General features: G+C 29.9%; 43 protein-coding genes (2 of these 43 cut by a window edge). 2 read left to right on the forward strand and 41 right to left on the reverse strand.

All coding sequences use genetic code 11. From position 1 onward, the window contains the following. From pglZ to RSD37_RS01660, 23 genes are all read right to left on the reverse strand, one after another. Window positions 1-988 carry the 5' end (the start) of a BREX-1 system phosphatase PglZ type A gene (pglZ, locus tag RSD37_RS01550; protein ID WP_346944936.1) on the reverse strand. Its footprint begins 1,559 nt before the window's first position, so the window shows 988 of its 2,547 coding nt (coding positions 1-988); its start codon is at window positions 986-988; its stop codon lies off the left edge, out of view. 135 nt (window positions 989-1,123) lie between these two features. After that, window positions 1,124-4,858 (reverse strand): BREX-1 system adenine-specific DNA-methyltransferase PglX, encoded by a 3,735-nt coding sequence (gene pglX / locus RSD37_RS01555; protein ID WP_346944937.1) that lies wholly within the window; start codon window positions 4,856-4,858, stop codon window positions 1,124-1,126. Between the two features lie 114 nt (window positions 4,859-4,972). Further along, window positions 4,973-8,620: a BREX system P-loop protein BrxC gene (brxC, locus tag RSD37_RS01560; RefSeq protein ID WP_346944938.1), complete on the reverse strand. Its 3,648-nt coding sequence runs from the start codon at window positions 8,618-8,620 to the stop codon at window positions 4,973-4,975. A 21-nt stretch (window positions 8,621-8,641) separates the two neighbouring features. Next, entirely contained in the window at window positions 8,642-9,220 is a 579-nt protein-coding gene (locus RSD37_RS01565) for a DUF1788 domain-containing protein (protein ID WP_346944939.1), read from the reverse strand. Window positions 9,221-9,244: 24 nt separating this feature from the next. After that, window positions 9,245-9,841: a DUF1819 family protein gene (locus RSD37_RS01570; protein WP_346944940.1), complete on the reverse strand. Its 597-nt coding sequence runs from the start codon at window positions 9,839-9,841 to the stop codon at window positions 9,245-9,247. Between the two features lie 178 nt (window positions 9,842-10,019). Beyond that, window positions 10,020-11,897, reverse strand: coding sequence for a molecular chaperone HtpG (gene htpG, locus RSD37_RS01575; protein ID WP_346944941.1), 1,878 nt, complete (start codon window positions 11,895-11,897; stop codon window positions 10,020-10,022). 189 nt (window positions 11,898-12,086) lie between these two features. Beyond that, window positions 12,087-12,509, reverse strand: coding sequence for a hypothetical protein (locus tag RSD37_RS01580; protein WP_346944942.1), 423 nt, complete (start codon window positions 12,507-12,509; stop codon window positions 12,087-12,089). Between the two features lie 116 nt (window positions 12,510-12,625). Next, entirely contained in the window at window positions 12,626-12,874 is a 249-nt protein-coding gene (locus RSD37_RS01585) for a (2Fe-2S) ferredoxin domain-containing protein (protein WP_346944943.1), read from the reverse strand. A gap of 5 nt (window positions 12,875-12,879) precedes the next feature. Beyond that, window positions 12,880-14,568, reverse strand: coding sequence for a [FeFe] hydrogenase, group A (locus RSD37_RS01590; protein ID WP_346944944.1), 1,689 nt, complete (start codon window positions 14,566-14,568; stop codon window positions 12,880-12,882). Window positions 14,569-14,572: 4 nt separating this feature from the next. Next, on the reverse strand, window positions 14,573-16,447 hold the full coding sequence (gene nuoF / locus RSD37_RS01595) for an NADH-quinone oxidoreductase subunit NuoF (RefSeq protein ID WP_346944945.1): 1,875 nt from the start codon (window positions 16,445-16,447) through the stop codon (window positions 14,573-14,575). Between the two features lies 1 nt (window position 16,448). After that, window positions 16,449-16,925 (reverse strand): NAD(P)H-dependent oxidoreductase subunit E, encoded by a 477-nt coding sequence (locus RSD37_RS01600; RefSeq protein ID WP_346944946.1) that lies wholly within the window; start codon window positions 16,923-16,925, stop codon window positions 16,449-16,451. 268 nt (window positions 16,926-17,193) lie between these two features. Further along, window positions 17,194-18,591 carry a triphosphoribosyl-dephospho-CoA synthase CitG gene (gene citG, locus RSD37_RS01605; RefSeq protein ID WP_346944947.1) on the reverse strand — a complete coding sequence of 466 codons (1,398 nt, stop codon included), beginning with the start codon at window positions 18,589-18,591 and terminating at the stop codon, window positions 17,194-17,196. Window positions 18,592-18,630: 39 nt separating this feature from the next. Further along, window positions 18,631-19,668, reverse strand: a complete 1,038-nt coding sequence (gene citC, locus RSD37_RS01610) for a [citrate (pro-3S)-lyase] ligase (protein WP_346944948.1) — start codon at window positions 19,666-19,668, stop codon at window positions 18,631-18,633. A 232-nt stretch (window positions 19,669-19,900) separates the two neighbouring features. Continuing rightward, on the reverse strand, window positions 19,901-22,276 hold the full coding sequence (locus tag RSD37_RS01615; protein ID WP_346944949.1) for a glycogen/starch/alpha-glucan phosphorylase: 2,376 nt from the start codon (window positions 22,274-22,276) through the stop codon (window positions 19,901-19,903). Between the two features lie 73 nt (window positions 22,277-22,349). Then, window positions 22,350-24,221 (reverse strand): glycoside hydrolase family 13 protein, encoded by a 1,872-nt coding sequence (locus RSD37_RS01620; protein ID WP_346944950.1) that lies wholly within the window; start codon window positions 24,219-24,221, stop codon window positions 22,350-22,352. A gap of 12 nt (window positions 24,222-24,233) precedes the next feature. Continuing rightward, complete coding sequence (gene glgA, locus RSD37_RS01625) at window positions 24,234-25,688, reverse strand: glycogen synthase GlgA (protein WP_346945140.1); 1,455 nt, start codon at window positions 25,686-25,688, stop codon at window positions 24,234-24,236. Between the two features lie 18 nt (window positions 25,689-25,706). After that, the gene (gene glgD, locus RSD37_RS01630) at window positions 25,707-26,822 is read right to left on the reverse strand and encodes a glucose-1-phosphate adenylyltransferase subunit GlgD (protein WP_346944951.1); all 1,116 of its coding nucleotides are present in this window, start codon (window positions 26,820-26,822) and stop codon (window positions 25,707-25,709) included. A 72-nt stretch (window positions 26,823-26,894) separates the two neighbouring features. Beyond that, window positions 26,895-28,106 (reverse strand): glucose-1-phosphate adenylyltransferase, encoded by a 1,212-nt coding sequence (locus tag RSD37_RS01635; protein WP_346944952.1) that lies wholly within the window; start codon window positions 28,104-28,106, stop codon window positions 26,895-26,897. Window positions 28,107-28,113: 7 nt separating this feature from the next. Continuing rightward, the gene (gene glgB / locus RSD37_RS01640; protein ID WP_346944953.1) at window positions 28,114-30,036 is read right to left on the reverse strand and encodes a 1,4-alpha-glucan branching protein GlgB; all 1,923 of its coding nucleotides are present in this window, start codon (window positions 30,034-30,036) and stop codon (window positions 28,114-28,116) included. A gap of 252 nt (window positions 30,037-30,288) precedes the next feature. Further along, on the reverse strand, window positions 30,289-31,128 hold the full coding sequence (locus tag RSD37_RS01645; protein WP_346944954.1) for a polysaccharide deacetylase family protein: 840 nt from the start codon (window positions 31,126-31,128) through the stop codon (window positions 30,289-30,291). A gap of 192 nt (window positions 31,129-31,320) precedes the next feature. Then, entirely contained in the window at window positions 31,321-32,700 is a 1,380-nt protein-coding gene (locus tag RSD37_RS01650; protein WP_346944955.1) for an MATE family efflux transporter, read from the reverse strand. 215 nt (window positions 32,701-32,915) lie between these two features. Continuing rightward, window positions 32,916-34,424 carry a DUF1846 domain-containing protein gene (locus tag RSD37_RS01655; protein ID WP_346944956.1) on the reverse strand — a complete coding sequence of 503 codons (1,509 nt, stop codon included), beginning with the start codon at window positions 34,422-34,424 and terminating at the stop codon, window positions 32,916-32,918. A 246-nt stretch (window positions 34,425-34,670) separates the two neighbouring features. Beyond that, window positions 34,671-35,738: a nitronate monooxygenase gene (locus RSD37_RS01660; RefSeq protein ID WP_346944957.1), complete on the reverse strand. Its 1,068-nt coding sequence runs from the start codon at window positions 35,736-35,738 to the stop codon at window positions 34,671-34,673. A 311-nt stretch (window positions 35,739-36,049) separates the two neighbouring features. Between RSD37_RS01660 and RSD37_RS01665 the strand changes: the two genes are divergently transcribed. Beyond that, complete coding sequence (locus tag RSD37_RS01665; RefSeq protein WP_346944958.1) at window positions 36,050-37,855, forward strand: ABC transporter ATP-binding protein; 1,806 nt, start codon at window positions 36,050-36,052, stop codon at window positions 37,853-37,855. A gap of 171 nt (window positions 37,856-38,026) precedes the next feature. On the opposite strand, the gene RSD37_RS01670 is transcribed toward RSD37_RS01665, so the two are convergent. The 8 genes from RSD37_RS01670 to RSD37_RS01705 all read right to left on the reverse strand — a co-directional run bounded on the left by RSD37_RS01670 (window position 38,027) and on the right by RSD37_RS01705 (window position 43,655). Further along, window positions 38,027-38,242 carry a hypothetical protein gene (locus tag RSD37_RS01670; RefSeq protein WP_346944959.1) on the reverse strand — a complete coding sequence of 72 codons (216 nt, stop codon included), beginning with the start codon at window positions 38,240-38,242 and terminating at the stop codon, window positions 38,027-38,029. A 161-nt stretch (window positions 38,243-38,403) separates the two neighbouring features. Then, window positions 38,404-38,862: a lasso peptide biosynthesis B2 protein gene (locus RSD37_RS01675; protein ID WP_346944960.1), complete on the reverse strand. Its 459-nt coding sequence runs from the start codon at window positions 38,860-38,862 to the stop codon at window positions 38,404-38,406. Further along, window positions 38,837-39,163: a lasso peptide biosynthesis PqqD family chaperone gene (locus RSD37_RS01680; RefSeq protein WP_346944961.1), complete on the reverse strand. Its 327-nt coding sequence runs from the start codon at window positions 39,161-39,163 to the stop codon at window positions 38,837-38,839. Before RSD37_RS01680 ends, RSD37_RS01675 begins: the two co-directional genes overlap by 26 nt. Before the next feature lie 100 nt (window positions 39,164-39,263). Beyond that, complete coding sequence (locus RSD37_RS01685; protein ID WP_346944962.1) at window positions 39,264-40,205, reverse strand: hypothetical protein; 942 nt, start codon at window positions 40,203-40,205, stop codon at window positions 39,264-39,266. Window positions 40,206-40,459: 254 nt separating this feature from the next. Continuing rightward, window positions 40,460-41,365 (reverse strand): hypothetical protein, encoded by a 906-nt coding sequence (locus RSD37_RS01690; protein WP_346944963.1) that lies wholly within the window; start codon window positions 41,363-41,365, stop codon window positions 40,460-40,462. 132 nt (window positions 41,366-41,497) lie between these two features. Continuing rightward, complete coding sequence (locus RSD37_RS01695) at window positions 41,498-41,722, reverse strand: hypothetical protein (protein ID WP_346944964.1); 225 nt, start codon at window positions 41,720-41,722, stop codon at window positions 41,498-41,500. Window positions 41,723-42,164: 442 nt separating this feature from the next. Beyond that, entirely contained in the window at window positions 42,165-42,383 is a 219-nt protein-coding gene (locus RSD37_RS01700) for a hypothetical protein (RefSeq protein ID WP_346944965.1), read from the reverse strand. A gap of 45 nt (window positions 42,384-42,428) precedes the next feature. Next, entirely contained in the window at window positions 42,429-43,655 is a 1,227-nt protein-coding gene (locus RSD37_RS01705; RefSeq protein ID WP_346944966.1) for a nucleotidyltransferase family protein, read from the reverse strand. Window positions 43,656-44,352: 697 nt separating this feature from the next. On the opposite strand from RSD37_RS01705, the gene RSD37_RS01710 reads away from it, so the two are divergent. Next, window positions 44,353-47,067, forward strand: coding sequence for a hypothetical protein (locus RSD37_RS01710; protein ID WP_346944967.1), 2,715 nt, complete (start codon window positions 44,353-44,355; stop codon window positions 47,065-47,067). 92 nt (window positions 47,068-47,159) lie between these two features. Here RSD37_RS01710 and RSD37_RS01715 read toward each other — a convergent pair whose 3' ends face one another. The 10 genes from RSD37_RS01715 to RSD37_RS01760 form a co-directional block, all read right to left on the reverse strand. After that, window positions 47,160-48,683 (reverse strand): sugar translocase, encoded by a 1,524-nt coding sequence (locus tag RSD37_RS01715; RefSeq protein WP_346944968.1) that lies wholly within the window; start codon window positions 48,681-48,683, stop codon window positions 47,160-47,162. Continuing rightward, window positions 48,680-49,963 (reverse strand): hypothetical protein, encoded by a 1,284-nt coding sequence (locus RSD37_RS01720; RefSeq protein WP_346944969.1) that lies wholly within the window; start codon window positions 49,961-49,963, stop codon window positions 48,680-48,682. The genes RSD37_RS01715 and RSD37_RS01720 overlap by 4 nt, the downstream gene beginning before the upstream one ends. Window positions 49,964-49,979: 16 nt before the next feature. Then, on the reverse strand, window positions 49,980-50,948 hold the full coding sequence (locus tag RSD37_RS01725) for a polysaccharide pyruvyl transferase family protein (protein ID WP_346944970.1): 969 nt from the start codon (window positions 50,946-50,948) through the stop codon (window positions 49,980-49,982). A gap of 156 nt (window positions 50,949-51,104) precedes the next feature. Continuing rightward, window positions 51,105-52,295, reverse strand: a complete 1,191-nt coding sequence (locus tag RSD37_RS01730) for a glycosyltransferase (RefSeq protein ID WP_346944971.1) — start codon at window positions 52,293-52,295, stop codon at window positions 51,105-51,107. Continuing rightward, the gene (locus RSD37_RS01735) at window positions 52,267-53,436 is read right to left on the reverse strand and encodes a glycosyltransferase family 1 protein (protein WP_346944972.1); all 1,170 of its coding nucleotides are present in this window, start codon (window positions 53,434-53,436) and stop codon (window positions 52,267-52,269) included. Before RSD37_RS01735 ends, RSD37_RS01730 begins: the two co-directional genes overlap by 29 nt. A gap of 34 nt (window positions 53,437-53,470) precedes the next feature. Next, a complete protein-coding gene (locus RSD37_RS01740; protein ID WP_346944973.1) occupies window positions 53,471-54,550 on the reverse strand; it encodes an EpsG family protein in 1,080 nt (359 codons plus the stop codon). Between the two features lie 31 nt (window positions 54,551-54,581). After that, window positions 54,582-55,430 carry a glycosyltransferase family 2 protein gene (locus RSD37_RS01745; RefSeq protein ID WP_346944974.1) on the reverse strand — a complete coding sequence of 283 codons (849 nt, stop codon included), beginning with the start codon at window positions 55,428-55,430 and terminating at the stop codon, window positions 54,582-54,584. A 16-nt stretch (window positions 55,431-55,446) separates the two neighbouring features. Beyond that, the gene (locus RSD37_RS01750) at window positions 55,447-56,556 is read right to left on the reverse strand and encodes a glycosyltransferase family 4 protein (RefSeq protein WP_346944975.1); all 1,110 of its coding nucleotides are present in this window, start codon (window positions 56,554-56,556) and stop codon (window positions 55,447-55,449) included. After that, complete coding sequence (locus RSD37_RS01755) at window positions 56,525-57,199, reverse strand: acetyltransferase (protein ID WP_346944976.1); 675 nt, start codon at window positions 57,197-57,199, stop codon at window positions 56,525-56,527. Before RSD37_RS01755 ends, RSD37_RS01750 begins: the two co-directional genes overlap by 32 nt. Before the next feature lie 88 nt (window positions 57,200-57,287). Then, on the reverse strand, window positions 57,288-57,671 hold the 3' portion of the coding sequence (locus RSD37_RS01760) for a CpsD/CapB family tyrosine-protein kinase (RefSeq protein WP_346944977.1). Its footprint extends 327 nt past the window's final position; only the last 384 of its 711 coding nucleotides appear in the window; its start codon lies beyond the right edge, outside the window; it ends in the stop codon at window positions 57,288-57,290.

Genomic DNA, 57,671 nt, shown 5'->3' on the forward strand with positions numbered 1-57,671 from the left:
ATGATAATAGGTTAAGGTATTTATCATACTCTTCTACTCCATCTTTTAGTAGATTAGTTATTCTAGTTAAGATTAACTTATCCATTGCCTCAAAGACATCACAATTTATAAATGTATCTGAATCATTCTTTTCTAATAACTGCTCTATCTTTAATTTACTTGATACTACTTCCTGCATTCTATCGTAGTATTTACTATCTTTTACATTGTTCATAAAGTGATTTATAAATACTATACAATTAGTTACCTTAGTAGATAAAAATGGTGCATATTGTTTGGGTAATTCAAACTTCACTGTTTCATTCATATTCGTTACAAGAACCATAGCCATAAATCTTTCTAAACTTCTTTCCTCAAAGGAATAACCATAATATTTCTCTAGTAAAATCCACAAAGCATCTACACTACCAAACTTATTTATATCCTCATATATCTTATTACTTCCATCTAGATAATCCTTGATTATAGCCTTTACTATTTCTTCCATATTCATAATTCTTACCTTAGTTAAAACTGCAAGAACACCAATATGAACTTTTTCCTTGGTATATCCCTTTATATTTAAGTTTCTAAAGCTTGTTATTCTATCCTTATTTTTAAAGAATGTATTATATAATTGGAACTCTTCTTTAAGTGCAGGCTCTCTAACCTTTAATTCTCTCATTATTACAGTGGCTCTATCTGTGGAGAATTCCTCACTATAACAAAAAACATCATAAAGCCAATCATCCTGTGGATTTGGCTTCTTCATATTAGAATAAACTAATATATTACTCGTTGTATTTTCTTTTTCAATGTGATACTTTGTCCAGAAAGCATTGTTTTGACTTAATTTAATAACATCAACACCTTCTAAATCAAAAGTATCTATATCCTCAATAAAATCTTCACTTTCATCATACCAAAATACAATATGACGATTCCTTCCATCACCTAATGGCTTTGAAAATAACTCTTTAAGAAAATTTCTTATTTCTTGTAAGTTCATACATTTACCTCTTTCAACCTAATAATTTAATGAGGTGAATTTTAACTCCACCCCATGAATATTATACCTGACTTGCAATTATTTCACTTAATGTTTTCAACGCTATATCTTTAAATTGCTCCCAAACCCACAATTCTATATTTTGCTTAATAAATCCATCTTAACTTCTTTCCCCTTAGAATTAATCACCTTAACATCTTGGAATTTAGCATAGTTAACCTTAACTCCATCATCTAAATCAATAGATATCTTCTCATTTGCTAAGTGAGCAACTACTTGATCATACTCTCTACACTCTTCTATTTGTTTAGAGATTCTATCTATCTTCTTCTTAGCAGCAGTTCTATCCTTTGCAGTATACTCCTCTGAATCTGCAACTAACTGTAGTCTATTGATTGCTCCTTCATATTTTCTTTGTAATGTATGAAGATAATCAGTTCTAACTTTAGCCACTGTTTGGTCATTATATCTATGCATATAAACTAAAGATTTAAATCCATCATTTTTACCTGATTCAAACATCCAGTAAATAGGTCTCTTTTGATATACCTTTAAATGATCCTTATAGAAATCTTTAATAAAGTATCTTCTAATTGCCTGTCTAGCAGTTTCAGAAGATTTTCTTCCTATAGAGTCAGCAATAAAATCTAAGTTTTCTTCTAAATCTTCAGCCCCAAAGTATAGTCTAACAAAGTCAATAAATCTTGAAACTATATCATCCTCAAAGTATTCATCTTCTGTAATAGGAAGAACATTATCTGCATCAGGTACGAAGTGAGCATCGGTCCAAGAATCAGATATAACAATACCGTTCTCGTCCTTCTCAATCCTTCTAACCTTTTTCTCTTCCAAATTCCACTTATCCTTAAAGTCACCACTAGCATAAATAAGAGTTTCTATATTATCTGAATAATTTCCATGAAACTTACCATCCTTTTTTTCAACAACAAAGGACACATCTGCTGAATATCTACCAAACATGCAACCAACAGCATAAGAAATAAATGATTTAATCTCTCTTTCTCTATCCGCCTTTCTAATTGTAATATTCTTCTCTTCAACCTCTGGTGTTAATTCATCTTGTAACCCATAAATATCAATAAAAATTCTATTTAACTCTTCTTCATTATACTTTAACTGATTAAAGTTCGCATCCAATTCATCCTCCCAAACCTTAAAAGAAGAACTTAACTTAAAATCTTTAGCCTTATCTAAAGACTTTAATAATGGATGAATTTTAAAATCCCATGATGTTTCAAAAGAATCCCAGTCATTTTTACCAATAATTATATTACTTTTAGCAATTTCAATAATAATTTTACTTTTATCTTTAGATATTATAGTTGGTATTGAACATACATCACTAATTTGTAATGAAATAGTTGAATTAAGTAAGTTTATAAGTAATTGTGCCACTTTTGTATTTAAAAAAGCTGTTAGATAATACAAATTTAAATTTTTATAGAATATCATTGCACCTTTATTAGTATCAAATAAAAAGCCATTTTTGCACAATCTAAATGAATTGGATCCCGAAGTAAGTCCTGACCATGTAATACCCTTTTCAAAATATGGGTTATCAGTTTTTAGTACAAAATCATAATTCCCCTTTAAGTACGGATATTTTTTTATGACTAAATCCCTAATTTCTTCTCCACCATTAGCCCAATTCACTACTAATTCATTATTCCCATACCATCTTCTATATCCTCCACCTTTATTATATGGAAACCATTTATATTCACTACTATAAGCTTCATCTTTATTCTTAAAATCCAATCCAATCTTATCTTTTACTAATTCCCACCATGATTTTAAATATTTATTATTATCTGTAGTAAACATTCCTACTTTTGGTGATGCAAACTCATCCAATCTGTTACTTTCAAAAATTCTAATTACATTGTCATTAGCCCAATATGTCATTGTGGTCCCTGGTATTTTTTTAAACTTTTCATTACTACTAACATATCTATCTCCGCCTGTCAAAAAAGCATCATTTTTAGACTTTTCAGAGTTATATTCTAAAAGTTTCACGTAAATTGCTTTATAATTATTAATTTTATTATTTCTAGTAATAAAACTAGTTGTTTGAACTACCTCCCCATTAATTTCATCAAATGCTCTTGAACCCAAGTGAGTCATATTTATAATATCTTTTTCCAAGAACTTTTTTCTTAATTTTTCATAACGAGACAAAAACATAAATGCATTTTGAGTAATCATTGCTTGATATCCATTACTCTTACACAATTTCACACATCTTTCAATAAATACTGTAGCTAAATCACTTTTACTATTAAAGTAATATTTTTTTACAAAAGCAAAAAGTTTTAAATTCATGTCTCCCATATAAGGAGGATTCGTTACACAAATCTCATAGTTACTACACATTATTTCTGCTTGTTTTATCATTATAGGAAGTTTATCTAAAAGCATCCTTCTATAATCACCAAACATAAAATTTTCTTCTTTTTCTATTTCTTTTAATCTTTGCTTTAATGCTTCAAAGTTTACTTCTTTAACTTCAAGTATAGAACCATATTCCTTAGCATCTGTAAATGTACTCCACAAATATTCAAGGTCATTTTCTAAATCATCATTATCTAATCCAGTATTTAAACTACAGAAGTAATCTATTGCTTCTTTATAAATACTGTTGCTTTCTTGTATCGAACATAGGTTTAGTTCTATATGTTCTCTTTCTATTTCTCTAAACAATCTTCTATTATAATGTCTAGCCTTCATTATTAATGCAAAGGATGCTAGTTGTGCTGCTCTATCGTCTATATCTAATCCATATAGGTTATTTTGTAATATCAGTCTTGGTATTTCTCTTTCTGTATACCCTGCTCTTTTGTATATTTCATATAGTACATCAAAGGCATAAACTAGTATATGTCCTGAACCCATACATGGATCTAACACCTTTATATCTTCTGGTGTTAACATTGCATATTCTGCTCTAATTTTCTTTAGTTCAACCTCTACTTCTGGTTCTTGGTCGGCTTCTTCTAAGTAATATTTCCACTGCTTTTGTAGTTCCTCATTTGGATGTCCTTCTAGCCATAGTCTTCCTAGTGAGTTTTCTACCATATATTTAACTATCCACTTAGGAGTAAATAATTGGGTTGCTGCTGGGATATTTTCTTTTGTTATTTTTATGTTTTTCTTTAGGTCTGCAAATACTTCATCCTTCTTTTCTGATATGTAGTATTGATACATCCAACCTATTATTTCTACTTCTTCTTTCCAGTTCTCTTCTTCAATATCTTCAACCATTTTTCTTATTATAGAGCCCTCTTGTAAAAGATTATCTGGTAATAAAAATTCTGTATAGTCACTTATTTTTTCAAACATTTGTGGTACTATTCTACCTAACTCATTGCATTGCTTTACTAATATGATTCTGTAAGCCTTTTCTCTATCTTCAGTTAAACCCGCATCTAATAGTTCATATATTTCTTCTGCATTTAACTTTAATTCATCTATAATCTCTGAAACCTTAGTTAATACATCCGGTTCAACCTTGTCTTCAACCTCTGATGAAAGTATTCTCACTCCAGTTGGAAGATACTCATTTACCTCCATATATCTTAGTCCCATAAATCTATTAAACCAAGTATAAGCAACCTCTTCCATTACTTGTTCAAAGCCTTTTTCATTTACTTGTCTTACTAAAGCATCTCTATGATTTTTAGAAAGTTGAAATACCTCTTCCTTACCTTCTACCCTAAATCCGCCTTGTACCTCTTCAGCATTTTCAATATTATTTTCACTTATACCTATTCTATTTGCTTTTCCAGCAACATCAAGGATTAATTTCCTCCTTGCCCATATGGCAAAGGATTTTATCTTATTTTTATCCATTCTTGTCCTCCATTCTACAAAATAGAGGAAGTTTTCTTCCCCTATTATTGAAACTCGACTTACATTCCTTCGCTGAGTAAGTTCATACAACTAAATCAAGATTGAGTTATTCACTTATATTAGATTTATTATTGTATCTTTTTCTAATTCTTCTTCTAGTTTTCTTCTTAATGCTTCAACAACTATATCAATATCTTCATGATTCTTAATAACCTTTTCTCCCTTAACTAATTCCCTCATGCTAAGAGTTTTAGTTTTTATCGTAACCGCTGGTATCCTTGGAGTTACTGAAGGGGTATATCCACTGGTATTACCATCTACTGATGATGGATCTTTTACACCGCCAGCTTTTCTTATTTCATACTCTTCTAATCTCTTTAATCTTTCTTCTTCTGCTATTATTATTTTAGTCCACTTTAATTTAGCATTTTCTGCCAGCTTATCCATTGATGAAAGTACAGCAAAACTATTGGCACATTCTGATCTATTTTTAAGATTCACAAACTCCTCTTCAATTTTGTTTATGAACTGATCTTTAAATTTATATTTTTCTATGGTTTCAAGGACTTGCATCTTACATTTTTCAATAAATTCTTTTACTGGTATGGTTTCTTCCTCTAATAACTCTGTTATCTTATTATTATATTTTTCTATTAGAAGGGGAATTGTTGGTATCTTTCCAAAGGGTTCAGCCATCTTTATTATTGATTTTATCTCATCAATGACAGTTTTGATATAATCATTAATTATAAATTCCTTATTCTCTTCATAGTTACTTAACTTATCAATTGCATTGTCAAAGATAATTCTTTGTTCACCCCTAGATCCAGTATCAATTACTCCATTTTCCTTCTTAAAGAAGAAACCTTTAATGTTATCTATTTTGTCTACATAATCTAGGAAATCATTCTCTAAGTCATAAACCTTCTTAAAGAATTCTATTGTATCCTTAACTTCAGTTACTTGTATAAATAATTTTCTACCATCTTTAAGAATATCTTCTCCAGGATAAGAAGTTTTTAAGGAGAAGTTTGCAAGCATAGTATTTGTTTTTTCAAGCTCGGATTTTGAGTATTCTTTAAATATACTCATCATTCCATCTTCATCCGCTGGTAGTGATGAAAATCCAAATAAATCTTTATTTAAATCACGTAGTGTATCTATATACTTTGTCGGAACCTTTTCTCTAGTTTTTAAGATTGCTCTATCTACATAGTCTTTCTTTGTAACATAGTTAACTATTTCCCTATTATTCGGTGCTAAAACTTCACCGCTTAATATTACTTTTATATCTTGTTTCTTAAATAACTGAACTATTATACATTGTATATCAATGTCCTTCCATCCAAAGGGAGGATTTGAGAATTTCATAACTAGGCTCTTAACTGTAACTTGAAGGTTTCTTGAAGAACTAGTTTCTATATGTGACTTTACTTCTTCCACTGCTAATCTATTTGGATCATTATCAATGATAGACATTTGATTTAACTTAGCATCCATAATATCAAATAAATCTTTAGTGTTGTCCTTAAAGGCTTTTACATAGTTTAATTTGTTATACTTAGAATCTATTAAGGATCTTAGACCTTCATTTATTCTATCTACACTACTTTTCTCCTTAATATCTAAAAGGCTTCCATTAGTGTAAACCTCCGCTGTTCTTAGAGCTTCCTCTATTAAGAATTTTGCTCTTTTTAGTCTATCTTCACGTTCTCTACTTTTTTTGGTTTTTATATCCTCAATAGTAGTGCTTGATTTAGTTGCCCCCTTAACTCTAAGGTATGCATCTATTTTTAACACATTTTCTATTTCTTCTAAATAATTAACATCCTTTGCAATATTAACAATTACATTATTTTCTCTAATAGATAGCTGTTTTAATTCACTTTGAGTTGTTCCACCAACTAAATCGAAGTTTGCTGTTATAACCTTAACTCCTATCTCATTAGTTTGTGGTCCTCTTCCTCTATCATCAACTAACTTATTAAAGGTAAACATATATTTCTTAGAGTAGTTAAACTTTGATTCTCCATATATATCATCAAAGATTATTTCTCCAACCTTTTGAATTACTTCCCCATTATCTACAGACATATTTTTAATTTCTTTATTTACATCTTGCTCATCATTTGTAAGAAATATATAGTCATCCCCATTCTTTTGAACAAGGGTTTCTCTTATTAACTTATTTAAAGAAGTTTGAACTTTCTTCTTTATTTCCAACTTATCTGCATCTATTTCAGCTACTAATAAAGTAGATAAGTTTTCTATATTAGATTTTACTTCCTTAACATATTTAACTAAGAATAATAACTTTAATACTTCTACATCAAACTGGTCTAACCTATCATTTTTTTCCGCATTCATAATAACCAATCTAATTGATGAATCTAGGAAAGTTTCTATTGTCTTATAAAAGGCTGAAAAAGGTATAAGCATATTTGTATCTTGATCCATATAATCTATAGCCACTTGTTGGTATGCCCCAAGTAAACTTCTTTCACCCTTAGACAAACTCTTACCCGATGCTCCATGCTCTCTTACTCCGTTAAAGGCTGATTGTAGTAAGTTGAACTGATAAGGTATAAATGGATAAACCTCTGCAAAGTCATCACTATTTTTATATAACTTCATCTCTGCTGTATCAGAACTAAAGGTTAAAAGATTTTTTATGATAGATTCCTTTTGCTCATACAATGCTTTTAAATGGCTTGTTGCACCCTCTGTTTTTCTAAGTATACGCTTCTTAATAACTTCATCAACGTTGGCAGATGATAGTGATAATCTTGTACTAAACCTTCCTTGAATCTTAGAGAAGTCATTTCCTTTTACTTTAGTAAACTCATCTAACCCCTCTTGTGATGTAACTATAACCCAGCATTTTCCTCCACACTTAGTTCCCAAATCCTCAACTACCGTTTGAAGGTTTAACATAAGTTGGGTGTTATCTCCTATATATTGTCCAATTTCATCTACTAAGAATACTACATGATGATTCTTACCTTTAGAATCACAGTATTCTTTTACTTTAGCAGCAAATTTATCTATACTAAGGGAATAGTTATCTTGGCACTTTTCATACCAATTCTTTGCTGCATCCTTACTCATTTTAGTGGATTTTGATAATGCTTCAATAATAGAATCCTCTTCATAGTAGAAATCTTCTCTTCCTTCTATCCATGTGTTTCCTGACTCTTCTTCAAAAGCCTTTTTAAAATTTTCATAAACTCCATCTTTCACCATTTGCTTTTCTAAGTCTGCTATCCAAGGCATTGATCCACAGAAACCTTGCATTTCATTAAATACTTTATTAAATACATTAACAATAGCATCCTTATTAGATTTTGAGTTTGAATCTGATTTTGAATCTATATTAAATAGAATAACATCACTGGACACATCCCCTGCTTGTTTCATATTTGCTAATATGAAGTTGTCTAATTTTTTATCATCAAAGTAAGATATAGCATTTCTACCTTCTATATTTTTATTTTCTAAAAGATAAGAAAGTATCTTTAGAAAGTGAGATTTACCACTACCAAAGAATCCTGATATCCATACTGCATTTTTATCTGTATTCCCTATTATTCCTGACTTATAGGCTTCAAAAAATCTATCAATATGTTTAGTTAACTCCCCTGTTACAACATATTCCTCTAACTCTTGCTTTATGTTCTCATCATCTGCTTGACCAACCTTAATTACACCTTTAATATCTCTATCAATCTCTTTATAAAACATTGATTTTAATTTAATCTCCATTTATACTCACACCCTCTTTTACTATTTATCAATTAACTGAAATGCTCTATAATAATTATCATCTTTTAAATAGTTAAATAACATTAATGATCCACCATCATAATTACCAGGGAAAAACATAACTAATGGTTGCTCTTCCACTATTCTATGTAGATTATTTAATATAGTATGAGACCTTACGATAGGCCATGCTTTACCTACACCAGTCAAGAACACTATATCATTATCTTCTAATCTATCTTTTATATATTCAACAACTAAATCATTTTCTAATGTTAATCTTAAAGCCTTTTTACTAGCATTAAATACCTGTTCACTACCTTTTTTCTCTTCCATAGTGAAATTCTTTTTTAGGAATCCCTTTGACTCTAGTATCTCTAAAATCACTTCATATAGATCAAATTCTACTATATTTAAGCCATATGCCCCCTTAGCCTTTTCTTTAATATATTGCACTCTATCTCTAACTAATAATTCATATTCTGGATTATAATCAAAAATATAGAAACCAATTTCATTTCCTAAACCCTTATTCTTTCTAAAATCAGGCTCAACTATTTTGGGTAATATCTCATCAAGCCTCTGATATATATCCTTCATTATTTGCACCTCCTACCAGTATAACTATTCAGTTATACCTAATATTGCATTAATATATATTTTATCGCCTATACTATACAAATAATCCTTAATATCACTGTCAATTATAGGCACTCTAATTTCCCTATCTCCTTTTTGATTTATAATAAGACCACTTTCAAAAAGAATTCTTATGTAAACCTGTTTTAGTTTTTTAAAGGTTGCTTCTGTCCATGATGACACCTTATCACTTTGCTCTTTCTTATTTTGAAAAAATACTCCAAAGTCTTTATCTCTTATATATAAATCCTTTAAAATTATTTTTTCCTTATGAATCTCATTCATGAATTCAAAAAATAATCTATCAGTCTTTAGAATTGTATATAAAACTAATACTTTAGATGTTTCTATATTACTATTTTCAATTTTATCAATTATATTTGAATCAATATCTTTTAGTCTTGATGCTATTACTGATGCAATCTCTCTTCTTCTGGTTTCACTTTCAAGTTGAAAAATATTTTCTTCTATAGATTTCATTTTCAATTCATCAAGCTTTAACCCTCTGTTTATAAGACCTGCAGCTTTTTTTGTTTCCTTGTAAAGATAAGGTCTAGATTTTATTGTAGATTTATATTCCATATATTTTTAACCTCCGTGGTCCACTTTTTTTATTATAGCACAAAGAACCTAATTATACTCATGTATAATTAGGTTCTTTAGGTTATCCTTATTTAAGATTAAGATTTGTTTAATGATAGTGTTGAAAGAATATAATATTATGCCTTAATCAACACTAATTTAAAACATTTGCTATTCTCTAATCCATTAATTTTTCTAATAATCCATTACTTCTTTGTATAAATGCTGCCATTTCATCAGCCTCCATTTGTCCATAGCTTATCATAGCTAAGTCATAGACATGGTTACATATATCCTTTGTCAATTCCTTTTTGCTTTCATCTCTAGCTATTTTAGCTAACTTTTTAATTAATGGGTTAGTTTTATTTATAACTAAAGTTTCTTCCTTAGGGAACATAGACACGTCTCCCCCTCCGAACATAACACTCATCTCTGCCATTCTTCTTGATTGCTCTGATAATTGAATCATAGCCGGTACTTGCTCAGATTTTATAGGCTTTACTTCTATCTTTAAAGTTTCTTTGTTAATTACATCCTTAAATAGACCTTCAAGGTCAGTATCTACTTCATTATCACTTTCCTGGTCCTCAACTTTAAGTATATCAGTTAAGTCAGAATCAATTCTAGTAAACTGTACACCCTCTTCTTTGCTTTCCATTAAAGTTATGAAGTGACTATCAATGGTGGTATTTAATATAATTGCCTCAAGTCCATTTTCCTTTAATAGTTTTACGTATTGTGATTGTTGTTTTTCATTATTTACATAAATAACTTTGTTATCGTGATTTTCCTTATTATTCTCTAGATATTTCTTTAAGGTTACATATTCATCATTAGTAGTTTTAAATATAATTATATCCTTTACCTTGTCATAGAATTTTTCATCTCTAAGACATCCATATTTAATGAAGATATTAATATCTTTCCAGAAGTTATTATATTCTTCTCTACTATTTTTAAATAGTGAAGTAAGTTTGTCCGCTACTTTATTTACAATATGTCTAGAAATTTTTGTTACATTACTATCCTTTTGAAGGAAGCTTCTTGATACATTAAGTGGAATATCTTCACAATCTATTACACCTTTTAGTAAAAGTAAAAACTCTGGAATTACTTCTTTAATATTATCTGCTACAAAGACTTGGTTGTTATAAAGTTTAACTTCTCCTTCAACAGCCTCAAATTCATGCTTTAATTTGGGAAAATATAATATCCCTTTTAGGTTAAAAGGATAATCTACATTCATATGAATCCAAAATAGTGGGTCACTATATTCATTAAATACTGTTCTATAGAAAGCTTTATACTCTTCATCAGTACAATCTTTTGGAGCCTTCATCCATAGAGGTTGAGTATCATTTAATGGTGTTCTCTCCTTTACATCTAAAGTTTCTCCATCGCCTTTTTCTTCTACCTTTTCATTTTCATCAACTAAGTAAATCTCTACAGGAAAGAAGTTACAATGTTTTTTAATTATTTGTCTTATTTTATAGTAATCTAAAAACTCTTTACTATCCTCACTTACATGCAATGTAATTGTTGTACCCCTAGTATCTCTTTCTGATGTATTGATTTCATACTCAGTACCACCTGTACAAACCCACTTAACAGCCTCTGATCCTTCTTGGTATGAAAGAGTATCTATCTCAACCTTTTCTGATACCATAAATGCAGAATAGAACCCTAGTCCAAAGTGCCCTATTATGTTCTTTCCCTCATCCATTTTATCCTTGTATTTAGATAAGAATTCTTCTGCCCCTGAAAACGCTACTTGATTAATATATTTTTTAACCTCTTCAGCAGTCATTCCTATACCATTATCAACAAATTTTAAAGTACCCTCTTCCTTATTTAAGTAAACAGTCACCTCATATTTATTATTTTCATCTACAGTAGCCTCTCCAAAGGATACTAGCCTATTAAGCTTATTTATAGCATCACAACCATTACTAATAAGCTCCCTCACAAATATATCCTTATCAGAATATAACCATTTTTTAATAATAGGCATAATGTTCTCTGTGTGAATTGAAATGTTTCCATTCTCTTTAAGCATATATATTCCCTCCATTTGTAATAATTTTTCCATGGTCTTTTCATTATATGAAATGTAATTCATAAATTCTATTTCACTAGACCAGGTGGTCACTTTTATTGACCTACAAAATATTTTATACCTAATCGAGGATAAAATAAAGAGTATATTGTAAATATGCTGTAAATTTTCTCCTAACCCTATAGATTTTTACTCAGCTTGAGTTAATAATTTCTTCATCACGTCTTTTAGCTTTTTCTCTTCAACTTCATCATTTGCAATTATAACAATTATTTTTATGTCACTGTCCGATTGATCCCATTTGTATGCCTTAGCATCTAAAATAGCTTCTTCTGGAATGAATTCTTCCATATCAAGTGCCATTTCCTCTGCTAAACTAAGGTACTCATCAAATAATTCATCCTCTTCTATTTCATTTACATTAAAATCATCATATTCCTCTGCTATAATCTCATTTAAGATTGAAATCGGTACACTTAAACAAAATGCTAACATATCTTCTCTTTTAGTTCCCTTAGTCATATCCTTTATAACTTTAAAATCAGACTTACTTTCTATAATGTTTTTCATTTCATTATTATCTATTACATTACCACCAAATAATACGTACATTATTCACCATCTCCTGTTAATTATTACTTTATCTATATGATTATAATCTATTGAAGATAAAATTAAAATACTTAATAATAAAAGCTCCTGTAATTAAACAGAAGCTTTTATTATAGTTAATTTACCTTTGGCAATACTTCATTCTTAAAAAAGCTTTTCGCTGTTAGTCCTGAAACACTGCATACTTCTCCATCATCAACCCTTACAGATACAGCCTCAGAGCAACGACCCAAACAAAATACAGCTTTTAGTTCCACCTTATTTGAAAGATCATATTCCTCAATAATTTGCTGAAAGGCATTTATAACATTGTATGAACCTTTGACATGACATGCACTACCTATACAAACACTCAAATTTACCATAGTTGTTACTCCTTTACCTTATAATTCACATGCAATAACTTGTGAACTTTTCCTTTTAATAGCCCTGAATATAGTGAAATCATCACTGGATTTTCTTCTGAACGCTTTAAGCTACTCATCTTATCCACTGCATACAATCCTTCACCACGCTTACGTTTTCCTTCAGCCATGGCAAACGGTTGTCCTGCACCACCTACACATCCTCCTGGACATGCCATAACTTCAATGAAATCATAGTGTGCTTCTCCTGATTGTATCTTCTTTACAAGATTATCTGCATTTTTAAGACCACTTACTACAGCAATCTTAAGTTCATTACCATTAACATCAATGGTAGTTTCTTTAACCCCTTCCATGCCTCTCACTCCATTAAAAGCAATGGCACGTAAAGTTGTAATTGACTTATCATCTAATACTCTACGAATAACCGCTTCAGTAACTCCACCAGTTACTCCAAATATAACTCCGGCTCCACTACTAACTCCAAATGGCATATCCACAGCTTCTGGCTCTACTTCTGAGAATATAATTCCTGACTCTTTTATCATTTGAATAAGCTCTTGAGTTGTTATAACATAATCTACATCATTTACTCCATCTACCTTAAACTCATCTCTTTTAGCTTCAAATTTCTTTGCAGTACATGGCATAATAGCTACACTTACAATCCTTTTATTTGAATGACTATAATGCTCCTTAAGCACAGATCCAAACATCTGCATAGGTGATTTACATGAAGAAACATTGTTCATTAACTCTGGATAATTAGATTCTACATAGTTAACCCAAGCAGGGCAACAAGACGTAAATAAGGGAATTTTTTCATTTCTTTCAAGCCTCGAAATGAATTCTCCAGTTTCCTCTAATACGGTTAAATCTGCTCCTGTAGATGTATCAAAAACTTCATCAAAGCCCATTCTTCTTAGAGCTCCAACTATTTTACCCATTACGTTTTCTCCATCTTCTTGACCTAGCTCTTCACTAATTCCTACCCTTACAGCTGGAGCAATTTGAACTACCACCTTTGTGTTCTTATCACTAAGGTCATCCCATAACTTCGCTGTATCATTTTTAACTATAATAGCTCCAGTAGGGCATACTGCTGCACATTGCCCACAACCTACACAGTTTGATTCTGCTATAGGTCTATCAAAGACAGTTCCTACACTCATCTTTGATCCTCTCTTTATAAAATCTATTGCACCTACGTTTTGAACCTCATCACACACTCTTACGCAGTCACCACATAAAATACACTTGCTTTTATCTCTCACTATACAAGGTGATGACTTATCTAAATCTTCTTCTTCTGCAGTATTATTAAACCTAATAGATTTAATACCAAAGCGCTGAGCTAATTCTTGAAGCTTGCAATGAGTATTTTTTTCACAAGTTGTACAATCTCTACAGTGGTTTGAAAGTAATAGTTCTAAAATATTCTTTCTATACTTTCTTAACCTTGGAGTATTGGTTAATATCTCCATACCAGCCTTTGGAGGAGTTGAACATGAAGCTTCAATCCCCCCCCATTTGTTCTCAACCATACACATACGACAAGCGCCATATACTGAAAGCTCGGAATAATAGCAAAAGGTAGGCAAATCAATTCCAGCTTTTCTAATTAATTCGAGAATATTTTTTTCCCCATTTATTTCTACAGGGATATTATCTATAATCATAAACTGTTCATTCATTATATTAATCCTCCTTTATTGCTTTAAAGGCACAAGTCTCAATGCAGGCACCACATTTAATACATTTGTTTTGATCTATTGTAAAAGGCTCTTTAATTTTTCCTGTAATTGCTCCAACTGGACAAATTCTTGAACACTTTGAACAACCCTTACAAAGGTCTTTTTCAATATATATTGTTTTTAGTTTTTGACATGTCTTTGTTGGACATTTCTTGTCAATTATGTGAGCTTCATATTCACTACGGAAATTTTTTATTGTACTAACAACCGGAAATGCAGCCGTCTTTCCAAGTCCGCATAGTGCTGTTGAGGATATAGTATCAGCAAGTTCTAATAGTAAATCAATATCTTCGATTTCTCCTTGACCTGCTACAATTCTTTCAAGAATTTCAAGCATTCTCTTAGTACCTTCACGGCAAGGAATACATTTACCACAAGATTCATTTTGAGTAAAATTCATAAAGAATCTTGCTACTTCTACCATGCAAGTATTTTCATCCATAACTACAAGACCACCTGAACCGATCATTGCTCCTGCTTTTTTAAGGGAATCAAAGTCTAATGGTAAATCTAAGTGATCTTTTGTAAGACATCCTCCTGAAGGTCCTCCAATTTGTACAGCCTTAAAGTCTGCACCACCTCTTATACCTCCACCAATTTCAAAGATTATTTCTCTTAGGGTTGTACCCATTGGAACTTCTATAAGTCCTGTATTTTCAATGTTCCCTGTTAGCGCAAATGCCTTTGTTCCTGGACTGTTTTCTGGTCCTATAGATTTATACCAGTGAGCTCCTTTAGAAATAACTACCGGTACATTTGCAAAGGTTTCAACATTATTAAGTACTGTTGGCTTTCCAAAAAGTCCTTGTTCTACTGTTCTTGGAGGTTTTACCCTTGGCATACCTCTTTTACCTTCAATTGAAGCCGTAAGTGCACTACCTTCTCCACATACAAAAGCTCCTGCTCCTCTATTAATTTTAATATCCATATTAAAATTTGTTCCTAAAATATTTGTTCCTAAAATTCCGTATTTTCTTGCTTCATTTATAGCATTCTTAAGTCTACTTACTGCAAGAGGGTATTCTGCACGAACATAGATGTAACCTTCCTCAGCACCACAAACAGCTGCTGCAATCATCATACCTTCAATTACTCTATGTGGATCTCCCTCCATTATACTTCTGTCCATGAATGCACCTGGATCACCTTCGTCACCATTACATACAATATATTTTTCCTTAGTTTCTTGACGTTTTACTTGAGTCCACTTTCTACCAGTGGAAAAACCTCCGCCTCCACGTCCTCTTAAATTAGACTCATCAACCTGCTTAATTACTTCATCAGCAGTCATATCAAATAATACCTTTTCTAACGCTGAGTATCCGCCTATAGCAAAATATTCTTCTATTGAAGTAGAATCAATATGTCCACAATGCTCTAGTGCAACTCTTGTTTGTTTTTTATAAAAAGGAATTTCTTCTTGTGATCTATATATTTGTCCATCTTGAGTATATGCAAGTCTTTCTACACATTGTCCATTAAGTATAGTTTTATTTATAATTTCCTCACAATCCTCAGGTTTTACCTTTATGTATAGATAACCCCATGGCTCTATCCTTACAAGAGGTCCCATTTCACAAAATCCGTGACATCCACTTTTCTTAATTCCAACAGATTGGTCATGTGGATCCTTCTCCAGTTTTACTTCACAATTTATATTATTTTCTTCCATAAGCTTTATAAATTCATCATAAATATCTAATGCTCCACCTGCAATACACCCAGTACCTGAACACACAAGAATTTTCACCTTTTCATTTTCAAGACTAGTCTTATAAACATCTCTTATATCAATTAAATCTTTTCTATTAAGAAGCATATTATTTTTCCTCCTTAAGTGTATTTAAAAGTTCTAAGGCTTTTTCAGGCGTCATTGCACCATATACTTTCTCATTCACAGTTATAGCCGGTGCTAGTCCACATGTTCCAAGGCATGAAACCGTTTCCACTGTAAAGTTTAAGTCCTCTGTAGTAACCTTATTCTCTGAAAGTCCCAGCTCTTTTCTTAACTTCTCAAGGATTGGTATTGACTTTCTAACATGACATGCAGTTCCATCACATATTTTTATTACATATTTACCTTTAGGTTCTAAAGAAAAATTTTCATAAAATGTAGCTATGCTATAAATTTTTGCTTCACTAATCCCAAGTTTTTGTGAAAAATATGCGAAAATATCTTCAGGCAAATATCTATATATCTCCTGTGTATCTTGTAATATTGCAATAATATTACTTGACCTATACCCATGATTTTCTAAAACAACATCCAATTTACTATAGTCAAATTGTGTATCCATTGTTTTCCCCCTTACAATGTTTGTTAAATTATTATCACATTTACATTCTATACTATGATTTGAAAGAATTCAAGATTAAATCTAAATTTTCTGTATTTAATTTTTATAGTAATAATATTTAAGTATGTGACATGGTTTTTATTACTTTATTCTAACTAAATAATCTATGTACAATCAAAGTGGCTGCTTTGTAATAATTTTAATCATTTCAAAACATCCACTTACACCTTTTATATCTTATAAAGTTAAAACATAGAAATATACCAATTTAATATTTATCATCATATTTTTTAAAAAGGCTACTTGCCCCTACCAAAAATATTATAGCAGCCAACAAATCAGCAGAACCACCCGGACTAATATTCTCCTCAATACACCTACTTTCAAATTCCATAGCAGCTACTATTCCTTTTTCTGTTGTAAATCCCCCTAAATCTAATATTCTTTTAGCGTGGCTTTGAATTTCATAAAGTTTCTCTCTGCTTTGCCTATGCACAATCGTGCTATCTTCTACCTTGGACATAAGCTTTAGCAAAGTATTTGCATATAACTTATGTCCTTTAAGGTCCGATGCAATATGTTCTGGTAAAACATCATTGAAAATCTTTTGAAGTCCATCTTTTACCTCTCCACGAATTCCTGTAAATCCATGATTTAAGTACAATCTTTCTCCGTGAGTTAAATCTTCTTTTTTATCTATGCCCTTTAAATCATCTAGAATATTTTCACACATATCTTTGATTATATTTTCAATATCTTGAAAGGGTAAATTTTCATGAATAGCTTTTCCGATTCCTGCTGATAATACTCCAATTAGAAAAATCATTCCTTTATGAGTATTAACTCCCTTTGTATCTTCGAACATTTTCTTTTCACACTGTATTCCGATACTTCTTATAGCTCTGAAAATATTCTTAGGTGTTTCATAACTATATCCAATAGCTGCCATGTCCTTAATAAATGGTATTATAGCAAAGCTACTATCTATAAATGTGTAATAATCCATGTCATTATGAGATCCCATGGTACTTGGAGATACCAATCCAAATGATGGCATTGTTGAAACTTCAGAAATAATTCCTTTTAACGCCAATTGGGATATATTATAACTAACTTCATCTCTCTTCGACTTATATATTAGATACTCTTCATATTTATTTTCAAAGTATTTTTTTATGTCATTAATACTATGATTTCCTGATCTTGAACATATCCTAGCTTCCTCATCACATAGAAAACATCTTCTTGAACTAAATCCTAAATCACTTCTAGAAGTTCCACAAATCTCCCCCTTGTGAACCTGTTCATCTTCTTTTATGTAGTATACATCTAAATCAACACACCTTCCTAAGATGTGATTTTCCTCCATATTTACTAAGAACTTCTTAATTGTTATATTGTCTATATTAAATATAAAATGTCCAATTAATCCTTCTTTATTTTTATAAATCTCCTTATAAGTAATGTTCTTCTCTTTAAAGATTGATATGTCATTATAAATTATCTTTGCAATATTATCTGTAATAAAATTAGATTTTTCGATTCCAGGATAATTTACCCTTACTGTAGCAAGAGTGATACCATCACTATTTCTTAATAATTTCTCTTGATGTGCAACTCTTTTCTCTCTATGTTCTAAAAATTCATCAATTTCGTTTATATGCATATTAATAATTACCAGTCACCTACCTCCCTATTATTAAAATTAATGTGGTAAATTTGTAGACTTAAGCTTTTCTATTATTTCTGCTCCAGCTTCACTATTTAGAAATTCGAAAGTGGTGTCTGGAACTAATTTTCTTGTAGCTTCAAGATTTCCCTCTTTAAGTAAATCTCTTACTCTAGATGCACTTATAGCCTCATCCATAAATTCACATCTTTCAATTACTTCTACTTCAACCCCATACTTAGGTAAAATTTCTTGTAAAGTCTCATTATAAGTGTTGGTAACTTTACAATAGGGTTCGCTTCCTACATAACGCTTTACAATATTTAATTCACTACAGAAGTATTTTCCAAATACATTTCCATCAATTTTTGTGTATTCCTTTAAAACATCATCATCTTTTCTTAAAAAATAATTTGGGAATGTAGCTGAAGATATTATATAATCTCCTCCTGGAATAACTTTAACATTCTTCAATTCTTTTACACCTTCTTCTATTAGCTCAAACCTTGTGTTAAAAGGAAATGAAGATTTATCTTCTTCCACTACAAAGATAATTACATTATCATTATTTTTTGCTGCCTTTTCCACAATATATTTATGTCCAAGAGTAAATGGATTGCAGTTCATAATTAAAGCTGCATACTTCTCATCCTCTTTAATATGATAATTCTTCTTTAGTTCCTTTAAAGTACTATTTATATTTTTATTACCTATTTCTAAAAGACTTACTTTGTCTGTATCAACTATTACCTTATAACCAAGACCCTCAAAGAGAAAATTGTTAGTTGGCTTTGTAAAAATAAAGTTATGATATATTCCTTCATCAAATAATCTATTTGTAATATCCGTTATAAGTGTATTTGAAATTCCTTGTCCCTGGTATTTCTCACTTATAGCAAAGCACTTAACTATATTATTTTTCTTAGAACAAGTGGCAATTATATCTCCACCATCTTCTATTACTAATGTGTAATCTACATCTTCATATTTAAGTTGAAATCCCTTTAAGAATTCTTCAACTATACTTGTTTCTAGTTTTGATTTAATATTTATTCTCTGAGTATTATAATACATACTTTCACCTCATACATTAAAATGTGTGTTTATTATATATAATATTAATTTTATGAATTAATTAAATTTTATCTTATTAGTAAATCCAAACTCTTTATTGCTTTACAATAATATCCTTTGCTTATATTGTATCATAATATAAAAAATGTTGAAATCAGACTTAAATACTATTTACTAAGTCCAATTTCAACAAAAATTTAAAACATATTAAATTTTAAGACAACTTCAATTGTTAAATTCCATGTGGATGTATATGCCAAATATCCCTTGCATACTCTTCTACAGTTCTATCACTACTAAATTTTGCAGAGTATATTAAATTTTTGAGACACTTGATACCCCATGCCATTTTATTTTTATATGCATAGTTCACTTTAATTAAAGCTTCTCTATACTCTTCAAAATCCTTTAAAACATAATAATTATCAGCTTTCTGCCAATCACATCCAATTATTAATGAATTATATAACTCTTTATACATACCTGAACCTTTATCATTAAAGGTTCCATCTATTAAAGTATCTACAGCCCGCTTCAAGCCTTTTACGTTTTCATAGTAATATTTTGGATTGTAGCTATCTTTAATTCCCTTGAGTTCTTCCACTGTTGCTCCAAATATAAAATTGTTATCTTTCCCCACTTCTTCAATTATTTCAACATTAGCTCCATCTAAGGTTCCAAGGGTTGGAGTTCCATTTATCATAAATTTCATATTCCCAGTTCCTGAGGCCTCTTTTCCTGCTGTTGATATCTGTATAGAAAGGTCCGCTGCTGGAAAAATCCTTTCACCATAAGAAACATTATAATTTTTAACATAGACGACTTTAATTTTATCTCTTACCTGTTCATCATTATTAACTAGATTCCCAATGTCATTGATAAATTTTATTATTCCCTTAGCTCTAAAATATCCTGGTGCTGCCTTACCTCCAAAGATGAAAGTTACAGGTATAAAATCTAATTCTGGATTTTCTTTAAGTGTAAAATACAAATCTAATACTATTAAAGCATTTAACAACTGTCTTTTATATTCATGAACTCTTTTTACTTGAATATTAAATATAGAATTTGGATTAATTTCTATACCTTCATTATTCTTAATATAATCTGCTAACTGTTTCTTCTTCTCATGCTTTATACTTAAAAATCTATTTATAGTATCTTCATCATTAATATATTGTTCTAATTTTTTCAACTCTGATAAATTTGTAACCCACTTATTATCGCCTAATATATCAGTTATCATCTCAGATAACTCTTCATTACAAAGGTTTAACCATCTGCGTGGTGATATTCCATTAGTTTTATTTTGGAATCTACTTGGATAAATTTCATACCAATCTTTAAATACAGAATTTTTTAATATCTCTGTATGAATCTCTGCAACTCCATTAATAGCACGACTTCCATATACCGCCAAAGAAGCCATATGGATAACTCCATCCTGTATTATCCTCATCCTATTAATCTTCCACTGATCAATTCCTCTCACCCTTAGCTCATCTATAAGAATATTATTTATATATTGGATTATTTCATAAACTCTTGGAAGTAGTTTTACATATAAATATACATCCCACTTTTCTAGAGCCTCAGCTAAAACAGTGTGATTTGTATAAGCAAAGGTGTTACAAGCAATATACCATGCCGACTCCAATGCTACTCCCTCAAAATCTACTAATAATCTCATTAGTTCAGGTATAGCTACCACTGGATGGGTATCATTTAACTGAATACATACTAATTCATGAAACTTACTAAAGTCATTTCCATTACTTTTCTTATATTGTCTAATGATATCCTGAAGTGAAGCTGATACAAAGAAATATTCCTGTCTTATTCTTAATATTTTACCTTCCTCATTAGCATCATTTGGATATAAAACTCTAGTTATATTCTTAGCCCTAGTGTGATTTTTCATAGATTCATCAAACTTTCCCTCATTAAACAGAGAAAAATTAAAGTTATCTACTGGCTCACTATCCCACAACCTTAAAGTATTTACATTATCAGTATTGTACCCAAATATAGGCATATCATATGGAATTGCTTTAACATTAAAATCATTATAATTTACTTCAACCTGTTCCTTTTCTCTTTTTACCTGCCAAGGTTCTCCTGATATAATCCAGTTATCTCCTTCTTCCACTTGAAATCCATCCTTAAAACTCTGTTTAAAAAGCCCTTGATGATATTTTATACCATAACCTTTTACCGGAAGATTTAAAGTTGCTGACGAATCTAAAAAGCAGGATGCAAGTCTTCCAAGCCCACCATTTCCAAATGCAGCGTCATATTCTTCAGCTTCAACATCTTTAATATCTATATTAATCTCCTTTAACAACCTTAATACCTCTTCATCTATTGATAAATTCATTAAATTGTTTCCAAGAGCTCTCCCCATAAGAAATTCTATAGAAAAATAGTAGGTTTCCTTAGATTTAGAATATAATGAATCACTCAGTTTCCAATGATGAAATTTACTTTCTAGTACTGCCTTTGATACAGCATTATATACCTCTTGACAGTTTGCTTCATCTAAGGTGGTACCAAAATACATTTTAAGTACTTTATTCATTGTTTCCTTAAACTCTTCAACTCTTATCATTTTATCCACCTTTCATATATGAAAATAATAATTAGTATACGGTACTATATCAATTATGTGATTTTTCTTAGAATTAAAATTCTAAAAATATTTTCCCTTCTAATGGTTTTAAATCATATTTTATTACTCCATTTTGGGAAACTATTGTTTTATCTTCATTAAGCAGTATATCCTTAAACTTATACTCTATATCATTTTTATTACTATTTTTATTACTTTCAACATTAAAATCTACCGCAATGTGGCTATCACTTCTATTTATTGCTATTATTGCCCTCTTTCCCTTAAGATTTCTTTCATAGCATAAAACATCCTTTGATATATCATAAAACTTAAATTCTCCACTTCTAAATATGTGATTTTCTTCTCTCAACTTTGTTATAAGTTTATACCACTTTATTAAATCTTCATTCTCTTCTCCCCATGGATAGGACTTTCTATTATAAGGATCACGTCCGCCAGTAACACCTGCTTCATCTCCATAATAAATACAAGGAACACCTGGAAATGTCATTTGTAAAAGTGAAGATAGTTTTAAAAGTTTCAATGCCTTCTTTTCATTCTTAACATGCTCTAGATAAATAGTTAATATTCTTTCTGAATCATGGGTACCTAGAACATTCATTGCTCCATAAAAGAACTCCTTAGGATAATTCTCATAAAGACTTTGTATTTTTCTCCTAAACATGTCCGAATCTATATATTCCCTGAAAAAGTCAATAACCACATTTCTAAATGGATAATTCATTACAGAATCTAACTCATTACCAAAAACATATCTTCTCTTTTCTCCATAACTTTCCTTATTGGAAGCATCTTCCCAAACTTCCCCTATTAGAATCCCATCAGGATTTTCTTTTTTAATTTTTTCCTTAATTTGCTGAATAAATAAATCTGGGAGTTCATCTGCAACATCTAGTCTCCATCCTGACGCTCCCTGTTTTATCCATTTAGATATAACAGAGTTATCTCCCTCTATAATAAATTCCCTATAAGATTCATCCATTTCATTTACATCTGGTAATGTTCCAACATTCCACCAACTATGATAACTATGGGGATACTCCTTAAATTTATACCATTTATAATAATCTGATTCCTTACTTTGATATGCTCCTAAACTGTTATAATTGTTATATTTATTGAAATAAATACTATCGTCTCCTGTATGATTAAATACTCCATCTAAAATTATTCTTATATTTAAACTCTTTGCCTTACTGCAAAGTTCTTTAAAACTCTGTTCATCACCAAACATTTCATCAATAGATAAATAATCTCCTGTATCATACTTATGAGTACTTGCTGACTGAAATATTGGATTTAAATATATTATTGTAACGCCAAGGGATTTAAGGTAATCTAGTTTCTTTATAATTCCAATTAAATTACCACCATAAAATGCCCATCTCAATATAGCACCTTTTTCATCTTTCACATACATAGGTGTATCATTCCAGTTTCCATAAATAAAGGAATTCTTCTTCTTAGCCAATGGCTCCCCATTATCTGACCCATTATAAAAGCTATCTACAAAAATTTGATACATTATCCCTTCCTTATACCACTTAGGTATTTCAAATTTATCATAAACAGTTATTTGATATGATTTTGGAATGTCATCAGAAACCTGTCCAACACCCCCTAATCCTTGTACATTATTTCCGTAATACACTATACTGTCCTTATAAATCACTTGAAAATAGTAATATATAAGCCCTGTTGATTTAGTTTCAATGGTAGCATAAAAAAAATCTTCATTACTTTCATCTTTAGTCATAGACATTTTCTTTTTCTCTCCATCAAAAAAGCTAACTTCTAGGTTAACATTCTCACAACCAGGAGATTTAATTCTAATGGTCACCCCTGTAGTTGTAGTTACTGCTCCAAACGGGCTTCTAAAAGTTATTTGCTGAGAATCATGATATATATTATATTCAACCATATTATTACCTTTCTAAATAAATTCTAATAATTTATTACTACTTAAAATATCTTCATAAAGATCAATATACTCTTCAGATGACTTTTCCCAACTATTATTACTAGTCATAGCATTGACCACCACATTATTCCATTGTTTTTTATCATTAAAACAATTTAATGCAATTTCAATAGTCTTACTAAGTTCATGCCCAACATATCCATAGAAAGTAAATCCATTACCTGTTTCCATACTTTTATTATAAAATGAAATTGTGTCTTTTAATCCACCAGTTTCTCTTACAATTGGAATTGTTCCATATCTTAATGCTATTAGTTGTCCAAGTCCACATGGCTCGAATAATGATGGCATAAGAAATATGTCTGCCCCCGCATAGATTCTGTGAGCAAGACTATTATCAAAATCAATTATAGAAGCTACTTTTTTAGGATAATTTTTAGCTAATTCTTTAAAGTATTCTTCATAGACATCATCGCCAGTTCCAAGTACAACTAGTTGTACTCTCTTTTCAAGAATGCTAGGTAAAATCTCTGCTAGGATGTCAATTCCCTTTTGCGAGGTTAACCTTGATACAATAGCTAAAATTGGTATTCTCTTATCTACCTTCAAATCCAATTCTCTTTGTAAATCTCTTTTATTTATAACCTTATTTTCTAATAATTCTTCATTGTAGCTCTTTGCTATATATTCATCACTATTGGGATTATAAGTGTAATAATCTATACCATTTACAATTCCATATAGATCCTCGCTTCTTTTTTGTAAAGTTCCATCTAATTCTTCTCCAAAATAATGAGTTTTAATTTCTTTTGCATAGGTTTTACTCACAGTTGTAATTTTGTCAGCACAATTAATTCCGCCCTTCATAAAGTTTATGTCATCATAAAACCTTACAGTATCGTTGTAATATAAATCATCATCTAAATTAAAACAATCATTTAAAATAGCCTTTGAAAACCTACCTTGAAAAAGTAAGTTGTGGATAGTATATATAGTAGAAATCCCTTCATAAAAGCTATCCTTTGAGAAAGAATATCTATTTAATACTGGTACCATACCTGTATGCCAGTCGTGACAATGAAGTATATCTGGTTTATAATTTAATTCTTTAAGCATAATCATTACAGCTAAATTAAAGAATGCAAACCTCTCTCCATCATCAAAAAATCCATATATACCTTTTCGCTTAAAATAGTACTCATTATCAATAAAGTAATAAGTTACACCTTCATTTTCATACTTAAATATTCCACAGTATTGCGTTCTCCATCCAACCGAAACATTGAAACTTTTTATAAATTTCATCTTATCTTTTAGTTCCTCACTAATATCACTGTACATTGGAATCACTACCCTAGTTTCTATTCCTTGATGAACTAAATACTTTGGCAATGCTCCAATCACATCCCCTAAACCACCCGTCTTAATAAAGGGATCACATTCAGCAGCTACAAAAAGTATTTTTATCATAATTTTCACCTCATCTTATACTATACTATTTTTCTTCAATACCACTGGTTGCTCCTTAGATCCTACTATTTCTTTAACTCTTAAAAACTTGGTATTTTTATCTGCAATAACACTGTCAATGTATACTTCACTACCCACAGTACATCTAGACATTAAAATAGAGTTTTTAACTACAGCTCCTTTTGCAACCTTTACCCCTCTTGCAATTATGCTATTCTCAACAGTTCCTTCTATAAGAGCTCCATTAGACACAACAGAGTTTTTTATCTTTGCATTTTCTCCATACCAGGCAGGAGCATTATCTCTAATTACTGTGTAAATTGGACTTTCTGGTTTAAATAATTGATCCCTATTTTTAGTATCTAATAACTCTATATTCTTCTTATAATATTCAATAATTGTGTTTATACACGCTAAATATCCTTCATACTTAAAAGTATTTATACTAAAATCATTACAGAAATACTCAATAGTTTCCTTTAAAGAATATAATGCACTTAACTTATTTGCTTCATTTATCAAATTAAGTAAAAACTCCCTCTTCATAATGTATATTTCCATTGATATATGTCTATCTTTCTTGTCACCCTTATTTATTGAAATGCCCTTAATAAACCCATGTTTATTAATATCTAGCACATCGCATCCCAAGAATTCATCATTTGCATTATTTACGTCCTTATACATAACTGTAATATCACTATTTGATTTCTTATGAAAATTAACCACTTCTTCAAAATTCGTATTACAGAGCATATAACTAGAAGAAATTATTACATAATCCTGAGTACTATTTACTATATAATCAATGTTGTCTTTAAAGTTTTTCATTTCTGTCATATACATACTATTCATTGAGTTATAGTAGGGATAGAATATAAATAATCCATCTTTTTTCCCATCCAACTCCCACCACTTTCCTTGAGCTAAATGTTCAGTCAATGGTCTTGGTTTTTCTTGAATAAATACACCTACATTAGTAATTCCTGAATTAGTCATATTGGAAAGAGCAAAATCAATAATTCTATATCTACCAAAGAATGGTATAGCTGCCACTGGCCTATGATTAGTAAGTTCTAATAGTCTTCTATCCTTTTCATATAAGTTAATAATTCCCATAACATTTTTCATACAAACACTCCCAACAACATAAAAAATATGATTAGTATCTACACTTCTACTTCATTTTAAATTTAAATACTCCTAAACCAAGGAAGTATTTGCAATTTCAATTTCAATATCCTTTGGATAAATATCTACCTCTACACCACATTCAAATCCTAAACTATTATTGTCGTCTCCTTCTACTAGTGAAACGCGACTATTTTTTTCACGAATAAATCTGGTATACTTGTCTACTGTTGCACCCTTCGAAATTATTGCATTATTAATTTCTACTCCTGATTCCACCTTAGCATCAGGCATAATTACAGAGTTTTTAACCTTTGACCCTGCTCCAATATAAACTCCTGTAAAAATCACTGAATTCTCCACATTTCCATATATGGTACATCCTTGGCTTACCATGGAATTCTTTACTATTGCATCATCTCCCACATACTGAGGTGCACTTTCTACATTATTTGAATATATTCTCCACTTTTTATCGTATAAATCAAGTGCTTCATTATGATTTAATAAATCCATATTAGCCTGCCATAAGCTTTCAATTGTACCTACATCCTTCCAATAGCCTTCAAAGTTGTAAGCATACATCTGCTTTCCCTCTCCTAGCATTTTAGGAATAATATTTTTCCCAAAATCATTGCTAGACCCCTTATCAATAGCATCTTCCTTCAAAAATTTCTTGAGAGTCTTCCAATTAAAAATATAAATTCCCATAGATGCTAAATTACTTTTAGGATTTTTAGGCTTCTCATCAAACTCATATATTGAAGAATCCTCGTTTGCATTCATAATTCCAAATCTAGATGCTTCCTCATACGGTACTTTGATAACTGCGATGGTAGCATCTGCTTTTTTCTCTTTATGAAAATCCAGCATACTTGAGTAATCCATTTTGTATATATGATCCCCTGATAAAATGAGTATATATTCAGGATTGTTTTCATCTATATAATCAATATTTTGATAAATGGCATCAGCTGTTCCCTTATACCATGAACTTCCACCTTCGGTTTCTCTTGGTGGTAATATTGTAACTCCACCTTTTCTAGTATTTAGACCCCAACTATCACCAATTCCAATATATGAATTTAAAGCTACTGACTCATATTGCGTTAATATACCAACTGCATTAATATGAGAGTTTGCACAATTGCTTAAAGGAAAATCTATAATTCTATATTTACCCCCATAATATACTGCTGGCTTTGCAATCTTTTTAGTTAGATTACCTAATCTTGTTCCTTTACCGCCAGCTAAAATCATTGCCATTATCTCTCTCTTCATCATCTATACATCACTCCTTCATATTTAATCCATCATGTATTTTTAAAATCAATGTTGCCATAGGTGGTACTTTAATTGTTATGCTATTCTCTTGATTGTGAAAAGGCTCATTTTTAGCAAACAAAATATCACCAATTATCTCTCCAGCTCCACCAAATTCCTCTTTATCTGTATTGAGAGCTTCCTGGTAGCTACAGTTATATGGCACTCCAACTTTATAGTCATAATAAACTGTTGGAGTAAAATTGCAAATTACTATTAAGGTATCCTTAACATCATATGACTTACGCATGAAAATTATTACACTCTGACCTTTGTTATCCGCATCAATCCATTGAAATCCATCATTAGAATAATCTAACTTCCATAGAGCACTTTCTTCTTTATAAAATAAATTAAGACTTCTAGTAAAATTTAAGGTTTTTTTATGAATTTCATTGTCAAGACTTTCAAATTCTATGCCTCTATGAAAATCCCATTCATTTATTTGTCCAAATTCTGAACCCATAAATAAAGTTTTTTTTCCTGGATGACAGTACATGTATGCTAAAAAACATCTTAAAGCTGAAAATTTATTCCATAGGTCTCCTGGCATCTTACTTAATAATGACATTTTCCCATATACAACTTCATCATGAGATATAGATAGCATAAATTTTTCATAATGATTGTAGGCCATAGAAAAGGTTATAAGATTATGATTATCCTTTTTCTTTTCTCTATCTAGTTTCATATACTTCAATGTATCGTTCATCCATCCCATGTTCCACTTTAAATCAAAGCCTAAACCATCTTGATTCTCTTTAGATGTAATATATGGAGTTGCTGTAGATTCTTCAGCTAAAGTTACTATTCCCTTGTGTTTTTTATAAAGTTGTAAATTAAGGTCCCTTAAGAAATCTCTTGCCTTAAAATTTTCATTTCCTCCATATTCATTGGAAATCCATTTACCTGGTTCCTTATTAAAATCTAGAAATATCATATTTGACACTGCATCAATTCTTAATCCATCAAAGTGGAATTCCTCTATCCAATACATTGCATTTGAAATTAAAAAACTTCTTACTTCACCTTTTCCTAGATTAAAATTAGCAGTTCCCCATCCTGTATTCTCATACATTAATGGATCATCATATTCATACTGACAAGTACCATCAAATTTATATAACCCGTGATTATCCTTACAAAAATGTCCGGGTACCCAATCTAAAATTACACCTATACCCTTCTTATGACAGTTATTAATAAAGTGTTTTAAATCATCTCCGCTACCATATCTACTAGTAGGTGAAAAATATCCTGTAACCTGATATCCCCAGGAATCATCTAAAGGATATTCCATAATTGGCATTATTTCTATATGAGTATATTTCATATCTTCTACGTGTTCTAATACCACTTTCCCAAACTCCCTATAATCTAAGAATTCTTCTAAATCTGTTTTTATAAAAGATCCAGCGTGGACTTCATATACATTCATAGGAGAATTTAATGTATCAACCTTCTTTCTTTTTTTTAGCCACTTAGAGTCTCCCCATTTAAATTTCTTAGAATCAACTGTAATAGATGCTGTATTAGGTCTTTTCTGTGAATAAAAACTATAGGGATCCGCCTTTAACACTCTATAATTATCCTTGCTAATCACTTCATATTTATAAAGTTCTCCACAGTCTATGCCCTTAATAAATAAAGACCAAATTCCATGATTACTTATTTTCTCCATAGAATGATTTTTACCATCCCAATTGTTGAAATTACCAACTACTCTAATTTCTTTACAACGGGGTGCCCAAACTGTGAATCTATATCCCTTTATACCTTCTTCTTCTCTATAATGAGCTCCCATGAACTCATAGCTATGAAAGTTTTTTCCTTCAATAAATAAAGAAATATCGTTATCCTTTATGAATTGGTCACACACATTGTTTTTCATATATTTCCTCCATCCTTGAATCACCATAAACTTATATTACACGCTGTATTATACCATATAATATAAGTTTATACATTATTTACCATAATTTTAAAATATAAATAGTTAAATTTCGAATAAATATTTTTATACTTGATAAAGTTTCTATTGAAATAATAAATATAAAAAATAGGAGAGTAATCGTAAATTTCACGCTTACTCTCCTACATATCTATTAATTTATATTTAAACTATTTTTTTTAATTTGTATATTTATTTAGTAATGTTTGAAGGATTATCTTCTGATTTATAAGCATCAGTTTGCTTTGGTTGATTATATTTATTTACCTGTCTTTGGTTTAAGAGCTTTGTCAATTCCTCTTCAGAAATATCACCAAAATTCTTGAACTCATAACCATTATCTTTAAAATACTTAATTATTGAGGGTAAAGCCTTTGGCGTAGTTGAATTTGAATTTCCATCATGCATTAAAACTATAGCAGTATTAACATCTATATAAGTTTTTTTAAGCTCTTTCCTAAATGTTGCAATAAGCTTTTCTACAGGCACATTAGTTATCAATGCATCCTCTAATGAAATATTCCAATCTACATAATATAAACCTTCATCGCATAATTCATTTCTAATTGCTCTTACAGTTCCTTTATCTCCCACAGTTGTGCTAGATCCACCGGGCATTCTCATAAACTTCGAAGGTTCATGTCCAAGAGTATCAGTTATAGATTTAAAAGCCTTATTATAATCTTCTAAGTATTCAGCTTTACTTAAGTAATTGCTATTTTTATGATCATAGGTATGAACACATATTTCATGTCCTTGCTCTTCAACTTGCTTTAATATATCAGAATTTTGCTCTGCAAGTTGACCAATAACAAAAAATGTAGCTTTAATTTCCTCTTCTTCTAATATCTTTAATATCTTAAGAGTATTTTTAGTCGGGCCATCATCAAAGGTTAAATAAACCACCTTTTTTACATCCTGTTCTTTAGATATTTCTTTTTTACTATCACTATCACCAAAAACTAATGTAGATGTAGAAAATATAAATATTAATATAGTTACAATAATTAAAGACTTTCTTAATTTCCTCATTATATCCCTCCTTGTATAAACCTATAAAACTTTACTTTTAATAATATGTTTCCTAGTTGATTATAAAGTTATACTATTATTAAAAAGGGCAAATTAACAAAAACTACTTATATTTTAATGAATAAAACACAAGTAGTTTCCAAATTTATTTTATATTCTTTTAATCAATATGACATAGTTTAGTTAATTTACTTATCTTATTTCTGTACAAACGTTACTATGAATAATAGTTTTCTCCCAAGCACCCTTTCTATACACCATATAACCAAAAATACAAATTATCAAATTACTAAAACTCATGGAGAACCATATTCCAACCTCTCCAATTTGTGTTAAGTTTTTAAATAATAATATCATTGGAAGTCTAACAAGCCATAGTCTTCCAACCTCCATTTCCATAGAATACTTAGTATGACCTGATCCCTGAAATACCCCTTGTAGTACACTAAATATACCCATAAGAGGCATAGACCACGATATATATTGAAGATATGTGATTCCCTGTGAAATAACACCCATATCATCCTTTGATTGCATAAAGAAGTTTATAATATTATTATCAAAAATTAATAGTCCAGCAACTCCTAGTATTGAAAATCCTATGGTAAGTTTTATAGCTACAGTAAAAGATTCCTTTGCCCTGCTAAGTTGATTACACCCTAAATTCTGACCCACAATAGATGTAATTGCAGCACCTATTCCCATGGCAGGCTGCATTATAAGTGCTGTAATTCTATTAACCATAGCAAATGCTGCTAAGGTTGCAGTTCCATAGGATACTATAAATCCATTTAAAACCATAAAGCCTAAAGCTGCCCCTGATTGTCCTATAGATGATGGTAGTGCAATTGATACAACCTTTTTTATTATTCTTCTATTAAATTTAAAGTTTCTAAAGGATGGTCTTATTTTTGAAGATTTTCTCATTAAAATACATATTCCAGAAATGGCAAGAACAGCTTTAGCCAATAAAGTTGCAATGGCTGCACCTGCAATTCCCATATCCAATGTGAAAATAAATATTGGGTCTAACACTATATTTATTACTGCACTTATTCCGCTAAGTATAGTTGGAAGTAAAGTGTTACCTTGAGCATTCATGATAGAGTTAAAATTAAAAAATAAAAACATAAATGGCATATCTAAAAAAGTAATTCGTAAATATATCTCACTAAATTTTGCTAAATCTCCTGTACCACCCATAAGCTTTACAATAAAAGGGGTAGAAAAATACCCTATTACCATAAACACTAAGGAAGCTAAGAATGATACTGCAATTAACTGACTTGAATATTTCTTTGCCTCGTCGTACATATCTGCTCCAATAAATTGAGATATAATTGATGTTCCTGCAATAGAAAGTCCTATTCCAATAGAGATAAACAAAAAATTTACTGGCCATACAAAGGCTGTTGCAGCAAACTCAACGGATCCAATCTTACTTACCCATAATCCATCAACTAAATTATAAAGAGTTTGAATCAAATTATTAATCATTATAGGAAGTGCTAATACCCCAATAACCTTATACAAATTTCCTTGTAAAATAAAATTTCTTCTATCTTTAACCATGTCTCCTCCCCCAATAACCCATAAATATATTGTTAAATCATATTACAATATATATTATATACCATACCTTATATAAATTCCTAGAAAAAGTTTAGGATATCGAAATATATTTTATTCGAAATAATTTTATGTAATATCTATCAGCTCTAATACTATATTATAACCATGTAAAAAAAGCCCTAGTCAGCTAATGACAAGGGCTTTGTATTTATTAACTACATATTATAAAATAAATTTTGTGATGGGTACTCTGGATCACAAGTAACATCTATTCCTAGTTTTCTAAAGATTTGCTCGTCGCTTAAGCTTAATATTGTTGTTGAGTGTACTTGACAACCTTTAAGCTGAGCAAGTTTATCTAACGCAACTTGAGCTGTTGGGTTTGTAGCTGCACATATACTAAGCGCAATTAAAATTTCTTCTGAATTTAAAGAAGTATTATTACTTGCTAAAGTCTTAGACTTTAAGTTTTTAATTGGCTCTAAGATTACTGGAGATATAAGGTGAATCTCATCAGATATGTTTGCAAGATACTTAACAGCATTTAATATAGCTGCTGAGGATGCATCCATTAAATCGGAGCTTCTACCTGTTAATATTGTTCCATCCTCTAACTCTAAAGCAACTACTGGGCATATATCATTCTTATTAGCCTCAAGCTTTAACTTAGAAGAGTATTCTCTAGCAGGTATAACAACACTTCTATCTTCTGGTTTAAGATCTAAGCTTTCCATAATAATCTTAATTCTTTGGAAAGTCTCTTTGTCTACATATCCTTTTTTATACTCTACACTAGTTTTGAAATATCTACGAATTATTTCTTGTATAGATGCTTCTCTAACTACCTCATCATCAGTAATTCCAAAACCTACTCTATTAACTCCCATATCTGTTGGAGATTTATATACTGACTCTTTTCCTGTAATTTTCTCAATGATTCTTTTTATAACTGGAAACATCTCAATATCTCTATTGTAATTTACAGCTACTTCGTTATAAGCATCAAAATGGAAAGAATCTATCATATTAACATCCTTAAGGTCTACAGTTGCAGCCTCATATGCAATATTTAAAGGATGCTTTAATGGTACATTCCATACAGGAAAAGTCTCAAATTTAGAGTAACCAACTGCATTTCCTCTTTTATTTTCATGATAAAGCTGATTAAGACACGTTGCAAGCTTTCCACTACCTGGACCTGGTGCAGTAACTACAACAATAGGTTTAGTAGTTTCAATATATGGATTTTTCCCATACCCTTCATCACTTACAATAGTCTCAACTTCTGTTGGATATCCCTTAATTGCTTCATGTTTATAAACCTTTATTCCTCTACGCTCTAACTTGTTAATAAAGATATTCGTAGCCGGTTGACCACTATATCTAGTTATAACAACACTATTCACTTCAAGATCATATACTCTAAGGTCGTCAATTTGTCTTAATACATCCATATCATATGTAATTCCAAAATCGCCTCTTATTTTATTTCTCTCAATATCTCCAGCATAAACACAAATAATTATCTCAGCTTTTTCTCTAAGTCTATGTAATAACTTTATTTTAGCATTTTCATCAAATCCTGGTAAAACTCTTTTTGCATGTAAATCAAATAAAAGCTTACCTCCAAATTCTAAGTACAACTTATCATAATTGTTAACTCTTTCTAAAATGTATTTTGACTGCTCTTCAAGATATTTTTCATGATCAAATCCAATTTTCATTTTTACACCTCACCCTATAATAAAACATATATTTTATTATTACACAGTTTTACTCCATAGTAAAACCATAATTAAATATTTTTTAAGTTTTTTATTGAAATTTCGGTGATTACTTATAGATTTACAATTTGTCATAATTGTATAAATTGCAACTATATTTTACGACTTACACTCATATAATTCTAGACTTAGAATGATTCTATACATTCTAAGCCTAAATATTCTATATTTTAATTTTATAAACTTCTAAGCCCTTAAAATTCCTTCTTCAAGTTCACTCATCAAATCATTAACAGTAACTATTTCTTTGATTCTATATGCATTATCTCCACAGAATATTAAAGCATTGTCCATATTCCCTTTTACTCCATTTATTAAAGCTTCACTAATGCAGTAAGGAGTTTCTGCTGGATTGCAATGAGAAATACAATTATAACACTTGTTTACCTTAATGTTACCTTGAAATGTTTTCTCTACAAAGGGATTATGCAAAGCTCTGCCTGGCATTCCAACAGGACTACTTACAATAACTACCTCATCTTCCTTAGAGTTAACGTAGGCTTTCTTAAACTCTTCTGAAGCATCACATTCCTCAGTTGCTACAAATCTTGTAGCCATCTGAACTCCATCTGCTCCAAGTTTTAAATACTGTGCAATATCTTCACCAGTATATATTCCACCAGCAACTATTACAGGAATATGCTTATTATATTTTTCCTCATATATTTTTGTTTCTTCTATGATACTACTTACCTCATTATAAAAGTTTTCGCTATCCTTCTTCAAATTTTCTTTTTTAAAGCCAAGATGTCCTCCAGCTCTAGGCCCTTCAATTACTACCATATCTGGTGCAATCTTATCATGTCTATCCCAAAGCTTCATAATAACTCTAGCTGATTTTAAAGATGAAACTATAGGAGCAATTTTAACTTCAAACCCCTTAGCAAGCTTCGGAAGTGCCGTTGGCATACCAGCTCCTGATATTATAAGATCAGCTCCGCTTTCTATAGCAGCCTTAACATGTTCTGCATAATGGTTCATAGCTACCATTATATTTACTCCAATTATTCCACCTTTAGTTTCCTTTTTTGCAATATCAATATGTTTTTTTAACGCCCTTATATTAGCTTCTAAATTATTATACTCAAAGTCTGCCTCATCATATCCAACCTGTGCTGCGGATATAACTCCAATTCCGCCTGCATTTGTAACTGCTGAAGCAAGTTTAGAACGAGATACTCCAATTCCCATACCTCCTTGAATTATTGGAAGTCTAGCTACTAAGTTCCCTATTTTCAAGCTTTTTATATTCATATAAATCATTTCCTTTCAAACTTTCCTAGAAAGTTATTTCGATCTTAATATACTTTGATAATCAAAGTATATTCATATTATAAGTTATTTTTAAAAGGTATGCAATAAAAAAAGTATTTATGAGTTTAGAATTCATAGTTAATTTAAAAACTTCTTTAGAGATATGCCTTATTATTTCCCACTATATTGAAACTCATTCGATTATATGTTACCATATTATTACATTATTATATGAATTTTCTATAAAATTCCACCTTAATATTAATACTTAGTTATTAATAGCATAAAATTAAAATCTATAGGAGGATTAGATGAGCAAATTGAATAAACCCAAATACCTTAAACATGGTATAATGGCTAAAATAAACCAATATATAAAACTGGAAACTAAGGATGATTTCAAAGTGCTGTGGACAAAAATAAAATGGGTACTATCTCAATCAAAGCCTGTGATACCCTACTTAATTACCATAACTTTGATTAGCTGTGCACTATCACTTATAGGTGTATATAACGCTATTGTATCTAAATCCTTAATAGATTCAGCAATTGGTAAACAAACTGACAAAGTAATACAATGGTTAATAGTTATGGCCTCCATAATGTTTGGAAGAATGCTTATATCACCCATAACCTCTTTTATGAGTACAAGTGCTTCTACAAAGTTTAATCAAGGTATGCAAAGAAAACTCTATAATCATATTGCCTATAGTGAATGGATTGAAGAATCTAAATTCCACAGTGTAAGTCTACTTACAAGGATAACTGCAGATGTAGGTACCATATCCTCAACTATACTTGGAACAATACCAAGTATGATTACCTTAGTGATAACCTTTATAGCCTCCTTGTCTACACTGATATACTTTGCCCCATCCATAGCCATAGTTGCGGTTCTTATAGGACCTATTCTAGTTATAATAAGTAGACTCTTCGCAAAAAAGCTAAAAATCCTATATAAAGAAGTTCAAGAAGAAGATATCAAGTACAGATCCTTTATTCAAGAATCTCTTCAAAACCTAATGATAATAAAAACCTTTTGTATGGAAAAAATAAATATGATAAAAATGAAAAATATACAAGATAATAAATATAGACTAGCTATAAGAAATACTAAATTAGGAGTTATATCAGGAATGTCCATGGGGTTTTGCTCCTCCTTAGCATACTTTACCATCTTCTGCTGGGGAGCGTTAAATATATCCAAAGGTCTTGGCACCTATGGTACATTTACAGCCATGCTTCAACTCTATAGTAGTGTACAAGGTCCAATCTCAGCATTAGCTGGTACCTTCCCTTCTCTTATTGGATGTATCGCAGCTACTGAAAGACTTATGGAAATTGAAGAAATGACTCTTGAGGATACTACAGCACCTGCTCTTCCTGAATTCTTTAAAAATCCATATGTCAGCTTTAAAAACGTATCCTTTAGATATAAGGAAGGAAACCCCGTAATAAATAATATAAGTTTTAATATAAATTCAGGGGAAATTATAGCTCTAATTGGCCCTTCTGGAGAAGGTAAAACAACATTAATAAGACTTTTACTTTCTCTTATTCATTGTGATGAAGGAGAAATTACTATAGGAAACTCTATCTTGAAAAATTATAATATGAAGAATAAGAATGAAATGGTTTTAAATAGAAATCATAGAGAATTAATCTCCTATGTACCTCAAGGAAATACACTATTCTCTGGAACTATAAAGGATAATCTACTTTATGGAAAGGATGATGCTTCCTCCGAAGATATTCAAGATGCTACAAAGCTAGCCTGTGCATGGAAGTTTATAAATGAACTAGATGATGGACTTGATACTGTAATTGGTGAAAAAGGTAGTGGTGTTTCAGAGGGTCAAGCTCAAAGACTAGCAATTGCAAGAGCTCTATTAAGAAAAAGACCAATACTCATTCTTGATGAAGCTACATCCTCTCTAGATGGTGAAACAGAACTAAATGTTCTTAGTTCTATTAAAGAACTTGAGCATAATCCAACCTGTATAATAATAACTCATAGACCATCAGCACTAGCCATATGTGATAAGGTATTTAAGCTTGAAAAGGGATCTTTGAGAGAAATTGAAAATAATGTGGTGTTAGAAACTGCGGTAAATTAACATATAAAAATGACTTCATCTATATGATGAAGTCATTTTTATATGTCATAATGTTACTTTTATAAACTAAGTCTGTAGCAGCAACATGAAACTTTATGTTTTTCTATCAAACCATGATTTGGGTCTTTACATGAACCGTTGCCATTATTATGTCCACACCCATTGCCATTACTATGAAACTACTATAGCTTCACTAGTGCATATATGACCATTTTTTTTGTAATACTTACACTTAAACATATCTCCTTCATAACTGCCTTCATTGCTTGGATTTCGTATACAATTTAGCCCATTCCCATTATTATTTGTACACTTATTATCTGGTCTAGCTAATGTCTTATCTACAGATAAGCCTTTAATTTCTGGTTTTGAATATTGTTTTTTCATAATTTTCGCCCTCCATTTTTATCAAAAATAATTATTATAAATATTCATAATAGAAAATTATAATTTACATATATATATTCATTTTCTCATATTTTATTAACAAAATAGCAAATTAAAATTTATGATGTTTTGTAGTATATTGTAAAATACTAATATAATTTTCAACTTGAAAATTTAGCTACTACTGCATATCCAGTTCTATTTACCCCTCCTGTAATATAGTATGATCCACACCTTATCCATGCATGGGCTATCATCTCATTTTTTTCATTCTTCATAACTCCTAAGTATAATGTGGTAGATACTCCTCTTTCCTTCATCATCCTTCGAGCAGTAAGAGCTTGTACTAGGCACTTACTCTCCCAAGGAGTATGCCTTGATGCTTGAGTCACAGCCCAGCTTACATTTTTAGCAATTCTGTAGGAAGCTATATCTACCTCTTTCTCTGATTCTTTCTTAAGGTTTCCCATACGGTTTTTAATCTTATTAAAAGGCACAAATAGTATAAAGGCTCTAGCAACTCCAGTATAAATGTAAGCCTGGATAAATCTTAATTTTAATCTACTATTTATACTTGCAAAGGTTCTAACCTTTCTAGCTAGCACTGATAAGCTCTGCATATTTAAGCTTTCCTAAAAATTCTACAACCGTTTCTTCACACTCTTTGCCTTCAACCTCAAATTCCCCAAGTAGCGTATCTATAACTTTACTAACCTTAATTGGCTCTCCAATAATTTCCCAAATTCTACTTCCAACTTGATTCATCATGAAATATTGACCTTTATCAAGATTCATCATAACTACTTCACCATCTAAGTCTGTTGCATCAATTTCAGAATTTCTTGTAATTACAGAATCTAAAGCTACTCCATAATTTTTTTTAATTTTTACTGACTTTACATTAAGTTTTTTGATATTCATGTTCATCATCCTTCCTCATGTTATTAATAAATATTTTGTATTTATATATTCTACTTAAAATAAAACTATGATTTTAAATTCAAATTATTAGTTTAGTCATTTACATTGCTTTATATGGGCTATGATTTTTAAAAACATCCTCAATAATTTCTATTTGAGCATTCACTGTATATTTATCTCTAGGTCTTATAATTTTATAAAACTTAATATTCTTAGCAATCTGAATGCAATTTTTAAAATACTTAGGAGTCATACCTCCCATCATCCCTATATATTCAATTCTATATATGTTTTTAATAATCTTATCAAGCTTTTCACTTCCATATATTTCTTCTATTTGCACCTCTTCAACATCACCTATAGCTATCTCACAAATTGCTGAAAGTACAACCTTCTTTTTAGCAAAACCATCATAATCAGGAACTATATACTTTATTTTTCCATCAGCTTGAAAGAAGATGTAATCCTCTTTAATATAATTCATATTGTCTAAAGCATCTAAACAAAGTTTATGGTAAGGAAATCCTGGTTCTATGGTTAGCTTATTCTCAAAATTTACTGTTGCTATATCATCTGATACAAAGGAATATCCTCTTTGTCCTAGTGCAGTAGTTAATGTTGATTTTCCAGCACCACGCTCACCTGTAAATACAATAGCTTTCCCATCTATAACAACTGTACCTCCATGTATAGCCGTTACTTCCCTTTGAAGAAGAAGAAAACCTAGTACACTTCCTAACACATAAATTTTCATAAGAACTTTATCACAATTCTCACAGGGCTCTATTATTACAGTATTGCCGCCGGTAATCCAATAAGTTGCAACTCCATCTATATAAAACCAAATATTATTTTTAGATACATAATTTCTTCTGCCCAGCTTAAGTTCTTCTTTTATTTCATTCGATGCTTGTCCATACAACATTGTAATTACGTCTTTATCTTCATTACTTTTATTTCTTAGCTGAAACTCTGATACTTCTATATTAGAATCTATATTAAGTCCGTATACCTTATAAAAATATCTCTTCTTAGTATCCATAGTTAACTCCTTATATTCTTATTTTCCTAAGTTAAACCATAAACTTTTTAAAGTATATCTACATACATTCTACCATATTATGTAAAAACAAACACTTTTATTTTTACATTAGAGTTTAATTTACTATGAAAATTTCCTTTTTTATATTAGAATTTTATATTTTATCTCAACTTCTTTAACTAATAGTAGTTTGACTAACTATTACTTCTGAATAGTTTCATTTTTTTCAGTACACAGAGATAAATATTGCCGCATTATTGTATAAATAACTTTTCAATCTCTTTTATTTGCTCATTAACTGTAAATCCAACTTTAGGTCTAGTTATTCTATAAATTGGAATTCTTTTAGCTAACTCTATACATTGTTTAAAATAAGATGAATCTACACCTAAATGTTTTACTCTTCTAAGTAAATATATATTTCTTAATAAAAGTTCAATCTTCGCTTTTCCTAACACAGCTTTTATTTTAACACTTTCAACATCGCCAACAGCTATTTCACATAAAGCATTCATTTCTATTGGATTTTCAATAAAATTTTTTCTTACTGATATCACATATTTATCCTTATTGGCTAAATCTATCCTAGTATACTTGGATTTATCATATCCAAATTTGGTCATTCCATCATCACATAATCTTTGACCTGGGTATCCTGGGTTAATCATAGGCATATTCTCTATTTTAATTGTGGAGATATCATCTGATACAAATCCATGTCCATTTAATCTTAAAGCAGTTATTAATGTAGATTTACCTGAGCCTGATTCTCCTACAACAACAATTCCTTTATTATTTACTTCAACTGTTCCTCCATGTATTGCTACTACATTTCTTTGATATAATAAAAATCCCATACAACTGCCAAGAAGAAATGCTTTAATATGATCTAAACTCGAATTTTCATAAGGTTCAACTATTATTTTATTCCCATTACATATGTGAAAAACTGCTACGTCCTTTATATCAAACCATACATTATCCTTTTGCGTTTTTATATTGCATCTTTCACTAATCAAATCTTTTATATCTCTGCTTATTATTCCATAACATATTTCTGCATCGTATTCTCCTTCTAAAGAATTTACTATTAATTCTGTAAATTCAATTTCTGATTTAATATTTAAACCATATACCTTATATCCACATATCGTATCCATAATAATCCTCACTATCTTGAATTTTATTTTAAATATCCACTTATGTATATATTTATTAAATTTAAAAACTAAAGTCTTAATTAAAATTATAAGAAAACCACAATGATAGTGGCTTTCTTGTAATTAATCTTATTAAGCCGATGGATTAATAATTGGGTCAACTGGAGCAGCACATTTACCATATCTATAGTATTTGCAAGGTCTTAACACGCTTGGGCACTTATCACCACTATAATTTTCTGACTTATCACATTCTGGTGACCATGGCCAATAAAACATTGGTGCAACACCATCGTCGTTCTTTGTTGATTCCACATCTAAATTTGTTAATTGTGGATTAATCCAATTTTTTTTCATTAACATCACTCCTAAAATTTAATTTTGAAAATAATATTTCCTACCAAATTAAAATTCGCGAAATAATTGTAGTAAAAAAATACCATTTAATTAAATGTATTATTGATCAATAAACACATTTCTATTTTACCATATTTTGTATGAATTTTAACTTTTTTGATATGCTTTTTTCGAAGTAAATTACCTGTTCAATCAACATAACTCTACAAATTAATGTTTTTCAACTTCCATATTTAACATTTCAATGTACTTTACAGAATACATAAGCCTACTTGTCATCTTCAATATTATCCATAGCATATTCATATGATTTTTAATATAAGAAACCAGAGTTAATCATTGAAATCTCTTCCATCACTGTAGCTGCTACATCATCCAGTATAGCTTTTAATTTATGCTTCATCTTACTATTCAATATGAAACTAATCATTAAACACGGCTATTATGATGCTCTAATTTCATGATACTTTCCGTTGTTTTCAATATCTTGTATATGATTTTGTAAGTCTTGATAATTTGAAAAATACGTGTTATGAGTTAAACAATGCCAAATTGGTTCAGCACAACCGGCTTTAACAACATTACACATGTCTTCGTTAGTATTTTGAACTCCTAAATTTTTCACCTCAGGATTACTACATTGTTTCTTTATTAATTTCACCTCCTATTACTTTAGTTAAAATCTAATTAATTCTATAGTGTATATCTAAAGCTCCATCCATTCCAATAATTTATTTCTCTTAATAGAAACTGAAGCACCAGTAGTCAAAAACCTAAATTTATCCCCCAAACCATATTCACTTCTAAAAACTCCTACAAATAAATGATGAACCCAAGCTATAGGTAAAAACACCTTTGCCTTCTTTGCATAACTATATCTATCTGATAAATTATCTGCTGATGGAAAAATAAATGCTAAATATCTTTTAACAGCTCCCAATGTAGCATTGCTATCCTTATCCCCAAAATTAAAAGCTACTTGATTTCCAAATCTGCTAGTCATATCGCTCTTCCCATGAACCCCTGATTCAAATATCTCATCAACTAATGATTCTACATGCCTTTTATTTCTTATTGTACTTACATTTAATTCTTTAGGGATATTCATGTTGAATAATTTATTACATATAATAAACATAATTAAGCTAAATTTCTCAAAGCCATACATCCTAGCCTTAATTATAAAGCTATCCCAATTTATTTCTTGCCCCTTATTTTCCACTAACAATACCAAATCGCAAAGCTGCCTTAGTCCAAATCCTGTTGATGCAAGGTGAGCTGCCATATGCATACATAAATGCAACGCCAAGTCCTCATACCCAAGAGATAATACCTGAGACTTACCTATATAAACTTTAACCGCTTCCTTCCATATAAGCCTTTCAAATTTCTCCAGTTCCTTACTAAAACCATCCCTTTTAAATAAATGCCAATGTATTTCTATTACTGGATAACTAGGATGTAAGAATTTTATATGATGTGAGGCTTCATGATCATCAAGTATATATCCTATTCCTACTAACAATTCCTTTGTTCTTTCTAAATCTTCTATATGAATTAAAATATCTGCATCACACATACTTCTTTGCTCTGGCTGTGGATAAAACTCTCTAATCACAAGTCCTTTTAGCACAATTACATTTATATTATTATCATTAAACTTGTTAAAAACATCTAATAAATTATTAATACTTCTAAGTTGTCCTATACCTGTTCTGAAGGTTATCATTTTTAACTCTTTTAATTTTCCTTCTTCAAGCTTATCAGTTAGACCACCTTTACTTAAAGCTGAATATATTATGCCCTCTACTTTATGAGCTTTAGCTAACTCTAATATTTCTTCCCAATTAACATTTTCATAAGTATTGAATACTTTGGCACCTCTAATACCACCAGATAACAAATCTACAAACTGCTTTTGTGTATTGTTCATTCTACTTACCCCTCGCTTACATAACAACTTCTTTACATATTATACCATTTATTTTTGTTAACTACATTTTTTTATTTCACCATGATTCTACTTATTTTTATGTTTGTAACTCTTCTTATATAATTTTAATATTATATAGTAAATACTAAAATAAAGGAGCTGTTACCTGTTGATTTTTATACAAACCTTGATCTCAAATCCCACATCTATACTCCAAAAGTCGTATCTGATTATATACCATTTGGAGCTGATACAAAATCTGCTCTACTCACTGAAACCTCTCCAATCCAAGTAATAGAATTTGAATATAAACTTGTTACACTCCCACTAGATCCTTCTAAGCAAAATCAAGTTCCTTATATATCAACCTATTATATAAAACCTATAGTAGCTCCTAATGAAGAAGTTATAATAGATTTCTATATTACAGATTACTATCATAAGGAATATGTAAATGGAGTTAGCATTGGTGGCGAAAGTAAATACAGCTCCTTTGAAAATATTATTATAAAAGTAGTCCTAATATTAAGATTAGTATTAGCTAATAAAAAATATATTTACAAATATTTCTTTAGATGTATGGAAGGATTTAACTTCCATACATCTAATTACTTATATAAGGATATGCTTTAAACCTCTGTTAATTTCAGTAATAAACGAAAACATATCCGCATGTAAAGATTATAGGAGTTGTGATATGAGAAGATATAAAAGAAAATATAGAAAACCAAGAAAAAAACTTAATCTATTTACCATAGTACTTATTCCATTATTATTCATACTTTTAATTTTATCCATGTATTTTTATAAAACATATAAAACCGCCCTCACAAAAGATAGAAATATTAATCCAAACCATGTGCCTTATATCTCTACTTATTACATAAAACCGATAGTATCCCATAATGAAGATGTGATAATTGACTTTTACGTTACAGATTATAATCATAAAGAATATGTAGTTGAAGATACATCTGAGTCTTTTACTGTTACTGTGAACATTGAAGGTCAGAAGGATATAGTAAAGAAAGATATTAAGGCTGGAGATAACTCAATAACTATTGGCAAATTCAAAGAATTAGGTGAGCAAAAATTTTCTATTGTAGCTACTGATAAATATAATCGTAATTCTCATGAGCTTTTTAACTTCTTTTTAGTTAAAGATGAAGTTGTTATTAAAGAATATATGATGACAACTGAGGATCTAAAAAAATATAATATAAAAAATAATGATAGCTATGAAAATAAGCAAGTGGTTACTCTTAACTTGGAAACTCCTACAAAGGAATCAGTTGCAGCAGAACTTGAAAAAACTGCTAAAAAGATTACCCCATGCTCTAATACCTATACCTGTATAACTGCTGATACTGTTGGCAATGGAGAACCTGGAAACTGGTGGGGAGAAACAATAGTTAAATATGGAAAAGGATATGATAAAGCTGCTGTCCTTGAAGAAGCTAAAAACACTCGAATAGGGTTACAAAGATTATTAGATGATAAAAAAGCTGAAGGCTATAATAAAGTTAAGCTATTAAAAGGTACCTATAGAGTAGATCATGAAGGTACTGTATTTATTCCCACTGAATTCACCTTAGATATGAATGGAGCTACCTTAAAGCTGAACCAATTTACAGGTGATAAAGCTTTAATGATAGACCTTAATAATACCTTTGACTCTCATGTTATTAACGGTATAGTAGAGGGTGATTACTATAGTCATGATTATAAGAATTCACCTAATAATTCAGAATGGGTAATGGGAATTAGTATAAGTGGCGAAAGCAAGTATAGCTCCTTTGAAAATTTAGTTGTAAAAGATATCACTGGTTATGGTGGTGAAAACGGTATTGCTAACTCCCCAGATAAAAGTCTTGGATATACTTACCTACCTCCAAAGCCTATTGGTGATTCCTTTAAATTAGGAGATATAGATAGATCCAATGGATTAGATATAGAAGCTAAAAATAGAACAACTTCTGATTTTATAGATATAAATGGCTATGGTGATATTGGCTATTTGTCCGTTAGTAGATATCTAGGTTATCAAGGAAACCCTTGTGATACTTTGAGCTTAATATGTAGCTTTTATGATGAAACTAAAGGCTTTATAGAGTCAATTGATAGTTATCAATATAGAAGAGTTGGTGTTCCTGTTAATGCTAAGTATATGAGAGTAACTATACAAAATGAAAATTATCCTACTGATTTATCAGTTCAACTTTTTAGAATCCCTACTCACTGTGCTTTTAAAAACGTAAAGTTTGAAAATTGTAGAGCTGTAGGTTTAGCTCAAGCTGCCATGAAGGATATGCTGGTAGAAAACTGTGAATTTGTTAATTGTGGTCAAACCCTAGCCAAATGTGCTTATGATGCAGAGGATGGTTGGGATATGATGCAGGATGTTACCTTTAGAGGCCTTAATTTCCATGACAATCCTAATAATGATTTTCTAACCTGTGCAGGTCATAACTTTGTTATAGAAGATATTATAGATGGTAAAGTATACTTTTGGGAAAGAACAAATTCTTATGTAGTTAGAAACTGTAAAAATCTAAAAGGAGCGATCTTAGGTCACGGTAATAGAACAAGGACTGGATATTCTAGATTTTATAACAACGAGATTAAATCTAGCATGAGTATTAGCTCAGCTGAAGAAAATGATACTTGGCCTCTTGTAGTTAAGGATTGCAAAATTAATGGTAGAGCTGAAAACAAACTGGACACTGGTTTATATTTAAGATGTGATATAGGCGCATCATCAACAGCGGATAACACTTATGTAACAGCATTAGGAATGGGTAATTTTAAGGATAGCTTCATTCACGATAAAAAAGGAGAAAATCATGGTGGTGTTTATAATAATTGTACAATAGAAAACATTAGTGGCAATATGCATGATACCTTTGATATATCTAATAGTGAAATTTCTAATTGGAATTGTTTTGCTGGCGCTTACGAACCAACCTACACCTTTAAGGATTCCAATTTAAACAACTTTCAAATTGAATTTGGGTATTGGCATCAAGGTGCTACTATACTATTTGATAATTGTAATATAAATAGTGAATACTTTTTGCTAAAGCTACCTCATTATGCTATGAAGAAGTCTATAACCTTAATAAATAATAGATTTAACTCTAATAGTTCAGAAGGTATGATTGTATTCTATGATGATAGAACTGGTGGGTCTGCTGGTAAATTGGTTCGTCAGGATACAATTAAATTACAAGGTAACACTATAAATTTACCTAATTCACCATATGTAATTACAGGTCTTACTAAGAGTACTATAAATAATATAAACATTAAATCTAAAGATAATAATTATACTTCAACTGATTTACTATTATGTAGCCCTGAAGCAAATCAAAGTAGCAATATAAATATAGATGAAAAAAATTGTGGAAAATAAGTTTATATATAACAAGGGTTAGTAAAATAAATTACTAACCCTTGTTGTATAAACCACATATAGAAAACACTGTATATATATATTACTGTTTTTTATTTAATCTTTATAAATGTTCTAAATATGTTATTTAGATATTTAAAATATTTATTTTTATAGAAAATAGTTAAAAATATTACATTAGGTACTAAAATACATATTCCACAATTAATAAAAAATCTCAAAAACAATGATTCTACTATTATTGTTTTTGTAACTAAAAAAGTAATATTCCCAGTAGCTACTATAATAAAAACTTTTTTAATATATTCAATAAAATAACTCATAATTCTTTTTTTGAAAACATACTTATGAATAACATAAGGATCAAACCAAAAATAAACTAATACTCTACTTATTATAGTACCTAATAATATTCCTGATATTTTAAGTTTAGGAGCTAATATAATAGATACTATTATATTAATTATTGCTGCTATTATTGGTCGATATTTTCCTACACTAAACAATCCTGTTGTATCTCTATATGTAGTAGATACATTCTGCATACCTTCAGTATAAAAATTAACAATTATTATCAAAACTGTAAATGTATCTAATACATACTTCTCTCCTATCCAGATGGTAATAAAATCATTTAACAAAATAAATAAACAAATAGATAAAAAACCATATATCCAAAAACTCAGAAAAAATATTTCATAGTATATAAATTCTTTCTTTTCATTGTCTTTAGACACCATTAAATTTCCAACACTAGCTTTCAATGAGGAAAATATATAACTTAACAATGTCCGTAAAGTAGAGATAATTAATAAATAGTTTGAATAGATGCCTACATAGAATATTCCAACAAAATATGATATTATTATATTATCTGTACTGTTTATTACAGTTCCACTTATTTTATATAAAAGCATAGAATAAACATTTTTATATAAGCTCCTTTTCTTTTCTTTGGATAATTTCCCCTCTATTTTCTTGTCTTTTAAAAAAGGAAATTCCTTATCTGCACATTTAGATATATATATATTTTCCAAAACCCTACATATTAATTGTATTCCAAGCATCAATAAATAATTTTTAGATATCAACAATACTACAATTTGCAACACATTTGAAAGTAGCATAAAAAGTGTATGTACCTTGGAAATTATATAATTTTGTTGATTAGCAATTAATATAGATTGCTTATATATATAGAAATATGATATAGATGAATTTAATAAAAACATTATATATATTACTGTAAGATTTTCTTTAATGTTTAATTCTCCGCTAATAATGTATGGTAGAAATGGAATTAATAATATTCCTATAAAAAAAACAAAAGTGCCAACGAATTTATATACAACTGAATAAATCCCTATATAGCCTTTAATTTCTACATTATTTTTATCACTTAGTGGTTTATACAAACTAAATATAATAGCCGAGTCAAATCCTAAGTTAGCTAAAGAAAGTAATGATAAAACATTTGTAAATAATCCGTCTATACCTAGATACTCTGCGCCTAGCACATAAATAAAGACTGTTCTTGTAATAAATGCAAGTATAGTACTTGCTAATTGACCTCCTAAGCCAAATATTATATTCTTAATAGAATTTTGGATTCTCATACTTGTCCTCTTTTTTGTGCCATTTGTAATTTAATCATTTTAAATATATTGGAAATTTTTCTTTTTAAAATAGGAAAAAAATAGAACACTCTATACTTTAATAAAGCCTTTCTTTTTTCTTTCTTTAAATCATAGTTCAATAACCACTCAACTAACTCTATTTCTATAATATTATCTAGATTAGTAGCCATCCTATTTTTTATATTATTCCATCCTAATATTTTAGTTGGTGGAAAAAATTTAATATCTTTCTTTAAATACTCCTTGAATTTTGATAATAAATCTCCCTCTATATTAAATTCAAATTTAGAAATATCTGCACCCTCTGCTATCAGACCCAAAATCGTTCTAAAACATTTTTCACACTTACAACAATTTTTATCATTAAATGAACAGACCCTCAATGGATAATCGCTATTAATTTTTTTTTGTTTATCAACTACTAATCTAATTTTGTCCTGTCTAGTTAATTCAAAACCATCATGCACAACCCCTCCAGATGCATACTTAATTTCAATATCTACTGAAGGATCTGATGAACATATATGCCTTTCACCTAAAGTAAATGAGCTAGCAATATACAAGTTTTCAACACCATATTTATATGATAATGGAATTGCCAAACCAATAAAAGCCATACCATGTTGTAATCCATGCCACCAAGAATCTTTAAGCTTTTTGCCATATGTTCTATCTACTGCTCTTGATATGATAAAACGTGCAAAATTAGATTTCACAAATTTACTCTCAAATTCATTTCTTAGTGCAAACTCTGAAATATTTTTTTTATCTGAGTCAAATACTTTATTAGGCTCTATATCTTTAGAGTACCAACCATATATATTGATTAATAATGGTTTTTTATCACTTATTCTTATACAAGTTGCCATAGCATCTAAACCACCACTAAATAATTGTGCTGCTTCCCTTTGTATTATATATTTATTATTTATTGTTTTAGCCGTAACAACAGTTCCTTTCAATTTATATTTTGAATACATTTCTTGATAAGCATATTTAATTTTTGGTATTGAATCATAATATGATCTGTCTATTTCCTCAAGCCATAAAACACTATCTGTAATCCACATTAAAGGCATAATATTAGCTACAAATGGAATGGCTAATATACTTATAGGTACATTTGAAATATCAGTATCATATTCAACAAACATATGCCACTCTTTATCAAAAAATTTTCTTAATCCCTTAGATGGTGTAAAAAAATAATCAACCCGATTATTTTTAAGCTCTATTCTATCTAATTTTATGCTCTCCAACTTTAAGACCTCCATTTTATTTAAACTGATTTTTCCAAGTCTCTATATTTTCAAAAGGCATTTTAATTTTTGTTTCAAATTCACTATCTATTAACTGTCCTAATTTATTTATTTCATCTTTATCAATGCAATTTAAATTATTACTTTTATTTATTTCTCTTGCTCTTTCATCAATTAAAATAATTATTGATCTTTTTTTATGTCCCATGGCATATATTCCTGCATGTAATCGTGTCCCAACATAATCCAAATCATCCATACAAAGAATATCTTTATAATTTGATAAAGTGGGATTAATTATAGTTATATCACTTAAATTATCAAATTTATTAATGTATTCAAAATCGTTAACTCCTTGAACCCAAAAATAAACTTTATTATACTTTTCTTTTAAAATATTTATTAGAATTTGATCATTATTATCCTTTTCATTACGAGCAGTTAATGTGAAAATAGCATTATTAGCTTTTTTTGTAGGGATTGTTTTACAAAATTCTGGTGTAAACATCCACATAGTAGCACAACCCGTGTTAATTACTTTCACACCTAATTTTTCAAGAAATTTTTTGCTTCTTTCATCTCTAACACTATGATATAAATTTTTGTTTAATAATCTCTTATATAACATTGTAGTATAAAAATTAGTTTTTTCACCAGCTCCTACTCCTACTCCTACTAATACACAATTTTCAATAGCCTTATAGTTAAAAATATTTAAATTCCACTGTGGGAAATGTGTCAGCATGTCAGGAACTAATAAATTACTACCACATACAAATTTTGCACAACAATTTTTATAAATTTGCACCCGATTTGAATTTCTCCAAATTTGATAAGAATGAAAAGGTGAAACATGAGTTGGTAGTGTTAATATAAATTTATCTTTTGTGAAGTATTTTAACTCCTTCTGTACGCATTCCATTATAATATCGTCGCCTTTGTTTAATGAAGCTACTGATATATCCATTAATAATACATTTTTCATAAAATCTCCTCTTTAATATACCAATTTATTTTTACACATTATCTATAAATATTTTTTATACAATTAATTCTGATGAGAAATTATTTTTCATATTAATTATTTAGCATATGAATTTTGTATTTTATATTTATAATCATCTTAACTTTTTTCAATTTTTCAGAATAATTTATGTAATATTATAAGCTCTTCTAAATTACTATAATTACTATTTATGCACTCTTTTTCAACTTCATTCTTTAATTGTATATTTCCGTATATTCGTTCTATTATATCTGCAATTCCTTCTACAGAATTGTCGCATATATACCCATCAATACCATTTCTTAATTGACTTCTCGCTGTTGCATAATTGGTTATTACTACAGCCTTTTCTAATATCTGAGCTTCTGTAACAGTTACTGCTCTTCCTTCATATCTGGAAGGTTGTACATATACATCACATGCTTTCATATATGGATATGGATTAATCTTCTTTCCAAGTAATATAAAACTATCTTCAAGATGATTTTTTTTAATAAGCTCCCTAATCATCTCCTCATCTCCACCATAACCCACAACATACCATTTAATCTCTGTAAGTCCTTTATCATGAAGTAGCTTTAATGCTCTTACTCCATTATCTATTCCCTTTGCATGAGAGAGTCTAGCTACTGATAGTAACTTAAATCCATTGTCCTTACTTATATCATCCTCAACCTGCTCCTTAGCCATATTTCTTATAAAATCAGGTGATGTTATATTCTCCATAACTTTAACCTTTTTATGTAGTTGTGGGTATTTTTTTAGAAAGGAATTTTTGCATTCTTCTGAAACAGCCATAATATGATGAAACTTGTTCCACATTTTTAAATCCTCTTTTACATCAGTTTCAATAGTGGAGTAATCAGTATGAATCCAAGCTATCTTTTTCTTTGCTTTTACCTTCTCTGCTACAAAATAATGAGGCCATAAATAACTTATAGCTACATCATATTCTTTATCTATTAATGGCAAATGTTTCAAAGAATATTGCCACATTCTCTGCATTTGAACACATCCCCCCTCACTAAATATGTTCTTTTTAGCAAACCTATTAGCACTTATCTTTGCCTTTATTCTTGTTAAGCCTATTTTATACTGTCTTTCCTTAAATAGTTGAACTATGGATTTTCTAAACGAAGTATACGCCTCTATCTCTTTTAGCAATTTGAATTCACCTTTTAATAGCTTCATGAAATCTCCACTATGTTTATACAACATTAAATCCACATTATAGTTGTTATAATCAAAATTTTCCAACATATTTATAAGACTTCTTTCTACTCCACCTACCTCCATATCAAAGGATGCTATCAATATATTCTTCATCTAATTCACCACCAAATCTTTCTACTATTCCATATACTGAGTATAATTTACTAGTAATATCTTCTATTCTATATCCTTTGTTTTCAAAAGCGCTCCTTATAAGTGTTTTATCTGGCTTTAATTCATTTACCATTTTCAAAACACTCTTGCTCCAAACATCAATATCCGCTTGAAGATTTAATTTTTTAAGTAACCCTATCCTTAGATCTGCTTCTGGCTGAATTGCCTGAGATGTTACACATGGTACTCCCGAAGCTTGTGCTTCTAAAAGCACTAACCCTAGTCCTTCATAGGTAGATGGAAGAATAAATACATCCATAGCCTTGAAAATCCTATCTACATCATCTCTTACACCTAGTAAGTATATATTTTCTTCTATACCTAGCATTTTAATTTGACTCTCTATGCTTTGTCTTAAATCACCATCTCCAACTAAAATACATTTAACTTTAGGATTAGTTTGCACTAAATCTTCTACTATTTTCAATAAGAAATCATGATTTTTAGCTGATATAAATCTACCAATCTGCCCGATTACAATATCATCTTTAGCTATGCCAAGTTCACTTCTTATTGATTTACCTTTATCCACATAATTAATAAATTTCTCATAATTTATATAGTTAGGTATCCTCATATACCTCTCATCATTTAATATTTTAGTTCCAAATAAATACTCTCCTGCTACGCCACTACAGGATAGAAAACTAGTAGAAAATCCCCTTATTAAAACTCTCATTAACTTAATATACATTCTTCTAATCCATGTATTACTACTATCAGATGTGGTATGAGCATGAGATACTCTAGTTTGTATTCCACTTAACTTTGCAGCTAATACTCCAATTCCGCAATTAAATAGAGTGTGACAATGAACTGCGATATATTCATCTTCACTTTTAATTACTCTCATTAAATCTCTAATTGCTCTTATTATTCCAACCTTGTTAGGTGGCTCTAAGTTTATTACCTTTCCTCCTAATTTCTTTATCTCTTTATCATAGTATCCATCCTTTTCATAATAGGAAACAAAGTCAAACTGGATATCCTTATAAATTCTTCTATATAAATTCATCAGCATAGTCTCAGTTCCACCTATGTTCATTCCACCAACTACCTGTAATACTTTTTTTCTATTCATCTTCATCCTCCTATCAATAAAAATCAAATCTATATTAAAACAATTTTAAATTATATCTATAAGGATATATATTAGATTCTCCGCTTATTAGTAATAATGAGGAATATGTTAGGTATCCAATCATTATTATTATGGTCATAAATTTATTTGTTTTATTATCAAACATACTACTGAGTTTAGGCAGAAGTATAAGATAATATGCATCGAAATACATGCAAATTCTTGCGAAAAATACATGCTTCGAAGCTAAAAGCATAAATATAGCCCCTATATAGCATAGATTAATTACTATATCTATTTTGTCTCCAAAAACTTTTCTAGCCCTGTCTTTATATAAAAATATAAGAATAACTGGTAGCATCCATACAATTATTCTTAAAATATTAGCTCCATTAGAATCTCCTATTAAATAGTCTTTATAATATCCAAATCGTGTATCATTTAATATTGTAAATAATATTTCTAGAAACGTATCATAGAATAGCATCGCCATTAAAGTTGTTAGAAATATAACTATATTCCATATGGAATCAGATTTTTGTCTTACTATAAAATATATTGGTATCATAATTAGTGCTGAACTATGAAATAAAAATGCTCCTATTATGTACAAAAGATACTTTTTAAAATTTCCATTTATTAAATTCTTATATCCTAGCAAAAGTATTGAACAAGCAATGTATTGTCTTATTCCATTCATAGTTCCATAATACATATAGGTTGTTATATAGAAATATAATGATAGGAATATATTATCGGTATTTCTTACAAGGAAAATAACTACAGCAGTATTTATAAATATTGAAGTTATCATAAAAAATAATTGTGGATTATCTGTAATATCTCTTAATAAATTGGTTAATAGTGTAAATCCTCCTTGGTCAAATATATCTATCGAAGTATTCTTAAAATAAATTAGAGTTTCCGTATATGTCATGAAATCTGTCCCTACTTTATATCTAAATCCAGATACCAAAGTTAGTGAAATTAAAGATATCAATATAAGAAAGAGGTTATACTTAGTTTTATTACTCTCAATACCCTTCTTTTTATATTTTTCTGCTAAATATCCAAAAACGCAAACTATAACTAAATTTAATATATATATTGACATGCTTTATTCCCACCACCTTCATTAGTTCTTTCTAAACCTCTACACTCCCACCATTGTTAATATCTATATTTCTTTTAAGCTTGTTCTTATGATAACTCATGAGAATTCTCCCTGGTACTATGGTTGCTATCATTGGTTTTAATAAATACTTATTCTGGTTTAAATCTAATTCTAATAACTTTCTTCCTTTATACATGGTTTTTATTTCATTTATTCTTCTTTTATAATTCTTTCTTTTATAACATTCCCTATCTTCTCTTACATTGTATAGAGGGTTTTCTAGATTATATCCCTTGTAGCCTTTTTCGAAGAATCTAAACCAAAGCTCATAATCTTCTACCCCTTTAGCATTATTCTCTTCTGAATATCCTCCTAAACCCATCATTACTTCTGCCTTAATCATTATGGTTGCATGGGCAAATGTTGTCCCCTTCATTAAATCTCTACCTTCCGGTTGGTGTTTCAGTTTTCTTACACCATAATGTCCATTCTCATCAAAGCAACTCATAGCTGTCCCAACTAAGTCTATATTAAGATTATTCTTTAAAAATTCTACCTGGATTTCAAGTTTCTTTCTTTCACAGGTGTCATCTCCATCATGCCTTGCTATGTATTTTCCCGTTGCAGATCTTAGACACTTATTTAGCGTTGGTCCTAATGTAAGGTTTTTTTCATTCCTTAACACCCTTATTTTCTCTGGATATCTATTAGAATAGTTCTTTGCTATATTAAAGCTACTATCTTTGGAAGCATCATCACAAATGATTAACTCCCAATTTTCATAATCTTGGTTAACGATTGATTCAATACTTTCTACTAATGTATTTTCACAATTATATATTCCCATTAATATTGAAACTTTAGGACAATATTTTTCCATACTTCTATCCCTCTACTTAATAAAAATTACTGATCTCATTTAATACATTTTTTATATAATATCTAGAAACCTTGTCCTTAGATATTTTAATAAATTTTTCTCTCATAACTCCATTTAAATATATTTCTTCAATAATTCTAGCTGTATCTTTATAGTCCCCAACTTCTACTAGAAACCCATTTTTACCACTTTCAATTAACTCTCTAGGCCCCCTTGTATTAGTTACTATAATAGGTTTTTCTGTAATCATGCCTTCTAGTAAACATTTTGGTAGACCTTCTCTTTTTGAAAATAGCCCTACACAATCACTGCAATACAACAGCTGATTTATATCCTTTCTAAAGCCAATGAATTTAATGTTTTTTTCTAGCTTCATATCCTTAACTTTATCTTTAAGTTCCTTTTCCATGGATCCACTACCTGCACATATAACCTTTATCTTTGGAAATTCTTCTCTTAGTTCATCCATAGCTTTAATAATCTGGATATGATTTTTGTTTTTATTTAGCTCTGCAAGAACTAGGATGGCAAAATCATCCTTTCTAAGTCCAAGACCTCTTCTATATTTATCTCTATTGAAATTAATCATTTCATAATTTTCTTCTTTAATTCCTATCCCTGACATCTTATATACTTGTCCATTTTTTCTTAGTTTAAACTTCTTTGCGCCTTCTAAATCCTCTTCATTTATAGTTACTAATGTGTCTGTCAATCTAGCTGCAACCTTCTCTAGGGGATAATATATCAACCAATTTATTAATGAAGCGCCTTTATAAAAATGAAAACCATGAGCAGTATAAATCATCTTTATCCTCTCATTTTTCAAAGCTATCCGAGTTATGAATGCTGCCACTGGAGTGTGGACATGAACTATATCAAAATTCTTTTCCTCTTGAAGTTTCTGAATTTCTTTATAGGCTTTAATATTTTTAGGACTAAGAGGATTTCTTGAAAAACTGATTTTTGTGTGTACTACTCCTAATTCCTGAAATTCCTTAGATAGTGGAACATCAATATTACATGCAATTTCCACCCGGAATCCATGGTTTATTAAATGTTTAATATGAGGTATTAGAAAGGTGTTCAGTGTTAAACTAACTGTAGTTACATATAATATCTTCTTCATCACTATCCTCTTTTCTTATTATTTTTGCTGGAACTCCTACTGCTGTGGCATAGGACGGTATATCTTTTACTACCACAGAGCCGGCTCCTATTACTGTTCCTTTTCCCACTGTTAAATTTTGAATTACTGTGGCTCCAGATCCTATTAATACACCTTCTTCAATAACATCTTCTCCAGAAATATTTACATTCCATAGAAGTGAAACATAATCTTTAACAATAGAGTCATGTCCAATTCCACACTTTGGGCTTATTATTACATGTTCACCTATCTTGATATCCGTAGTTAAGATTACCCCCTCATAAATTATTGTGCCATTACCAACTGTCATGAAGTCATGTACTAATACTCTCGGATGAATCAATGTCGCAAATTGGAATTTATTTTCTAAATTTGAAACTATAGTTTTTTTAATCTTATAGTTTGCAATAGCTACCACCACATAGGTTTTACTACTCATGGATTTTATTGAATCAACATTGCCTATAATGGTATGTCCATTTAGAACCTTTCCTAAATTGTTAGGATTATCATCTAGGAACCCAATTATATTCCAAGTCGGTCTGAAATTATTTATTTGGTCAATTATTAGTGAAACTTCTCTTCCAACTCCTCCGGCTCCTATAATGACTATATCCTTCACTAATTACACCTCTACTATCTCCGTTATTTCCTCTATTTTTATTTTCTACTTAACTTATTTTTCTACTTAGTTATTATATTTATATAGCCTAACTTCGCCTTTTTTTATTTCTAAATCTAAATCCAAATTTCTTTTTCTTCTTAGTTTCCTCACTATAGTAATAATAGTAACTATCCTTTCTACCATTATCTATTGCATTTAAAACTGCTCCTATTACATTCGCTCCCACCTTAGTTAATTCTTCATATGCTCTACATATAGATTTTCCCTTTGTCTTTGAATTTCTTACTACTAATAAAGTAGCATCACTTTTTGCTGCTAGAATTTGGGCATCGGTAACAGCCATTACTGGTGGCGTATCAATAATTATGTAATCATAGCTTTGCCCTAGCATTCCAATAAATGATTCTAACCGTTTAGAACCAATTACTTCAGCAGGATTAGGTGGTATACCTCCCGCAGTTATTAAATG

The organism is Clostridium sp., assembly GCF_036646415.1.
GTDB lineage: Bacteria > Bacillota > Clostridia > Clostridiales > Clostridiaceae > Clostridium_J.

What these genes read in the sequence shown, in the direction of transcription:
- RSD37_RS01750 (WP_346944975.1), bottom strand. Translation starts at nt 56,556, where the DNA reads ATGAAGAAGATATTATATGTAACTACAGTTAGTTTAACACTGAACACC.
- RSD37_RS01735 (WP_346944972.1), bottom strand. Translation starts at nt 53,436, where the DNA reads ATGAATAGAAAAAAAGTATTACAGGTAGTTGGTGGAATGAACATAGGT.
- RSD37_RS01715 (WP_346944968.1), bottom strand. Translation starts at nt 48,683, where the DNA reads ATGAGAATCCAAAATTCTATTAAGAATATAATATTTGGCTTAGGAGGT.
- RSD37_RS01590 (WP_346944944.1), bottom strand. Translation starts at nt 14,568, where the DNA reads ATGAATGAACAGTTTATGATTATAGATAATATCCCTGTAGAAATAAAT.
- citC (WP_346944948.1), bottom strand. Translation starts at nt 19,668, where the DNA reads ATGTATTATAATACTCAGAGAATAAATATTAAATCAAAACTAGAAACA.
- RSD37_RS01685 (WP_346944962.1), bottom strand. Translation starts at nt 40,205, where the DNA reads ATGGATACTAAGAAGAGATATTTTTATAAGGTATACGGACTTAATATA.
- RSD37_RS01650 (WP_346944955.1), bottom strand. Translation starts at nt 32,700, where the DNA reads ATGGTTAAAGATAGAAGAAATTTTATTTTACAAGGAAATTTGTATAAG.
- RSD37_RS01695 (WP_346944964.1), bottom strand. Translation starts at nt 41,722, where the DNA reads ATGAAAAAAAATTGGATTAATCCACAATTAACAAATTTAGATGTGGAA.
- RSD37_RS01645 (WP_346944954.1), bottom strand. Translation starts at nt 31,128, where the DNA reads ATGAGGAAATTAAGAAAGTCTTTAATTATTGTAACTATATTAATATTT.
- RSD37_RS01585 (WP_346944943.1), bottom strand. Translation starts at nt 12,874, where the DNA reads ATGGTAAATTTGAGTGTTTGTATAGGTAGTGCATGTCATGTCAAAGGT.
- RSD37_RS01655 (WP_346944956.1), bottom strand. Translation starts at nt 34,424, where the DNA reads ATGAAAATTGGATTTGATCATGAAAAATATCTTGAAGAGCAGTCAAAA.
- glgD (WP_346944951.1), bottom strand. Translation starts at nt 26,822, where the DNA reads ATGAAAAATGTTATGGGAATTATTAACTTATATGAAAAGGATAGAAGA.
- nuoF (WP_346944945.1), bottom strand. Translation starts at nt 16,447, where the DNA reads ATGCTTCTTAATAGAAAAGATTTAATTGATATAAGAGATGTTTATAAG.
- RSD37_RS01635 (WP_346944952.1), bottom strand. Translation starts at nt 28,106, where the DNA reads ATGATGAAGAGAGAGATAATGGCAATGATTTTAGCTGGCGGTAAAGGA.
- RSD37_RS01745 (WP_346944974.1), bottom strand. Translation starts at nt 55,430, where the DNA reads ATGGAAAAATATTGTCCTAAAGTTTCAATATTAATGGGAATATATAAT.
- RSD37_RS01670 (WP_346944959.1), bottom strand. Translation starts at nt 38,242, where the DNA reads ATGAAAAAACAATATTCAAAACCAGAAATTAAAGGCTTATCTGTAGAT.
- RSD37_RS01690 (WP_346944963.1), bottom strand. Translation starts at nt 41,365, where the DNA reads ATGGATACGATATGTGGATATAAGGTATATGGTTTAAATATTAAATCA.
- RSD37_RS01570 (WP_346944940.1), bottom strand. Translation starts at nt 9,841, where the DNA reads ATGGAATATAAATCTACAATAAAATCTAGACCTTATCTTTACAAGGAA.
- htpG (WP_346944941.1), bottom strand. Translation starts at nt 11,897, where the DNA reads ATGCTTAAAGAGAATGGAAACATTTCAATTCACACAGAGAACATTATG.
- RSD37_RS01600 (WP_346944946.1), bottom strand. Translation starts at nt 16,925, where the DNA reads ATGGATACACAATTTGACTATAGTAAATTGGATGTTGTTTTAGAAAAT.
- citG (WP_346944947.1), bottom strand. Translation starts at nt 18,591, where the DNA reads ATGCATATAAACGAAATTGATGAATTTTTAGAACATAGAGAGAAAAGA.
- RSD37_RS01705 (WP_346944966.1), bottom strand. Translation starts at nt 43,655, where the DNA reads ATGAACAATACACAAAAGCAGTTTGTAGATTTGTTATCTGGTGGTATT.
- RSD37_RS01665 (WP_346944958.1), top strand. Translation starts at nt 36,050, where the DNA reads ATGAGCAAATTGAATAAACCCAAATACCTTAAACATGGTATAATGGCT.
- pglX (WP_346944937.1), bottom strand. Translation starts at nt 4,858, where the DNA reads ATGGATAAAAATAAGATAAAATCCTTTGCCATATGGGCAAGGAGGAAA.
- RSD37_RS01730 (WP_346944971.1), bottom strand. Translation starts at nt 52,295, where the DNA reads ATGAAGAATATATTGATAGCATCCTTTGATATGGAGGTAGGTGGAGTA.
- RSD37_RS01580 (WP_346944942.1), bottom strand. Translation starts at nt 12,509, where the DNA reads ATGTACGTATTATTTGGTGGTAATGTAATAGATAATAATGAAATGAAA.
- RSD37_RS01680 (WP_346944961.1), bottom strand. Translation starts at nt 39,163, where the DNA reads ATGAATATCAAAAAACTTAATGTAAAGTCAGTAAAAATTAAAAAAAAT.
- RSD37_RS01675 (WP_346944960.1), bottom strand. Translation starts at nt 38,862, where the DNA reads ATGCAGAGCTTATCAGTGCTAGCTAGAAAGGTTAGAACCTTTGCAAGT.
- RSD37_RS01660 (WP_346944957.1), bottom strand. Translation starts at nt 35,738, where the DNA reads ATGAATATAAAAAGCTTGAAAATAGGGAACTTAGTAGCTAGACTTCCA.
- RSD37_RS01710 (WP_346944967.1), top strand. Translation starts at nt 44,353, where the DNA reads ATGAGAAGATATAAAAGAAAATATAGAAAACCAAGAAAAAAACTTAAT.
- brxC (WP_346944938.1), bottom strand. Translation starts at nt 8,620, where the DNA reads ATGGAGATTAAATTAAAATCAATGTTTTATAAAGAGATTGATAGAGAT.
- RSD37_RS01615 (WP_346944949.1), bottom strand. Translation starts at nt 22,276, where the DNA reads ATGATAAGAGTTGAAGAGTTTAAGGAAACAATGAATAAAGTACTTAAA.
- RSD37_RS01565 (WP_346944939.1), bottom strand. Translation starts at nt 9,220, where the DNA reads ATGAAGGATATATATCAGAGGCTTGATGAGATATTACCCAAAATAGTT.
- RSD37_RS01725 (WP_346944970.1), bottom strand. Translation starts at nt 50,948, where the DNA reads ATGAAAAATGTATTATTAATGGATATATCAGTAGCTTCATTAAACAAA.
- glgB (WP_346944953.1), bottom strand. Translation starts at nt 30,036, where the DNA reads ATGAAAAACAATGTGTGTGACCAATTCATAAAGGATAACGATATTTCT.
- RSD37_RS01740 (WP_346944973.1), bottom strand. Translation starts at nt 54,550, where the DNA reads ATGTCAATATATATATTAAATTTAGTTATAGTTTGCGTTTTTGGATAT.
- RSD37_RS01620 (WP_346944950.1), bottom strand. Translation starts at nt 24,221, where the DNA reads ATGGTTGAATATAATATATATCATGATTCTCAGCAAATAACTTTTAGA.